We start from the raw sequence: 56,520 nt of genomic DNA on the forward strand, positions 1-56,520 counted from the left end.
TATAGGATAAATCTACAAAATCCAGCCGATTTGGGACTGTTTATAGGAAATATCCTAGTCCAAATTAGGAGGATTACCGTGAGCGAAGTGCGTGCTCCACGCATCGTGTGGCGCTTCAATGCGGGAATAACTCAAATGACGTAGCACGCACGCTCATGCCACGTTTTGATGGACAAGCGGGTGACGAAAAGATTCATTTGAAAGGCCGTCGAAACATGAACCACTGTCCCGACGCGGTGTGACAGGCAGATTCACCGAGCGACGAATTTCACTCGAAAAGCGTTGAAAACCTCACGAGATTTGCACAAGCCGCGAGACGGCCGAGATGCGCGAATGGCGCGGCGGCGGGATCAACCGCCGAAGGCTTTGACGAACATGCCGAGGGCGACGACGGCCATCAATGCCGAGAAAATCTGCTGAAGCCGTGATGCCGCGAGACGTGGTGCAAGCGCGCGCCCGAGCAACATGCCCACGATGGCGCCGGCCACGAACGTCCAGCCCTGTGCGCCTGGATGCATACCGTGCCACCAGGCATTGGCAACTGTCCCGGCGGAAATCAGCGCGATGACAAACAGGGATGTAGCGACGACACCATGCACCGTGATGTCGGTAAAACGCCGGAGCGCGGGCACGATGACGAACCCGCCGCCAACGCCCAGCAATCCCGATGCAAAGCCCGATACCACCCCAATCGCGCCGAGCGTACCGGCGACACGCCGCGTCCAGTGCAGGCGTCCCGTCGACGGATCGAGACGGCACGGTGGCAGCGGCGCACACGGTGCCGCCGCCCCATGCTCATGCTGCTTGCCCGCGCCGCCACGCGACGCGCGGTACATGCGAGCAGCCACGATCAGCATGGCCAGGGCAAAGAGCCCGACAAGCCAGTGCTCGGGCAGCCGATGCGCCATCCACGTACCCAGCGGCGCTACGCCAATACCGATCCCCGCCATGAGGATGGCGGCGCGATATCGCACGATCCCGGCACGCAAACCCTGCGCGCTACCGACCGCAGCGCTCGCGCCAACCGCAAGTAGCGCCACCGGCCCGGCCTGCGGCACGCCCCATCCAAGTCCGAAAACCAAGGCGGGAACGGCAAAAATCCCGCCACCCGCACCGGTCAGCCCCAATACGAGACCCACGCCGGCACCCAGCAACGCGGCCACAGGGGAAGCACTCAAAAGGTCGGGGAACATGGACGAAATCCGGCGCAAAGTGACCCGGCGCAAGCCAAATCACTATTTGTCATATGTTTATGACGCAAGATTATATAGATATGCGTCGTGATGGAAAAGCCCGGCCGGACGGCCAGTCAGGCCAATCCACCTCCCTTCCACAACGCGTTGCAGGGAGATACCGCGGCGCAGAACAAGCACCGACGGCAAAAAAAAGGCACTGCGAGAGTGCCGTCAGACTGAAAACGAGGGAACCAATGAAACGTGTCTAAACCTGCGGCGTGCCCCGATGCGCGACGTTCGGCCCTTCACCGGCATCGAGCTCCGCGAGGATGTCTCCGGTATGCGCCCCTGGTGCGGGCGGATCGAGCCGCGAGATGGGGCTCTTCCCGTTCATTCGGACCGGGGAGACGATCGTGTGCGTGGTCTCGCCGCTGGGCAGCACCATCGGACGCACCCAGCCCATATGCGCCACCTGCGGATCTGCGAGCACACGCGAGTACGTACTAATGGCCGTGCACGGCACACTGACGGCCACGAGCCGCGCGAGCCAGACATCGCGATCCTCCAGCGCGAAGACCGCTTCGAGCACATCGCGCAAGGCAGCCTGATGACGTGCGCGCTCGCGGGCACCGGCAAAACGCGAATCGTCGAGCAAATCGACCCGGTGAATCAGTGCACAGATCGCCTGCCAATGGGCCTGTCCGTCGAGATCCATCCCGAAGTAGCCATCGCGGGCACGGAACGTGGGCCACGGTGCGGACGGCCCCCCGAAACGCTCCTCATCGCCGGCCTCATGGCTTGCCCCGTCCGTCACCAACGGTGCGGCCAGCGGCGACGCCTTGCCTTGCCCCTCAGCTTCTGCCAGCGCTCGCCGTTGGTGGGCCACAGCAGACACGTCACCGCCCGCTACGCCGCCCGTGTTGCCCATTGCCGCCGCAGGCACGAGACCGGCACGAAGCGCCGCCTCGGCCCCTTCGTCGCCCCCGCGCAACGCCGCGATCGCCAGCGTCGCCCCGAGCATCGGCACGTCGATGTGCACGCCAACACCTCTCTTCACGGCCGCGACCAGCGCCGCCGACACGGAGAACGCGGCGTACAGGCCCGCCGCCAGATCCGCCACCGGCAGATCGCGCGGCGGCTCCATCCCGGTCGACGCGGCGCCCAGCATGCCCCTTAACGCCTCGAGCGCGGGCACACCGGACTGCGGCGCGCTGCGCGGGCCGTCCTGACCGAAGGCGGAAATCGAAACGTAGATGAGATGCGGTTGCGCCGCCGCCAGCATGTCGTAACCGAGCCCGGCACGCGCCAACGTGCCCGGCGGCAGCGATTCGATGACGACATCCGCCCCGCGCACGAGCGTGTGAGCGAGGCTGCGGCCTTCGAGCGTGAGCAGGTCCAGCGCGACGGAGCGTTTGTTGCGGCGCAAACCGACCTGCGCGGATTCCCCGAGCGAGCTCTGGCTATCGTTGGAAATTTCGTCGACGAGATCGTCGACCAGAATGACATCTGCGCCCATGTCGGCCAACAGCATGCCGCAATAGGCTCCCGCCGCGCCCTGGCAGAACTCAATGACGCGGATCCCCTTGAGTGGTGCGTTCAATATCTGACCCCCAAATTGCCTGGCGGACTATTGTAGTTTTCAACCTTTTGGCAACCGTCTGACGCGGTATTGACGCATACTAGAACAATTATTCGACGCCAGTCACTGCGGAAAAACAAGGGGTGCACCGCCCGTCGCAAAGCGGCAACAGGGCGGCCCGGAGCCACCGTCGAGACACGCGCCCGACATGAAAACCGGGAAGGACGTGAGACAGGGCAACGCCCCGCTCACGCGCTTCCCGTCAAAGCCATCCCGCCTTGCGGAATTTCAGGAACAGCAACAGATCGATGACGATCATGACGACGATGCACACCGGGTAGCCGTACTGAAACTTCAGCTCGGGGATGTCGGCGAAGTTCATCCCGTAGATCCCTGCAATCATCGTCGGCACGGCGAACAGCGCCGCGAACGACCCCAAACGCTTCGTCGTTTCGTTTTCGGTCAGCGAAATCATGCCGAGATTGACGGAGAGCGCCGTCGTGACCATTTCGCGCAGCAGATCGATGTTTTTCGTAATGCGCTGGAGATGGTCGAACACGTCGCGGAAATACTCCTGCATGCCGCCGCAGAGCTTGGGCGCCATGGCGCCGAACAGCTTGCTGACGGCCTCCATGAGCGGCACGCAGGCGTGTTGCAGCGTAATCAGCCGGCGCTTGAGCTGGTAGAGATCCTCGATGATCGCGCGGCCCTTCGCGGGCTCGTTCGGCGTGAAGATCTGCGCTTCGATGGTTTCGAGCTGCGCTTCGAGGTCGTCCAGCACGGGGAAATAACTGTCGACGATGGCGTCCATCAACGCGTAGAGCACGAAGATCGACCCCTGCCGCAGCAGATGCGGCTCCTTCTCCGCCCGCGCGCGCACCGCACCGAGTCCCTGCGTCGCGTTCGAGCGCACAGACAGCACGTAGTTGTGCCCGGCGAAGATAGCCACTTCGCCGATGGAAAAATCCCCTTCGGCGTCTTTGTTGAGCACGTGAAGCACGGCGAAGAGCGAGTCGCCGTACTGTTCGATCTTGGGGCGCTGGTGACCGTGCTGCGCGTCTTCGACGGCAAGGTCGTGCAGGCCGAACTCGTGCTGCATCTGCGCCAGTTCTCCCGGGCCGGGATCCTTGAGCGCCACCCAGACAAAACAGTGCGGACGTTCGAGATAGTCCGAAATTTCATCGGGATGCAGATCGGCAATCTTGCGGCCATCCTCATAGGCCACGCAATTCACTAGCATTCGTCTTCCTGGAAGAGGCGGCCGCCCTGCCCCCGGCACGGGCACCGGGCACTGCGCGCGTGGCGGCCACGACCGTCGTGAGCGTCACCCGTTGCGAGTCTCCCGCGCCTTTGCCGGCTGTTGCAGCGGCAGCCGGATATGAAGAATGCCCGCTTCCATTTCCTTGTCTTCGACAAAGCCGAGATGACGGGCGAGTGTCAGCATACGCGTATTTGCGCGCAGTACATAGCCGATGAGCTCCCCTGTGCCTCGCTTGCGGCTGTAGTCGACAATGTGCTCCATGAGTGCGCGGCCCAGCCCCCGTCCCTGGGCGGCGGGACTCACCGTCACGGCGAACTCGGCCACGGTGTTGTCCGGATCGGCCAGCGCCTGCACCACGCCGAGCAGACGCGTATTGCCTGCCTCGTCCTGCTCCGTGGCGACGAACGTCATTGCCCGGTCGTAGTCAATCTGGGTGACGCGCGCCATCTGCGAGTGCGACAGCGCCTTGATCAGTCCGAAGTAGCGGAACTGCACGTCCTGCGGCGTGAGCGTGTGGAAGAACGCGTTGTACGCGGGCTCGTCTTCCGGCCGGATCGGACGCACCCGCACCGGCTTGCCGCCCGCATCGATTGTGCTCTCGAGCTCTTGCGGGTACGGCGCAATCGACAGACGCCCATGCCCCGGCAACGCGGGCTTGCGCGCCACGATGCGCGCATCGAGTGCGAGCACGCCGTGCGCATCGGCAAAGAGCGGATTGATGTCGAGCTCGGCGATCTCCGGCACGTCGCATACGAGTTGCGAGAGCTTCACAAGCGTGAGGTAGATGGCCTCATGATCGGCGGCAGGCCGGCTGCGATAGCCGGCAAGCAGTTTCGACACGCGCGCACGCGCCACCATGTCGCGCGCCAGATTCAGGTTCAGTGGCGGCAGACCGATGGTGCGGTCCGCAATCACTTCGACGGCCGTGCCCCCTTGCCCGAACAGCAGCACCGGCCCGAACACGTTATCGGTCGCCACGCCGACGATCAGCTCGAACGCCTCGGCCCCATTGGCCATGCGCTGCACCGAGTAGCCGGTCACGCGCGCATCGGGCTTCGCCGCCAGCGCACGCTTGTGGATCTGACGCGCCGCCTCGCTCGCCTGCTCCGCCGTCTCGATATTGAGCACGACACCGCCAACATCCGATTTATGCGTGATATCGGGGGAAATCAGTTTGACGGCGACGGGAAAGCCGATCCCTTTCGCCACCTCGCCCGCGAGCTCCGGGGTCTGCGCGACAATCGTCTCGACCACCGGAATGCCGTACGCCGCCAGCACGCCCTTGGCTTCGGGCTCGGTCAGCAATTCGCGTCCCTCGCGCATTGCGCTGTCGACGATGGCGCGCACACGTGCGACATCCGGCGCGAAGCCCGGCGGAATCGACGGCGGTGTTTCCATCAGCAACGCCTGGTTGCGACGATAGTTGACGGCTTCGAGAAACGCCCTCGCCGCGTTCTCGGGCGTGTCGTAAGTCGGCAGGCCGGCCTCGCGGCAAACGCGCCGGGCGCGCTCGGCCGTCTCGCCCCCGAGCCAGCAGGTGAACACGTTTTTCGACGGCCTCGGCAATGCCGCAATCGCGTTCGCGACATCCAGACTCGGCATTACCGCCGTGGGCGCCTGAATGAAAAGCACCGCGGCCGTCTCCGGGTCTTCGCACAACGCGGTGAGCGTGGCGGTGTAGCGCGCGAGATCCGCATCTCCGCCGATGTCCACCGGGTTGACCCGGCCGAGTGTCTTCGGCAGCACCGTGTCGAGCACGTTGCGAGTCGCGTCGCTCAGATGGGCGAGCTTGCCGCCATCGAGCACGAGCGCGTCGGTCGCCATCACGCCGGCACCGCCGCCGTTGGTCATGATCGAGAGCTTGTCGCCGGTGAATGGACGCAGACGCGCCACCGTCTCCACCGCCGCGAACAACTCGTCGGTCGTATTCACGCGCAGCATGCCCGCGCGACGGATCGCGGCGTCGTAGACATCGTCAGAACCGGCCAATGCCCCCGTGTGCGACGCCGCGGCCTGCGCACCTTCCGGCACGCGCCCCGATTTGATGACGACCACCGGCTTGTTGCGCGCGGCGGCCCGCGCGGCGGACATGAACTTGCGCGCGTCGCGGATCGATTCCATGTACATCAGAATGGCATCCGTGCCGGGGTCGCTCGCGAGATAGTCGAGCATGTCGCCGAAGTCCACGTCGGCACTGTCGCCCATCGAGACGAAATGCGAGAAACCGATTTCACGGGCATCCGCCCAGTCGAGCACCGCAGTCGTGAGCGCGCCCGATTGGGAAACGAACGCGAGCTTGCCCGCACGTGCGCCCATGTGCGCAAAGCTGGCGTTCAGCCCGATGCCGGGACTCAGCAAACCAATGCAATTCGGGCCAAGAATGCGCAGCACGTGCGGCTTCGCGTTCCTGAGCATGCGCTCCTGCAACGTCACGCCGTGGCGGTCCTTCTCTCGCGCGAGTCCCGAGGTGAGCACGACCACCGCACGCGTGCCGCGCTCGCCGAGTTCGCGAATGAGATCGGGTACCGTCGACGGCGGCGTACAGATCACGGCCAGATCGGGCGCCTGCGGCAAGTCGCCGACATCGCGATAGCACGTGAGACCGGCCAACGTCGAATACTTCGGATTGACGGGATAGATGTCGCCCGCGAAGCCCCCGTCGATGACGTTCTTCAGCACGGTCGTCCCCACACGTCGCTCGCGATTGGACGCGCCGATCACGGCGACCGATTTCGGCTGGAACATCTGGCTCAGATTGCGGGTGGTCATAACGGCTCCGGGGGAGGTTGAGCAAGGCGACGCAAACGCGCGCACCGGCAGACTCCGGTGTGCGCGCTCATCGTCGTTTAAAGAGAGGAACTACGCGCGATGCGAAGACAAGCGGAGCAGGCACCCGCCGGGGTGCCGCCGCAGTGCGCTCGTTACTCGCCGCGCAGGTGCGCTTCGACCTTCCACAGATGGTCGTCCACGCCGCGGGAGATTTCCGTGAAGACATCCGACGTGGTGGCGTCGCCAATCTTGGCCGAGGCGTCGATCAGGCCGCGAATGATCTCGCCGTAGGCTGCAAGCGCTTCGGCCAGCGCGGCCGCGTGATCGAGACCCCGCTTGAACTCGTTCTTGTAGACCGGGAGTTCGGTCTTCTCGTCGACGGTCTGCACGCGGCCATCGGCCACGCCGCCCAGCGCCACGAGACGCTCGGCACACAGATCCGCCCACTCGATGGCGGCGTTGTAGACGGTGTCGAACAGCAAGTGAAGCTCGATGAAGCCCGGCCCATGCACGTTCCAGTGCGCCTGCTTCGCCTGACGCTGCACATCAATGCCGTTGACCAGCCCGCGATTGAGCAGGTTGACCGATTCGATACGGATCTTTTCACCGAGGGTGTTACGCGTATGATTCAAAGCCATTAGAGACTCCTGACGTCTGGCAACCCGCAGGCTACCGGGGGGGGAAGCCGTCGGCATGGGGCTGCACAGCACGCCCATGCGGACGAAGGAAACGGACAATATGCCGAACCGCGCTGTGTGCAATGGGCGCGGTCCGCGCATTCGAACCTATGACCTAAGATGTTCCGCGGGCGCCTGCGAAATGCCGTGACCGGCGCCCCGCAACCGGAACCCCGCCATCACCAGCAGCACACCCCAGATGATGGCCCACGAGCCGATGGCCCAGATGAGTGCCAGCGCGCCTGCGCCCGGCTGCCACATGATGAAGATGGCAAACAGGATGCTGAACACACCGGAGAGAATGACCCACATTTCGCCCTTGACCTCGCGACGCAGCGCGATGCCGGCGGCCACCTGCAAGACACCGGTGACGAAACTCCAGGCCACGATATAGATAAGCAACGCAACGGCGGTCAACGCCGGGTTGAGATAAGTTAGGACTCCGATGACAATGCCCGCGACGCCTTGCAGCAACGGCAGCCACCAATCGGCATGCTCCTGACGCGCACTCCATGCGGCGCCAAGCGAGAAGACACCGTCCACGAACGAAAACGCGCCGAAACACAGCACCAGCACCGCAATCGTTACGCCGGGTAACGCAAAGGCTGCAACTCCGAAAATCACGGCCAATACACCGCGCAGCACAAGCAACCACCAGTATTTCGACAGAAGTCTGAGCATGGCATCCCTCTCGTGAAATATCCGCAGGTAGCGAATACGGGCGCCAGACGGCTTATCACACGTTTGATGTGAATAGCGCCCGATGCGTGTGAAGAAGTCATTCTAGAGACGGCTTGCACGTGAGATCAAGTGAAATATGTGCGAATGCTTGTGCCATCGGCACACGCTTTGATGGACATCATCTCGCGTAACTTTTGCTGCGCCGCATTCCGGCAGCACTTCCGGTGCCGACTCCCTCGTTTGCCCCGTCAGCACTGCGGCATTGCGCCGCAGTCCACCCCATCACCTCATCGTCGTTGCCACGAATCGAGGCCCGCGTGCGCACTGCGTCATGCAAAAACATGCGCTGTGCGCGTATCTCCCGGATACCTGACGAGCGGTATGCCGCCCCAGAGATAGGATGTTTCCGAAAGTCACACCAGTGTTCCTATTTCAGGGAAATGCCCTCATAAGCTACGTAAAAAGCGTCTGAAACGCAGGGCGTGAACGGACGTGATTCGAACGCTTTTTACGTAGTCCCCGCAACTCAACATGGCATCTCGACTAGGACTCCAAAGGAGAATCATCATGAACCGATCATTGCTTTGTCTGGTCTTCTGCGGAATTGCCGGTGCGCTGGGGCAAGTCGCACCGGCAAACGCCGCCGTCTACTCCAACGGTTCGGCGACTGCGCAAATGCGCGTGCAGTTGACGATCCTCCCCGGCTGCACCATTGCCGCCACGCCGATGACGTTCAATGCCGTGCAGGGCTCGGCGACCGGCCCGGTGGCGAGCACGTCGTCGCTCACCGTGATCTGCACGGCGTCCACGGGGTACAACATCGGCCTGAATGCCGGTACCGTGCCGAACTCCACCGAGACGAACCGTCTGCTCGCGGGCACCCTCACGGGCAACACCACGACGATTCCGTTCGGGCTGTATCAGGACGCCGCTTACGCCACGCCGTGGGGCAACACGCAGGGGTCGAACACGCTCAGCGACTCGGGCACCGGCGTGGTGAAGACCTACACGGTCTATGGGCAGGCCACACTCGCGGCCACGATGCCCGAACCGGACATCTACACGTCGACGGTCACGGCGACTGTCTACTTCTGAGGCGCCGGATCGATCATGACTCCCTCGAGACCTGTCGTTCGCCGGCCCACGGCTTATGCCTGCGGCGGCGCATTCGTCGCCATGCTGACGCTTTGCGTGACCGACGGTAACGGCGCGACGCTGCAAGTCTCGCCGGTCATCGTCAACATCCTGCCAACGCAGCCCGCCACCACGCTCACGCTGGGCAATACCGGCGATCTGCCGATTCACGGACAGTTGCGGCTCTACGCCTGGACACAGCGCAACGGCGACAACGTGCTCACCCCCACCGACGCGCTCATCGCGAGTCCGCCCATCGTGCGCATCGAGCCCGGCGAGCGGCAGATCGTGCGGCTCGTGCACGTGGCGCAGAAGCCCGAGGGCAACGAGCAGAGCTATCGGCTGCTGGTCGACGAACTGCCGTCGCTCGACAGCAAACCGTCCGAAGGTGTCTCCATTCGGCTGCGTTACTCGTTGCCAGTGTTCGTGCAGGCGAGCCAGGCGCGCGCGCCGTCGCTACGCTTCGATGTGCGTCTGATGCAGGGTGAGCTGGAAGTGCGTAACGACGGCGAGCGTCACGCGCAACTCGGCGCCACGCGCGTGCTCGATGCGTCCGGGCGAAGCGTCGAACTCACGCGAGGGCTGCTCGGCTACGTACTCGCGGGACAAACGCGCCGCTTCGCCGTGCGCTGGCCAGCCGGGGCGCCGCCCGTCGGTCCGTTCACGGTGGAGTCGCGCGTCGACGCGGTGCCGATGCGCTTTGCCGCCGACGTCGCGCCGGATGGCGGGCGCTAGCCGTGCGCGCGCGCGCCGCGTCGCCACGTGCGTCGCACCGCCATGGGCCCGCGCGGCATCCGGTGCGATGGCAACGACTGTCGTCACGTCCATGACACTCGGCTTCGCGGTGTTTGCAGCCTTCGGCCGAGCAGGCGACGTGTGCGCATCGGAGGCCATCTACGCGAGCGAGACGGCCGTCGATCTGACGAGCCGTGCAGCCCGCGTTGCCGAGCCCGTGATGCAAGACGCTACCGGCATGGCCCTCTTCGACGACGCCACGCTCGCCGCCGCGCACACCGTTGAGGACTTCGCCATCGGTGCAGGCGGCGGCAGCGCAGGCCCCTACCGGCTCGACGGACCTTATGTGCTCGAAGTCGTCATCAACGGCGAATCGACCGGACAAATCGCACCGTTCATGCGACGCCAGGGCCGCTGGTTCATCCGCGCCGGCGATCTGCGCGCAATGGGACTGACGTCGGATGCGCTGCCGGAAAGCGACGCGACCGAGGTCGCGCTCGATTCACTGCATGGCATCCGCGCCACTTACGACGCCTCGAATCAGACACTCGCCCTGCAAGCCGGCGACGCGTGGCTCGCGCCCTACCAGCTCGGCAGCCCGCCCCCGGCGGTCGTCGCCGCGACGGTCGACCCCGGCATGCTCATCAACTACGACGGCTATATCCAGCGCGACCGGTTCACGCGCGCGTCCGTCTGGAGCGAGGTGCGCGGCTTCTGGTCGGGTGGCACCCTGCAACAGACGGGCCTCGCCGAGCACTCCCGCTGGCGGCATGGCTATCGACGCTACGACACGTGGTGGCAGCACGACGACCCCTCGCGCCTCACGAGCTGGATCGCGGGCGATCTCATCACCGGCTCGTTATCGTGGACTCGTTCGCTGCGCATCGCGGGCCTGCAATGGCGACGCAACTTCGCGCTGCGCCCGGATCTCGTGACCTTTCCGGTTCCGGCATTGCATGGCAGCGCCGTCGTGCCCTCCTCCGTCGACCTGTATCTCGACGGGGTACGGCGCATGAGCGGACGCGTACCCCCGGGGCCTTTCGTCATTCAGGAGACGCCGGGCCTCACGGGCGATCTGCAAGCAAGCGTGGTCACGCGCGACGCCCTCGGCCGCGAGCAGATCACCACCGTGCCGCTTTACCTCGACCCGCGGCTGCTCGCGCGCGGCCTGTCGAGCTTCTCCGTGGAAGCGGGTCTGCCTCGCGACGACTACGGCGTGCGTTCGTTCTCGTACCGGCACCACCCTGTCGCATCGATCGCCGCGCGCTACGGCGCCACCGACACCGTGACCGTCGAAGCGCAGGCGCAGGCCGGGCGTCGGCTCGCGCTGACGGGGGCCGGGGCGTTGGTCGCACTTGGGGGCGCAGGCGTGGTGAGCGCGTCGACCGCACTCTCGGCCGGACGCGGCACCGGCAGCCAATGGAGCGCCGGTTATCAGTATCTGTCGCGCCGTCTCAGCATCGACGCACAAATGATTCGGACTGCCGGACGTTACCGGGACATCGCGTCGCTCGATGGGGTGCCCGCGCCACGCGCGAGCGACCGCGTGACGGTCTCGCTACCCATCGCACGCGGCAGCACCGCCTCGCTGGCGTGGTTCGCCCAGCGCGCATCGCGTCAGCCCGCCACGCGTGTGCTGTCGGCGAGCCTGACACTGCCCGCAGGCTCGCGCGGCATGCTCTCGATGGGCGGCTTTCGCGACTTCGCCAGGCGACGCTCGCACGGCGTGTTCGCCATGCTGAGCATGCTGCTGGGCGGCGGCGCGCTGGGCAGTGCGTCGTTCAATCAGCAAGACGGGCAGACGCAGGCGTGGGCGGGCGCGAGCCGCACACCGGATTACGGCGGCGGGTGGGGATGGCAAGTGCTGGGCGGTCACGCGTTTTCGCAACGTACGGTGCAAGGCGAATTGCAATACCTCGGACGGCACGGGCAGGTCTCGGCGCTCGCGCAACAAGTCGGGCACCAAAGCGGCGCCGCGCTCGGCATGAGCGGCGCGCTGGTCGTCATGGACAACAGCGTGCATGCCACGCGACGCACGTACGATGCCTTCGCGCTCGTGAGCACCGATGCTCAGGCCAACGTGCCGGTGCTGCGCGAGTCGGTACCCGTCGGCCACACCGATTCGCGCGGCTACTTCCTCGTACCGGATCTGAGCGGCTTCGAAGCGGCGCGCATCGGCATCGATCCCATGCACTTGCCCGCCGATCTCGAGGTCACGACGACCGAGCGCCGCGTCGCACCGCAGGCACGCAGCGGCGTGCTCGTGCATTTCCCTGTGCGACGCTATCGCGCGGCGCTCGTCACGCTCGTCGACACCGCGGGCAAGCCGTTGCCCCCGGGCACGTCGGTGCGCCACGTGCAGAGCGGCATCGTGACCGTGGTCGGGTACGACGGCGAGGTGTTCATCGACGCGCTCGGTCCGCGCAACACACTCGAATCGCGCGACGGGCGGCAACGCTGCCGCGTGTCCTTCGACTGGACCGCGCCGCCGGAAGGCCGCATTGCCCGCGTCGGCCCGCTGGCGTGCGTGGCGTTCGGCACACTCGCCGAGGAACGGGCGCCGCCCGAATCTTCAGTGACGGCGCCCGGCGCCGCGCCAGCACCGTCCGCACAGGAGAACCGCTCATGAGGCGAACGCGCGCAACGCCGCGGATCGGGTGGCACTACGCGATCGCCGCGGCACTCCTCGCACAGAACGCCAACGCACTGGCGCAGACCTGCTCGCTCGGCACTCCCACGCTCGCGTTCGCCGCATTCAGCCCGATCTCCGGCATGGCCCTCTCGGCCACGGGAACGATTCCCGTGTCGTGCACATGGCCCCTGCTCGGCGGCAATCCGAACGTCAAACTCTGCCTCGCACTGAATGCCAGCCAGCCGCTCACGCTCACCAATGCAGGGAATGCCATCAATTTCGGACTCTTCACAGACCCGGCGTTTTCCAACGCGTGGGGCAGCGGCACGAGCAGCGTGATCTCGCTCACGATGGCGCGCAATATTCTGGGCGGGACGGTGACACAGAACGTGAATTTTTACGGACGGATCGCGTCGGCACAGACCACGGTGCCGACGTCGGGCAGCAGCAACACGGTCTATACGCGGGCCTTTGCGTCGGCGGACACGACGCTGCAATACGCCTCTTACGCGGCACTCGCGCCCGCGCCCGCGTGCGGCACGGCCATGACCGCCGTGCCGGGCACGCCGTTCGCGTCCAATGTGACGGTCATCAACAATTGCACCGTCGCTGCGACCAACATCACGTTTGCCACGCAATCGGCGCTCGCCAGCCCGGTTACCAGTAGCGGCCAGCTCACGGTGCAATGCACGAACAACGACGCGTTTCGCATCAGCCTGTCCGGTGGATTGCTGGGCACGGTCGCGTCGCGCACGATGGCGGGCCCCACCGCCAGCGTCAGCTATCAGTTATATCTGGATAGCGGTTACGCCACGATCTGGGGGGATGGCACGTCGGGAACGTCGCAACTGACCGGCGTGGGCACCGGTCTGGTTCAGGTGATTCCGATCTACGCTCTCGTGCCATCGCAATCGACGCCGGCCCCCGGCGTCTATACGGACACGGTGACGGCGACCATCCAGTTCTGACGAGGCTCAGACGGCGTCGGCGCGTGGCGGCTTGAGCGGCAGAACCTGAACCCGGTCGCCCTGCCGGACCCCCAGCGCCTTCGCGGCAAGCGGGCTGAGCGTAAAGGCGCGGCGCTCGGGACGCCCCGTCACCAGCGTGGCGCGAAAGCCCTCGAGACCGAGGCATGCCACGAGATAGGGTTCAGCGTTGGGCATCGCCGGGGCCGGGCGCTCGTCCTCGTCGGCGTGCGTGGCAATATTCACCGCCAGATAGCGGCTGTCGCGTGCCGCGCGCAAATCGGCCACTCGCGCTTCGAGTACCGGCCCGCTGTCGAAGATGTCGACGTGCGCACCGGAGCGCATCCCCTCCTGCTCCAGCAAACGCCGCGCAGGCAGCGTATCGCGATGCGTCACGCCGATGGCGGCCTGCGCCTGCGGCGAAAGAAAGTCGACGTAGATCGGATACTTCGGCATCAACTCGGCCACGAACGATTTCTTGCCGATGGAGGTGAGGTAGTCCGCCTGATCGAAATCGATCTGGAAAAAGCGCTGCCCCAGCGATTGCCAGAATGGGCTGTGCCCTTCGTCGTCGAAGAAGCCGCGCAGCTCGGCGCACACTTGCGGACCGAAGCGCTCGGGGAACTGCGCCATGAACAGAAAGCGCGCCTTGGACAACAACGCCCCGTTGCCGTGTCCGCGCCATTTCGGGTCGAGCAACAAGGAGCACAGCTCGCTGTAGCCGGTGAGATCGTTCGTGAGCGAGAGCGTCAGCATGCGCGACCAGACGTTCAACTCGCGGCTCGCATGGACGATCGTATCTTTACGATACGTATAGAACGGCTGCTCCAGCCCGACGGCCGCTTCCAGCCCGCACACGCCTGCGATCTCGCCGCTGTCGACGTCCTCCATCACGAACAGATAGCCTTGCTCGGCAGTGGGCGCGAGCCCTTCGAGCGTGGCCGCCACGCGCGCCAGACGCGCTTCGAGCGCCACCTGATCGGGCTTGAACGACGTCATGCCGGGGCCCGCCAGCGCCGCCAGTTTCATCAGTGCGGGCAGATCGCCGGGACGCGCGAGACGCACTACGCGCAGCGAGTTCGTCACGCCTTCGTCCTCTGAGGCCGGGGCGGCGCAGACGTTGGGGCTCGCCGGCACTTTCGATTGACGCGTCATGGGCACATTCCGTGAAGTCGATGAAACAAGGGCCGGAGCGACGTCATCCGTCGATCCGGCCCGCTGTCCTGTGCCTCGTGGCTCAGGTCGTGTTGCTCAGTCGCGCGCTCAGGCGGCCTTCGCCGTGGCGGCCACCGCAGCGACCGCCTTCTCGAGCGAAGCCAGACCGGCGTCGATATCGGCGAACGGAATGTTCAGCGACGGCGCGAAACGCACCACGTCGCCGCCCGCCACCAGCAGCATCAGACCGTTCTTCTCGGCTTCGACCACGATATCCTTCGCACGGCCTGCGAAGGCCGGCTTGAGCACCGCGCCGATCAGCAGCCCCATGCCGCGCACCTGATCGAATACGCCATGACGTGCGTTGATCGCTTCGATGCCCTTGAGGAAGTGCTCGTGACGCGCTTTTACGCCGTTGAGCGTCTCGGCCGTGTTGATCAATTCCAGCACGCGTCCGGCGATGGCCGTTGCGAGCGGATTGCCGCCGTAGGTGCAACCGTGCGTACCCGGCGAGAAGCTCGCCGCGATCTTGCTCGTGGTGAGAATGCCGCCGATCGGATAACCATTGCCCAGCGCCTTGGCGGTGGTCAGGATGTCCGGCGTCACGCCGTATTGCTCGTAGGCATACAACGTGCCGGTACGGCCGACGCCCGTCTGCACTTCGTCGAAAATCAGCAGCGCACCGTGCTTGTCGCACAGCTCGCGCAGGCCCTTGAGGAACGCCGGATCGGCCGGCAGCACGCCGCCTTCGCCCTGCACAGGCTCGACGATGACAGCTGCGGTGGCCTCCGAAATCGTCGCTTCGACGGTCTTCAGGTCGTTGTACGGTAGGTGCATGATGCCTGCCGGGATCGGACCGAAGCCTTCGGTGTATTTGGCCTGACCGCCGACGCTCACGGTAAACAGCGAGCGGCCGTGGAACGCGTTGTAGAACGAAATGATCTCGCTCTTTTCCTTGCCGCCCCGCTCGGCGGCGTGGTCGTAAGCGTAGCGACGCGCCAGCTTGAGCGCCGCTTCGTTGGCTTCGAGGCCCGAATTGCAGAAGAAGGCCTTGTCGGCGAACGTGGCGTCGGTGAGTGCCTTGGCCAGACGCAGCACCGGCTCATTGGTGTAACCGTTGCCGATGTGCCAGACCTTGCGCGCCTGCTCTTCGATGACCTTCACCAGCTCCGGGTTGGCATGGCCGAGCGCGTTGACCGCGATACCGCCGGTGAAATCGACATACTCGCGACCTTGCTGATCCCACATGCGCGAGCCTTCGCCGCGCACGGGCACCATCTGGGCAGGAGCGTAATTGGGCACCATCACGTCGTCGAACGTCTGGCGGGTCACAGCGATTGGCTGGCTCATGACTACCTCGTGAAATCGGAGTGCAATCTGCGATTGCTGGGGCAGGCCCGGACAAAGGTCACTGCCCTGTGAAAAAACCTGGCTGGGTGCTCAGGGTGCCTGCGACGCGCCGATGCAATCCGTCACGCGGCGCGCGTACCCTCGCATTGTAATCAGATGCGGCGCGCGGATACACCTTTGCGCGCGCCGCAATCGTGAGAATTACAGGACTTTGCGCAAGAATTCGCGCGTGCGCTCGTGCTTGGGCGCCGTGAAGATCTGCTCGGGCTGGCCTTCTTCCATGATCACGCCCTGATCGATGAAGAGGACGCGGTCGGCGACTTCCCGTGCGAAACCCATTTCATGGGTCACGACGACCATCGTCATCCCTTCGAGAGCGAGCGACTTCATGACTTCGAGCACTTCGCCCACGAGTTCCGGGTCGAGCGCCGAGGTCGGCTCATCGAAGAGCATGACCTTGGGCTGCATGGCGAGCGCTCGGGCAATGGCCACGCGCTGCTGCTGACCGCCGGAGAGCTGGTTCGGGAAAGCGTCGATCTTGTCGATCAGGCCGACCTTTTTCAGAAGTTGCTCGGCAATGCTCACCGCTTCGTCGCGCTTGATACCGCCCACCTGCATCGGCGCGAGAATCAGGTTCTCGAGCACCGACATATGCGGGAACAGGTTGAAGCGCTGAAACACCATGCCGACGCTCGCACGCATGGCGTTCATGTCCGTCTTCGGGTCTTCCACATGGAAGCCGTTCACGAGCACTTCGCCACCGCTCACGTCTTCGAGGCCATTCAGGCAGCGCAGGAACGTGCTCTTGCCCGAGCCCGACGGCCCGATCACGCAGACCACTTCCTTCTCTTCGATGCGGCAGGAAATGCCGCGCAGTACGTGCGCATCGCCGTACTGCTTTTGCAGGTTATTGACGACGATCACCTTTGCCGTACCTCGTTTCAAGATGTTGAACAAATGCCGACAGCACCAGCGTGATCGCCCAGTAGATGAGCGAAATCGTCAGATACGGCTCCCAGTAGCGCGCGTAGGCGCCCGACACGGTACGTGCGGCGTACGCCAGTTCCGCCAGGCCGATGGCCGACGCGAGCGACGAGTCCTTCACGATGGCGATGGCGTTGTTGCCCAGCGGCGGCAGCATGCGGCGAAACGCCTGCGGCAGCACCACCTTGCGCAGCGTCTGCATGTAGGTCATGCCGAGCGAACGGGCGGCTTCGGCCTGGCCCCGGTCGATCGACTGAATGCCTGCGCGGAAGATTTCCGACACGTACGCCCCGGCGTTCAGCGAGATCGCCAGCACGGCGGACATGAACGCGCCGTATTGCGAACGGATTTCGCGGGCGAAATCACCGCTGATCAGCAGCCCCCCCGACGGGTTGATCAGCAACGGCATCAGCGCAAAGTGAATCAGCAGGATCTGCACGAACAACGGCGTGCCGCGGAAGAAGCTGACGTAGAAGCGCACAGGATATTGCACCGCGTAGCGCAGGAAATACTTATAGAAGCCGTGACGCGCTTCGGCCAGACGGCCGACGCCAAGCACCAGCCCAAGTAACGTGCCGGCGATCACACAGATCACCGTGCACTTGAGCGTCATCAGCGTGCCCTCGACAAACAGAGGCATGTATTCGCTGATGATGTTCCACTGGAACCCACCCATGAAGCACCTTTCTCACAAAATGAAACGGACCGGCTGCCCGGTAGAAAAACGCTCGCGGCCCGGGGGTTGATGTCGAAGGTCGACGATCAGCTCACGGGCCGCGAGTGGCCAGAATCTCTGGCGCGCGTGGCGCGAATCTTACACGCGTTGCTTACTGTTGGGGCAGCGTCGGCACGTCGGCGTCGAACCACTGCTTGTAGATCTTGGCGTAGGTGCCGTCAGCCACGATCTTCTTCAGACCGGTGTTGATCTTGTCGAGCGCGACCTTGTTGCCCTTCTTCACGGCGATGCCGAAGTACTGGCGCTTGAACTTGTTGTCGTAGACCAGCTTGAACGGCTTTTCCGGATGGCTCTTGATGTAGAACTTGATCACGCCCACGTCGCCCACGGCAGCGTCCACGCCACCGCGATACAGCTCTTCGAGCATGAGCGGGGTGTTGTCGAAACGGCGAATCGCGGTGCTGGCCTTGCCCAGCTCGTCCGAGACGGCAATGTCACCGGTGCTCGAGTTGACCACGCCCACTTGCAGCTTCTTCAGATCGGCCAGACCGGCAACCTTGGCGCCGGGCGAGGTGATGATGACCTGATCGGCCGGGAAGTACGGGGTCGAGAAGTCGACCATTTCACGGCGCTTGTCGGTAATGGTGATGCCGGAAATGATGATGTCGCGATCGCCCTGGTCGAGCGTGGCGAAGATACCTTCCCACGGCGTGCTGACCAGCTTGACGTTGAACCCGCCGGCCTTGCCGATCGCCTTGATGACGTCGATATCGAAGCCGACCAGTTCCTTCTGCGGGGTTTCGAACTCGAACGGACGATACGTACCGCCGGCACCCACGGTGTACGTGGGATCGGCGGCCTGCGCTGCGGGCACCGCGGCGAAGGTCGTCAGAATACAGGCGGCGGCCAGCATCAGGCGCTTCGTCAACATATTGATTTCCTTGGCGAGAATTCTTGAAAGAGCGCAATGATACTCCTCGCTGCCCCGGAAACGAAAAAAACCCGCCGAAGCGGGTTCTCTCGTTGCGATCTCGCGACGTACGGGGCGATTCTCAGCCTGTGGCAATGCGCCCGGGGGCACGACGACCGGACGACCTGAGCATCGTCGCCCCCGTGCTCGCCCCTGCCCCCGGTTACGACGGCACCATCAGAAGGCGCCCGCCGCGATGGGACCGGCAGCCTGGCCCGGGCCGAAGACCACGTCGCGATACGTCTTGCCTGCGGGGATCATCGGATAGACATCGTCTTCGCGGGCCACGAGCACGTCCAGCAGATACGGCTCGCTCGGATCTTCGAGCATGCGCGCCAGCGCGGCGGGCAAGTCCTCGGCGCGCGTGACGCGCTCCCCCGTCACCCCATACCCGGCGGCAATCGTCACGAAATCCGGGTACGGCCGGCCGTTGTCGGCGCCGTCGGGCTGGTTCGGGTCGCCCAGCGACGACTTCACGCGGTTGCGTGCGTAGATCATGTCTTGCCACTGGCGGACCATGCCCAGCCACTGGTTGTTGATGACCAGCACCTTGACACCGATCCCGTAACGGCGGCAAGTCGAGAGTTCGTTGACGGACATGTTCAGGCTGCCGTCGCCGTCGATATCGATGACCGGCACATCGGGCCGCGCCACTTTGGCGCCGATCGCCGCCGGCAGACCGAACCCCATCGTGCCGAACCCGGCGCTCGACAAGAAGGTACGCGGTGCGCGAAGACGCAAATGCTGCATCGCCCACATCTGATGCTGCCCCACACCGGTGGTCACCACCGCTTCCGGCGGCAGCAGCGCCGCCAGCGCCGTAATCACGTCGACACCGCTCAGCACGCCCGCGTCTCCCGAGCTCGCCTGCGGCGCGACCGATGCACGTAGCGGATGCGCTTCGCGACGCTCACGAAGATACGCGTGCCATGCCGGAACATCGCGGCGCTTGGCCACCGCCAGCAGACCGGTGAACGCGTCGCGCAAATCCGCGTGCACGCCGAGCGTGACCGGCTTGTTCTTGCCGATTTCGGCGGCATCCACGTCGATATGCACGATGGTCGCGTGACGGGCAAACGACGTCGGATCGCCGATCACTCGGTCGTCGAAACGCACGCCGAGCGCCAGCACGAGGTCAGCTTCATTGATGGCGACGTTCGCGACATAAGCCCCATGCATGCCGAGCGGGCCCAGCAGCAGGCGATGATCGTCGGGCACCGCGCCCAGTCCCATCATCGTGAGCGCGACGGGACAATCGAGCGCCTCGGCCAGCGCAACGAGTTGCCCGCCCGTTCCCGACGCGATCACGCCGCCCCCCGCGTAGATCACCGGCCGCTCGCTTTGCGCGAGCAACGCCGCAATCCGTTGCGCCGTCTCGTCGCTCATTCCCGCGGGCACGGGCGACGTGAAGCGCTTGTCGGTCGGCTGATCGGGGCGTGCCTGCTGGATATCCTTCGGAAAATCGAGCAATACCGGTCCCGGCCGGCCCGCCAGCGCGCACGTAGCCGCTTCGCGCAGGGCGGCCGGAATGTCGCGCGGCTCGCGCACTTGCCGGGCGAGCTTCGTGACCGGCTTGGTGATGGCGACGATATCGACTTCCTGGAACGCATTCTTGCCGAGCCAATGCGTGGCGACATTGCCCGTGATGGCGAGAACCGGCACGGAATCGCTGGCGGCATCGGCAATGCCGGTCACCAGATTCGTCGCGCCGGGACCCGACGTGGCCAGGCATACACCCAGCTTGCCGGTGGCGCGTGCGTAACCTTGCGCACCGAAGACCGAGCCCTGCTCGTGCTCGGTGCGCACCAGTTTGATCGAGACGCGCGAGAGCGCGTCGAGCATTTCGAGATTGGCGCCCCCCGGATAGCAGAACACCGTGTCGACGCCAATATCGACCAGCGTGCGCGCAATCAGGTCTGCGCCTTTGGCAGACAACGGGGCGACAGGCTGGGCGACGGCACCGGTCGCGGGTTCGGCAGCGGGGAGAGTCAAATCAAGTTTCATGGTGTTTTCCGGCAGATTCAGTCGAGCGTGCGGGGATTGTTGCGACGAATATCACTAATAAAGATGAAGTCTACGGGCATCGCGCCGTAAATGCTTCGCGTATCGTTGACAAAATTACATCAATTTCACATGATTAATTCAAATTTAACGATGTGGATGAATAAATCATGCAAATTGACGAATTCGATGAAAAAATTCTCGCACTCCTGCAAGAAGACGCCTCGCTCTCAGCCGTACAGATCGGCGAGCGTATCGGCCTGTCGCAGTCGCAATGCTGGCGTCGCATCGAACGGCTCGACAAGGAGAAGGTCATCGAGCGGCGCGTCGCCCTCATCGACCGCAAGAAAGTCGGACTGAACGTGATGCTCTTCGCGCACGTGAAGCTGGCCGGGCACAACCGTAATGCGCTGCCCGAGTTCTCGGAGGCGATTCAGGCCTTTCCCGAAGTGCTCGAATGCCACGTGCTCATGGGAAATGTGGATTTTCTGCTTCGCATCGTGACGCGCGACGTCGATGCCTACGAGCGCTTCTTCTTCGAGCGACTTTCCCAATTACCGATGGTGCAGGAGGTCAACTCGATGATTGCGCTCTCGCAGATCAAGTCCACCACCGTCCTGCCGATCGGCAGCGGCAATCCGGGTGCGCAGGGCACGTCGGCTTCCGGCGCTTGATGACAAAACGCTGACCGAATGATGTCACGAAACCGGCGGTAGACTGTCACTCGCCCGAACGACGCAAAGCCGCATGGCGAGCGCCGTTCAACGAGATCGGCATGCGTTGGACAGCGCCATCGCAAGCCTCTATCCTTAAGCATTCACTACGGGAGCGTTGCATGAAACGTTGGTTTGGAATGACTGCTGCTGCCACCATCATCGGCGTGACGGCCTGGTGCATGATCCCCGCCCATGCGGCGTTGCAGAACGGCGCCGCGGCGCCGGACTTCAAAGCGCAGGCATCGCTCGGCGGCAAGGTCTTCACCTTCTCGCTCGCCGACGCCCTCAAGAAGGGCCCGGTCGTGCTGTACTTCTACCCTGCGGCGTTCACCACCGGTTGTACGATCGAGGCGCATGACTTTGCCGAAGCGACGGACAAGTTCAAGGAGATGGGCGCGACCGTGATCGGTGTTTCGCACGACAACATCGATACGCTCAACAAGTTCTCCGTGTCCGAGTGCCGCAGCAAGTTCGCCGTGGCCGCCGACACCGACCAGAAGATCATGAAAGCGTATGACGCCGTGCTGGCGCTCAAACCGGACATCGCCAATCGCATCTCGTACGTCATCTCGCCCGACGGCAAGGTGATTTACAGCTACGTGAGCATGAATCCGGACAAGCACGTGCAGAACACGATGGCCGCCGTTCGCAAGTGGCACGACGCACATCATTGACATCATTAACGAGACACTGACGAAATACCAACGAGGACGGCATGACCACGGCTCAACCCACCGCCAAGGCGATCGCGCGCGCTCAGACCCGCAGCGAAGAAGTCGCCAACAGCGTCAGTCACGGCCTCGCGTGCCTGGCGGCCCTCGCAGCGATTCCCTTCCTTTTCAGGGCAGTCCGCCCGCCCCTGCCGAGTACGGTGCAACAGATCGGCATCGGCGTGTTTGCCGTCACGATGGTCGTGGTCTATCTGTCGTCCGCGCTGTATCACGGCCTGCCTGACGGCCGCGCAAAGCGGGTGTTCATGCGCGTGGACCATTGCGCCATCTTTCTCTTCATTGCCGGGACTTACACGCCCTTCACTGTCAAGATCCTGCACGATCCGTGGGGCTGGCCACTGCTCACCGGCGTGTGGGCGATGGCCATTGCCGGGCTGATCGCCAAATCGCTCGGCCTGCTCGACCGACCGCTCGTCTCCACCCTGCTCTACATTGGCCTGGGCTGGATGGCCGTACTCGTAGCCGGACCGGTGCTCGCCGCCATTCCCGGCCCCGGCGCGGGCTGGCTGTACGCCGGGGGCGCCGCCTACACCGTCGGCGCGATCTTCTACTCGCTCGATGGACATATCAAGTTCGGGCATCTCGTCTGGCATCTGTTCGCCATCGGCGGCACCGTCTGCCACTACCTCGCCGTCTGGCGTTATGTCTGATCGTTCCGGGCACGCTGGCGCACCAGTGCCATCCGGCATTGCGCCAGCCTGTCGGCGAGCCGGTCGCAGCGTGCGGTCAAGACCGGGTCGCCGAACATCCGGCACGCCCCGCGCATGCGGTGCAGGAGCCGTTGCGCTGCGTCGATATCTTCGGGGCGCGCCCCGACCATCAGACGCCGGAAACGCGCGAGATCCTTCGCCATTTCCTCCCGCATCATCCGGCGCGCACGGGGGTCGTCTTTGAGAGGTGGCCGCAACGGCGCGGGCCGCTCGCCTGCACCACGCGCATCCGGTACCTCACGTGCCTTGTGCGGCGCGTGCGCTGCATGCCCCTCCTGCACGTCATGCCCTTCTAACGCCTCAAGCGCCTCGTCCTGACAGGGCCAGCGCACGGCCAGCGTCTGTGATAACCGCTGGCGCGAAACCGGCTTCGTCAGTACGCCATCGATACCCGCCTCTCGCGCAGTGCGCGCTTCGACCACCGACCCCGTCACGGCGAATACCACGGGTGCCCGCCGCCCTAGCGCCGGGGCAAGCGCGCGAAGCGTTTTCGCCAGCGTCAGGCCGCACTCGCCGCCGAGCTGTATATCCGTGAGCACGACATCGATATCCAGCACGACCCACTGCACCAGTGCTTCGGTCAGATCCGCCGCGCCGATCGCATGACATCCCAGCGACGCCAACTGATCGGTGAGGATCGTCCGATTCATGACGTGATCGTCCACAACCAGCGCCTGCAACCCGGGACGCACCGTCACATCCGCCACCGGCACTTGCACCACCGGCGGCGGATGTGACAGCGCTGGTCGCGTTGATCGCGCCGATCGTACGGACAATGCGGATGGCGCCGACGATGAAGACAAGCTCCCTATATCCGCATCGCATTGCGCATCCGCCAATGGCATATTCCGCGAGCGTGATATTTCCCCCGGCATGGAGAACGGCATCGACAGCCGAAAACGCGCCCCGGCAGCCGACGGCTCCACATGAAGCGCGCCGCCCATGCGCTGCGCCCACCGCTGCGCGATCCACAGCCCCAACCCGGTGCCGGGCACCGAGGGGTCGGCGCGAGCAAACGCCGCAAAAACCGCATTCTCCATGCCCGCCGGAATCCCCGGCCCGGTATCGGTGACGTGAATCGTCAGGCACCCTGCACCGTCTTCGTGCTGACGCGCCATGGGCACCGCCTCGCCGTCGCAATCCTCGCCATGCGCTTCGCCGGCTTGGTTCGTCCATGACACTCGCACCGCAACGCCACCACATGCTGTGTACTTCAAAGCATTGTCGAGCAGCGTTCGCAAGATCTGACGCAACCGGGTCGCGTCGCCCCACAGGACGACGGGCACGTCATCGGCAATGTCGCACGCTAGATCGAGCCCCTTGGCGTGCGCCCTTGCGGCGAAGGCATCGACCTCGGCGTCCAGACATTCGCGCACCTCGAACGCCGTCTCGCGCAACGGCAGATGCGCGATCTCTCCCCGCCCCAGACGAAGCACGTCGTCCACGGCCCCCGAGAGTACGTCGAGCATGCTTCGCATGGTGCCCAGCCGTTTGCGCGGCCCGAGCGTAGGCGCCGCGTCGCCGGCATCGTCCCACAGCGCATCGAGATGACCTTGCAGCACCTGAAGCGGGGCACGCAACTCGTGCACGAGTGCCATCCGAAACGTCTCTGCGTCTCCAAGGCCGTTCCTTACGCATCCTTCCAGCAAGCTGTCATCACTGAGTTCGTGTCGGGCGGCATCGAGGCTGCCGCGCCGGAATTTGAATTTGTCGAGATTCATCGCGTCATTGACGCCTCATCACGATTCACGCGCTTCGGCGTACTGAAGAAAGGGAAAAAGGCCTTTCAGTCTGGCCTTTTGCGCGACTTTTGCGACTGCGCAAATTCCGATCTTTTTTCGATGACGTTGTACTTTCGGAATCGCCCGAGTCCGAATGGCTCAAGTTCCGTGTCTCATCTGCCGATAATCCCTATGCCCCGTCTTGCACTCTCCGATGGACGGGGAGGTCGTGCAACCTCCTGGTACGGCCTGGGCATTCAATCCATCGATCCATATGTATAAGAACATTACGATTCGGGCCAGTCTGACCCTGGTTCTAGGTTTGCTTGGTGCACTACTCGTCCTCGTCAGCGTGCTGGGCCTGCAAGCGCTCAGCTCCAGCAATGAGTCCCTCAGCAAGATGGCCACGGAAGACACCCCCGCCCTGGCCGAACTCAAAGGGACCGGCGAGCAAATTCTGCGGACCCGTCTGTCGCTGGCGACTTATGCGTCGTATGTCAGTCTCGGTGCCAACCCCGAAGAATCCGAAAAAGTTCTCAAGCGGGGTACCCAGTACATCGCGACTTCAGACGCGCTTTGGAAGGATTATCTGAAACGTCCCAAGGAAGATGCGCACGAAGCGGAGGTGGCCAAGGCTGCCGACGAAAAACGTCGTGCCTTTTTCGATAAGGTGTTCACGCCCGCCCTCGACGCGCTCAAGCAAGGCGATATCGCAGGCTTCCACCTGATTCAGGCACGCGTCGCGCCGTCCGCTTACAACGGCGTTGAAGCGCTCATGCGCGAACTTCAGGACATTCAGGTCGCGCGTCAGAAAGCCCGCTTCGAAGCAGCGCAGCAGCGCTACAACATGATGCGCATCGCCATGGGTGCGACCCTCGCCGTCGCCCTGCTGCTCGCGCTCTGGGGCCGCGCCATGCTCGCGCGCGCCGTGCTGCGCCCGATCCGCGAAGTGATCGCGTATTTCGAACGGATGGCCGCGGGCGACCTGAGCCAGCGCATCGAACAACGTACCCGTAACGAGATGGGGCAGTTGTTCGGCGCCCTGGGCCGTATGCGCGACGGCCTCGCCAACACGGTCGGCACCGTTCGCGAGAGCACGGAAGCCATTCACGGCAGCGCCCGGGAAATCGCCGACGGTAATGCCAATCTGTCGCGTCGCACCGAATCGCAGGCCTCGTCGCTAGAGCAAACGGCGGCGAGCATGGAAGAGCTCACCGCCGTCGTCAAACAAAACGCCGAGAACGCCCGTGCCGCGAGCCAGTTGGCGGTCACGGCGTCGGAGACCGCGTCGCGCGGAGGAGATGTCGTGCAGGAAGTCGTGACGACGATGCGCGATATCGCGGAAGCCTCGCAAAAGGTCACCGACATTCTGACGGTCATCGACGGCATCGCCTTCCAGACGAACATTCTGGCCCTGAACGCCGCGGTCGAAGCCGCGCGCGCGGGCGAGCAAGGCCGCGGCTTTGCCGTGGTCGCCGGCGAAGTCCGCACGCTGGCGCAACGCAGCGCGTCGGCGGCCAAGGAAATCAAGGGACTGATCGAAGCGTCGGGCAACCGCGTCGAGATCGGCACCCGTCTGGTCGAGCGGGCTGGCGCAACGATGTCGGAAGTCGTGCACTCGGTCAAACGCGTGACCGACATCATGGGTGAAATCTCGGCCGCCAGCGTCGAGCAGTCGAGCGGCATCGAGCAGGTCAATATGGCCGTCACGCAGATGGACGAGATGACGCAGCAGAATGCGGCGCTCGTGGAAGAAGCCTCGGCCGCCGCTGCCGCGCTCGAGACACAGGCCGCACGCCTGCGTGAGTCGGTGGCGCTGTTCCGTCTGTCGGCGCACGAAGCGGCACATACGCATGTGCTCGGTTCGGGCAACGCATCGACCGCCGCTGCCCCCGGTTCGCTGGCGCTTGCCGCCTGATAGATTCAACGCACAGCATCAACCCGCCAACAGTTTGGGGGGATGACGCCGATGCATCACCCGGCGATTATCCGACGAATACCCGACGAATACCCGGCGATCATGCCGCATTTTCCGCTGGGGTCCGGTCCACACGACGGCCCCTCCCCACCCGATGCCGGGCTCGCCCTCAGCGCTCGGCATCGGCGCCTTGCCCCGATCTTTCAAATGCTTGCGCGCTGCTCGAACCCCTTGAGCGGCGACTCGGCCACCCACGCCTTGTCGACGTCACACGACGACACCTGCGCGCCTCGCGGTCCCCTGCGCATCCATTCGCACAGCGCCAACAACTGCGCCGCGTCGCCCTGCGCAATGGCCTCGACCGTGCCGTCGCGACGGTTGCGCACCCAGCCGTTGAGCCCGAGTCTGCGCGCCTCGACCACGCACGCCGCCCGATAGCCCACCCCCTGCACCAGTCCGTGCACTACGATCTGCCACGTTGCCGTCATTACCCCTCCTGCGGTGCCCGATGGACGCGCGAATGCGTCGGATGATGGAAAAAGGGCCCGATCGATGTCGAGCCCTGTCGTTACGTTAGCACACCACCAGTACACGTCTAATAGATGTCGCGGCAATAACGCCCCTGCGCCGAGAGATCGAGCAGGACGTCTGCACCGATCGCGTCCGCGAGCGCGGCATCGACGGCAGGCGCCATGCCCGCCAGGCTGCCGCACACGTAGATCGATGCGCCGTCGGCCACCCATTGCGCGATGTCTTGCGCGGCCTCGCGCACATAGTTCTGTACGTAAATGCGCTCGGCCTGATCGCGCGAGTACACGCGATCGAGACGGGCGATACCGCCCTGCGCCTGCCACTCGCGCAGCGTGGCGTCGTGAAACGCGTCATGGCTGGCCTGACGCTCACCGAAGATCAGCCAATTGCGAACGTGTCCCCGAGCGATGCGCTCCGACAGATGCGCACGCAGTCCGGCGAGTCCTGTGCCGTTGCCGATCAGAATCATGCCGCGCGCGTCTGCCGGCCCCTGGAAGCCGGGGTTCGGACGCACGCGCATGGTCACGCGCTCGCCCAGCGTCGCGCCATCGGTCAGCCAGCCGGAGCCCAGTCCCAGCGTGCCGTCCGGATTGCGCGTCTGACGCACGAGCAGCATCAGCTTGCCCTCTTGCGGCGTCGAAGCAATCGAGTATTCGCGCTCGGGCAGCGGTGCCAGACGTTCGAGCCAATCCTGCAAGTCGACGCCCGCCGGCGGCGCCGCGTCGGGCAACACACGCTCGCGCAACACCTCGCCCAGCATGGCCTCGCGGCCGGCCACCGTTACTCGCACGTCGGCCGCCCATACGCTCCCCGCGAGGAACGCGTCGATGCGCGCAGCAGTATGGCGCGGCAGCACCTCGACCAGATCGCCCGCGACCCACATTGCGCCCTGCGGCGGCGTGAACGCCAGGTGATAGGCAGGCAAACCGGTGCTGCCGGGGTTGAGCACTTCGCGCTCCGCCAGCGTCCATGTCTGGAAGTGCGGCCCGTCGTCCGTTTTCGACGACACGAGCGGCCGACCAAGCCATTCGCCAAGGCGCTCCTGCCAACTCGCCCACGCCCCCGGATCGCCCCGGTCGACTTCGATCGGCTCGAACGCGGCTACACCGCCCTGCGCACGCAGCCAGCCGTCGAGCTTGCGGCCAAAGCCGCAGAACCGGTCGTAGTGACTGTCGCCCAGCGAGAGCATGGCGAATCGCAACGCCGGCAGCGCCATGGCCTGGTTCATCAGTTGCTGCGAGAAACGGCGGGCGCTGTCGGGCGGCTCGCCGTCGCCGAACGTGCTGACGATGAACAGCGCCCGCTTGGCCGCGCCAAGCTGCGCCTGACCGATGCGCGCGAGCGGCTGGATCTGCGCGGGCACACCCGCGCCCTGCAACATTCCCGCCGTCTGCCAGGCGAGCCCCTCGGCCACGCCGCTCTGGCTCGCGTAACCGATCAGCACACCCTCTTCAGCCAATGAGCCGACCACCGGCGCGTTTTTGGGTGCCGCCGGCGCCGGGCGCGACGCCGCCAGTGCGCGCTTCTTCTTGCGCCGGTCGAGATACAGCATCCAGCCCGTGACGAAGAACACCGGCATCATCAGGCTCGAGAGCAGCATGACGATGATGCCCGCCTGCCCGAAGAAGCTACCGCGATGCAATGCGTAGATGCTCGTCATCAACTGCCCGCCGGTCGTCTTCTGCGCGTAACGATCTTCGTTGCGAATCGCGCCCGACGCCGGGTCGATGTCCATACGGCTGAACGCCCGCTCGTGCGGCACCGACTTGTCGAGCCACGTCATCTGGAGCTGACCGCCCGCTGTCTGCGAGGGACGCAGGTAAACCTTGGTGTAATCGGGCACGCGCGCCGTAAAGCTGTCCCAGACCGTGCTCATCTCGTCGACGGGCGTCGAGGCGAGGTCCGGCAATGCCTTCTTGCCCTCCCCCTTCGCACCGGCGTCACCCTTCCTGGCCATCTTCGGCTGCGCAGGCGCCTTGTTGCGCACCGGCTGCGGCACGCCCGCCATCGAAAACAGCATGCCGCGCCACCAGTCGTAGGACCAATACAGACCCGTTGTGGCCGACAGCAGATAGGGCACGAGCACCACGGTGCCGATCACGGCATGCAGATTCCACAGGAACGGCCGGCCGCGCTTCTTGAAATCGATATGAAACCACGCGCGCCAGTTGCCGATGCGGCGCGGCCAGCGCAGATACAAGCCGCTTAGCGCGAGCAGGAACAGCAACAGCGTGGCGGCGCCTGTGATCTGCCTGCCGGGGCCTTCCACCGTCAGAAAGCGGTGGATGTCCATGATGAAACGGAAAACGACGTCGGCTTGCGAGCGGCCGAGCATCTGCCCCGTATACGGATCGACGAAGTACGTCTCGCCACGCGTGCCGTCGCCCACCGACAAACGAACACCGACCGCATCGTCGGGCGCGCGCATCACCGTCATGAGCAGAATGCGGCGATCGGGCACCGCTTCGTGCACGCGCGCAACCAGTTCGGGAATGGGCAGCGGCGCCGTGTCGCGCACGGCCACGGTCATGACACCAGGGCTGAAGGCACGGGTGAGTTCTTCGTAATACGAGAGCAGCGCGCCGGTCAGGCCGACCACTGCCAGCACCAGTCCGGCCGTAATGCCGAAAAACCAGTGCAACTGAAACCACAGTCTTTTCATCATTGTTGTCGTCCGACGCACGTCCGTGCGCCGGTGGTGGCGCGTGCGTGGCAGGTGTGCCGTGCCGCAATCGATCCCGATGGACCACTTTGCGGCAATTGTCGAATGTTATTGCAAACGATTCTCATATTCAATACCTACTTAACTTTCTCGGCGTTGTAGGCGCCATCCGACAGGAATTTCATACATCGGACGACCCCTTGTTGCTTTTTGAGGGGTTAGGATGAATTATTCCGCGCGGATGTCCGCGCTCCCGCCCATCAAATCGCCGCACGCCCCGCCTCGTCTGCCCACTCCCTAGCCCTGCTGGCCCTGGAATGACCTGTCGACCTGCGGCACGTCAGCGACGGAGTGCCATGGAACCCACAGCGTCTTGCCCGCCCGCCTTGACGGCGGCCACCAAGCCGGTCGTGCCCGTCACGACCACGCCGGCCGACACTTGTGTCGTCGACATTACCAAGGTGGCATTCTTCTTCGATCTGGATGGCACGTTGGCGCCGCTGGCGCCGCGCCCGGACGCCGTCACCCTGCCGCGTGACACGGCCCGCGTGCTGGCCGGCTTGTTCGAGCGCACGCACGGCGCGGTGGCGGTCGTCTCGGGGCGGACGATCGACTGCATCGACGGCCTGCTGGCGCCGCTGCGAATGCCTGCGGCCGGCCTGCATGGCGCGGAAATCCGTCATGCGGATGGGAAACTCGCCCGCGCCGAAGGGCATGGCACCGACACCGAGCACATCGCGGCGATGGCCGCCCCCTTGCAAGCCCTGGTCGCGCAACATGCCGGGCTATTACTCGAAAACAAGGGCTGCGCGCTCGCGCTGCACTACCGCGGGGCCCCCGAATTGGCCGGCGTGGCACGCGACACCATGCGAGCGCTGGCCGCCTTGCATCCCGAGCGCTTCGCGCTCCAACCGGGCAAGCTCGTCTTCGAACTGCGGCCTCGCCATGTCAGCAAGGGCCGCGCCATCACAACACTACTGAACGAGGTCCCGTTTGCCGGTCGAACGCCGCTCTTCGCGGGTGACGACTTGACCGACGAGGCCGGCTTCGCCGACGTGAATGCGCTGGGTGGCATCACGATCAAGATTGGTGACGGAGAGACTTGTGCACGTCATCGTCTGCCGTCGCCCGAAGCGCTCACGGCCTGGTTGCTGACGCTGCGCCACCCGCGCTCGCCCGGCCCGGCCAACCCATCACAGGAGACAGACGTATGAGTCGCTTAGTCATCGTGTCGAACCGGGTCGCCCCGATTACCGAAGGCAAACCTACCGCAGGCGGATTGGCGATCGGTGTGTTCGACGCGCTCAAAGACACCGGAGGCATGTGGTTCGGCTGGAACGGCGAAATCGATGCGCAACCGGCCACGGCGCCGGACATCGCCCATCGCAACAACGTCACCTTTGCCACCGTGCCGCTCACGCGCCGCGACTACAACACGTACTATCGCGGCTTCTCGAACGCCACCCTGTGGCCCACGTTTCACTATCGCGACGATCTCACGCGCTACCAGCGCGAGGATTACAACGGCTATCGTCACGTGAACGCGCGTTTCGCCGCATTGCTCGCGCCGCTGCTCAAGCACGACGATCTCGTCTGGGTGCATGACTACCATCTGCTGCCCTTCGCGCAGGCCTGCCGTCAAATCGGATTGCAGCAGCGCCTAGGCTTCTTTCTGCACATTCCGTTCCCGTCGCCGCAAGTGCTCATGACCGTGCCGCCGCACGAAGCGCTCGTGCGCGCCATGTGCGAGTACGACCTCGTCGGCTTTCAGACGGAGACGGACCGCACGGCGTTTACCGACTATCTGATGCGGCACGCGGGGGCGTCATTGAGCAGCGACGGTACGGTCACGGCGTATGGACGCACGCTGCGCACGGGCGTCTATCCGATCGGCGTCTATCCGGACGAGATTCAGGAACAGGCGACCGCTCGCGCGACGGTCAAACACATTCTCGATCTGAAGCAGGGCTTGCAGGAGCGCAAGCTCATCATGAGCGTCGATCGTCTCGACTACTCGAAGGGGATGCTGGAACGCTTTCGTGCATTCGAGCGGCTGCTTGAACTCTGGCCGAACCAGCAAGGCACCGTGAGTTTCGTCCAGGTGGCACCGCCGAGCCGCTCCGATGTCACCGGCTACGGCGAGATCCGTCGTCAGTTGGAAACCGAGGCGGGACATATCAACGGCCGGTTCTCGGATCTGGCCTGGACGCCGCTGCGCTACATCAACAAGCGCTACGATCACGAGGTGCTGATGTCGTTCTTTCGCGCGTCGCAGGTCGGCTACGTCACGCCGCTGCGCGACGGCATGAATCTCGTTGCGAAAGAATACGTCGCGTCGCAAGACTCGGCGGACCCGGGCGTGCTGGTGCTCTCGTGCTTCGCGGGCGCGGCGCAGGAGCTGGACGGCGCCCTCATCGTGAATCCCCACGACATCGACGGCATGGCCGAGGCGCTGCGCTCGGCGTTGAACATGTCATTGTCCGAGCGTCAATCGCGTCACGAGAGCATGATGGCCGCCCTGCGCGGCCACGATCTGTCGAGATGGCGCGACCGTTTCATTACCGACCTGCGCGCGCCAGCGGCAACGCCGGCCCTGCTGCGCTGTGCGCCAGCCGCAGCATGAGGCGGCCGTGCGCCAGACGCCCCCTCCCCCTTCCTCCGCCCGACACCCTGATTGCACGGGCGTCTGACGACGAAGCAGGAAGGCCACGAACGAAGTCCTCTGGAGACATGCCATGAGCGAACGTTCCCACCCTGCGGCCAGTCCGTGCGTCGAAGTCGAGACCGACGGGCCGGTGACCATCGTCACGCTTGCCCGCGCGTCGCGGCGCAACGCTGTCGACCGCGAAATGGCGGCGGCCTTGCGTGACGCACTACTGGCCTTTGAGCGCGACGAGAGCGCCAGCGTCGCGGTGCTCTGCGGCAAAGGCGCCTCGTTCTGCTCAGGCGCCGACCTTTCTGCGTTCGACGATCCCGAACGTCGCAACGTTGTGACACGCGACGGTAGTGGCGACGGCCCGATGGGACTGACGCGGCGTCATCTGGACAAGCCGGTGATCGCCGCCGTCAGCGGTCACGCGGTGGCAGGCGGGCTGGAGCTGGCATTGTGGTGCGACTTGCGCGTGGCGGACGATTCCGCCACGTTCGGCGTCTTCTGCCGGCGCTTCGGCGTACCACTCATCGACGGCGGCACGGTGCGCCTGCCCCGCCTGATCGGCATGAGCCGCGCCCTTGACATGATCCTCACCGGACGCGCTGTCGGCGCTCAGGAAGCGTTCGAAATCGGTCTGGTGAATCGGTTGGTGCCGGAGGGTATGGCACGTCAAGGCGCGCTCGCACTCGCGCAGCAACTGGCTGCGCTACCGCAAGGCGCGTTGCGCGCCGACCGACGGGCGGCCTACGCGCAATGGGATCTGTCGCTGGAAGCGGCGCTGCGCCAGGAAGGCGCGGCCGGGCATGACGTGGTGTACTCGGAGGGCGTTGCCGGGGCCCGCGCCTTTCTCGGCGGCGCCGGCCGCCATGGCGCGCCGCGCGACACTCCGTAACCGCAGGTGTCGCGGCGGCGATTTGCCTGATGACTTATCGTCGACTTACTTGCCGGCCGGCAGCGGCGGCAGTTGCGCCAGGCGCTTGCTCAAACCGTCGGCGATTTCCTTCTGATTCGACTGCTTGGCAAAGTCGATGGCCGTCATCTTGAGCTGGTTCTTCAGACGAACATCGGCACCGCCGTCGAGCAGCACCTTGCATGTGGTGATGTGGCCGCCGCGCGCTGCCATCATGAGCGGCGTGGTGCCATTGGGCGACTCGGCATCGACGTAGGCCGAGGCGTCGAGCAACATCTGCACGATGTCGTCGTGACCGTTCGTCGCCGCGTAATGCAGCGGCGTCCAACCCTTCTTGTTGACTTCCGCCTCCTTGTCGATGAGCAGCTTCACCATCGGTGTCAGGCCCTGGAGCGACGCGAGCATCATCGCGTTCTCGCCAGCCCGATTGGTCGCATCCAGATCGGTACGCTTGTCATCGATCAACAGCCTGGCGACGTCTACGGACTTCTCGCGCATCGCAATCACCAGCAGCGGATCGCCCTTCTCGTCCGTCGTGTTCGGATCGACGCCCGCCTTGAGCGCCTGCGCGACCGCCTTGGTGTCGTTGAAGGTGACCGCCTTGATCAGGGCGGTGTTGGAGGTGGCCGCAGTGGCACACGCCGTCAGCGAAAGCACGCCGAGCAGCATCCAGACTCGGATCATCGAAAATTTGCGCATCGGAGGCTCCTGTCGGTAGTTCCGGGGGATTGAGCTAAAAAACGAGCAAAAACGTGGAATCGCAGGGTGACGCGGTTGACTGTCGAACCATGCGCTAGGAGCACGCGAACTCAATGCTTCGCCGTTGCGAAAAGGCGGAAGAAGTTCTCCGTCGTCGCATCGGCAATCTTTTGCAGCGGCTCACCGCGCAAATCGGCGATGAACTCCGCGACATGGCGCACATAGCCCGGCTGATTGAGCTTGCCGCGATACGGCACAGGGGCGAGATACGGCGAATCCGTTTCGATCAGCATGCGCTCGAGCGGAACGCGACGTGCGACGTCCTGCAAATCGCGGGCACTCTTGAACGTGACGATGCCCGAAAACGAGATATAGAAGTTCTGATCGAGCGCACCTTGGGCTACGTCCCAACTCTCGGTGAAGCAATGCATCACGCCGGCGGGCTCGCCTGCCTGCTCTTCGCGCATGATGCGAAGCGTGTCGTCGGCGGCCGAGCGCGTGTGGATGATGAGCGGCTTGCCCGTCGCGCGTGCGGCACGAATGTGCGTGCGAAAACGCTCGCGCTGCCACGCCATCTCTTCGATGCTGCGCCCCTCGAGCCGATAGTAATCGAGCCCGGTTTCGCCAATGGCGACGACCTTCGGCGTTGCCGCAAGACGAACGAGATCGTCGACGCTCGGCTCGGGCGTGTCCTCGTAATCGGGATGCACGCCCACGGAAGCATAGACATTCTCGTGCCGGGCTGCGATCTCCAGCACCTGCGGCAGCGTCGGCAGATCGACCGAGACGCACAGGGCGTGGCTGACCTTGTTCTCACGCATGCGCGCGAGCAAGTCCGGCATCTGTTCGGCCAGTTCCGGGAAATTGATATGACAGTGCGAATCGATGAACATGATGTGCGATCGGTTGCCAGTGCCCTGCATCAAAGCGACGCCGGTCCACCGAACAACTGTTTGTATTGCAGGAAAAGCGCCTCGAGCAGCACGCGCGTGTTGAGCGGGTGATTCTGCACCTGACGCTGTTGCGCGAGCTCGCGCAGGAAACCCAGCAAACGGACGTCGTCGGTCGCGTCACCGCAACGGCGAAGCGCCTGCGCCTGTCCCGGGAAGAAACGAACGGTGCCCGCCATGCGCTCGGCGAGAACGTCGAAACACCAGCGTTGCAACGTCTCAAGAACGCCCGGCAGGCTGCCTTTGTGCAGTTGCTCGGCGCAGGCGAACACGTCGATGGCGCCGCCCTGAGCGAGTTGCCCCACCAGCCAGTCCCGCCAGCCACGCTCTTCCGGCGATGCCAGGGAGCGCGCCGCGAGCGGTGCCCCGCCCGCTTCGGCAAGCGTGGCGGCGGCCGTCGCGGCGTCGAGTCCGGCCTCGCCCATGAGCCATTGCGTGGCCTGAGCGCCGTCCGGACGGGTGAGCACCAGGCGACGGCAGCGCGACAGAATCGTCGGCAACAGCCGATCGGGTTGCGTCGTCACCAGCAGAAAAACCACGCCCTCCGGCGGCTCTTCGAGCGTCTTGAGCAAAGCGTTCGCCGCATGCACGTTGAGCGCTTCGGCGGGATACAGCAGCACGACACGGCGTCCCTGACGATGCGAGCCGAGGCTGGCGAAGTCGATCACCTCGCGCACCTGCTCGATCTTGATTTCCTTGCTCGGGGTCTTCGGCTTCTTGTCGCCGTCGGCATCGGCGCGCGCTTCGGCCCCCGGCAGGCTCTCGGCGAGCGCCTCCGGGCAAATCGCGCGAAAGTCCGGGTGATTGCCGCTGACGAACCACTGACAAGCGGCACAGGTGCCGCACGGCAGATGGTTGTCGCGGGGCGATTCGCACAACAGGCCCTGCGCGAACGTGCGCGCCAGGGCGAGCTCGCCAATGCCCGGCACCGCCTGCAACAGTAGCGCGTGCGGCATCTGGGCGCGCAGGTCGTTAAGGCGTGTCCAGTCCTGTGACTGCCACGGATACAGCATGTGGGCTCCTTGGCCGGATGTTGCAGATGATGCGTCGGCGGGACTGCGATTTTCCGTACGTGTCCCGGTCTTCGACGCCATTACCGGATTATGCGCGCGTCGGCGAGACCGCGCGGCTTGTATCCCTTCAGTTCCTTCTGTCCGTTGCCTCTCTTGTCGGCGCCCCTGAGGGGGACGCCAACCAGCGCCTCAATGCCCGGGCAAACCCAAGCGAGCGAAGACACCTGCGAGTTGCTCGGCAATCGCGTCGATACTTTGCGCGGCATCGATCAGGACGATGCGCCCTTGCGACGTCTCGGCACGGCGCAGATATTCTTGGCGTACGCGCGTGAAGAACGCGGCCGATTCGCGCTCGAACTTGTCCGGCGCGCGCGCGCTAGCAAGGCGTGCTGCGGCAATGGCCGGATCGAGATCGAACAGAATCGTCAGATCGGGTTGACGCGAGCCCTGCACCCACTGCTCCAGAATCGACAGCTTGTCGCGCGACAGGCCCCGTCCGCCGCCCTGATACGCGAAGGTTGCATCCGTAAACCGGTCGGAGACGACCCAGTCGCCCCGCGCCAGCGCCGGTTCAATCACCTTCACCAGATGTTCCCGGCGTCCGGCGAACATCAGCAGCGCTTCGGTTTCGATATCCATCGGCTCGTCGAGCACGAGCTTGCGCAGCGCCTCGCCCAGCGGCGTGCCGCCCGGCTCACGTGTGGCGACAACATTGCGCCCTACACTGACGAGTCCCTGGCGCAGCGCGTCGACAAAGGCGTCGACGTGCGTGCTCTTGCCCGCCCCATCGATACCTTCGAACGTGACGAACTTGCCCGGCACTGCGGCCGTTGCCTCGGGGGAATGCGTCATTGCTCACCTCGCTGATATTTGTCCACGGCGCGATTGTGTTCCTGGAGATTCGTCGAGAAATGGCTCGTACCGTCGCCGCGCGCCACGAAGTACAGGGCGTCGGTCGGCGCAGGATTGAGCGCCGCCGCCAGCGACGCCACCCCCGGCAGCGCGATCGGCGTCGGGGGCAATCCCGCGCGCGTGTAGGTGTTGTACGGCGTATCCGTCTGCAAATCGCGCTTGCGCAGGCGTCCCGTGTACAGATCGCCCATGCCGTAGATGACTGTCGGGTCCGTCTGCAACAGCATGCGCTTGCGCAGCCGGTTGACGAACACCGCCGCCACCTGCCCGCGCTCCGCGGACTGCCCCGTTTCCTTCTCGACAAGCGAGGCCATGATAAGCGCCTCGTACGGCGTGTTGTACGGCAATCCCGGTGCGCGCGACGCCCACGCCTCGTCCAGACGCTTCTGCATCAAACGATAGGCGCGCTTGTAGATGTCGATGTCGCTCGTGCCTTTCGGAAAAAGGTAGGTGTCGGGGAAGAACATGCCCTCGGCTTCGGCGCGATCTGCGCCCACGAGCTGCATCAGGTCGGCGTCGGGCAGCCCGGCGGTGTCGTGACGCAGCGCCGGGTTGGTATCGATCTCCGAGCGCATCTTCTTGAACGTCCAGCCCTCGATGATCGTCACCACGTACTGATTGACGTCACCGCGCGCGAGCTTGTCCATCACTTCCATGGGCGTGATGCCCGTCGCGAATTCGTAATTGCCCGACTTGAGTTTGGTGCCCACGTCCATGACGCGCGCGAGCAGATTGAACAGCAGCGGGTGCACCGGCACGCCGCCCGTGCGCAACTGCGTCGCCACGCTGCGCACCGAACTGTAGGGCTTGATCGTGACGTCGAGTGTCGGCTTGCCCAGTTGCAGCGGGGCCTGGGCCCAATAATAGAAAGCGCCGCCCGCGGCCAGCGCCGCGACAATCAACAGGACAAACAGGCGTTTGATGAAAGACATGAATTGCAGGATAAGTCGCGTGAGGACGGCAGCGGGTTCGGGGAGCCTCAGTCAACCAGGGCGTGTGTGTCGATGACGGCGTCGAGAGGCGCGTTTTGCGCGTCGAACCGGGCTCGCACGTCCGGGCGGAAGACCCAATATAATACTTTGACTTGCCGAACCCTCACAGATTGACAGGCACTTTCGTTTATGACCTCCCAATGGCGTGACCTCCTGCCGCAAGCGGCAGCCGCTTCTTCCTCCCATATTTCGCCCGACGCACGCGCCGCACAGTTCGATGCGCTTCGCACGGGCAGCTTTGTCTCGCTGGCGAGCGACACCGGCCTCATCGCCGTGAACGGCGCCGACGCCGCCGCGTTTCTGCATGGCCAACTGACCAATGACGTCGAACGGCTCTCGCCGGCGCAGGCGCGTCTGGCCGGCTACTGCTCGGCCAAGGGACGCCTGCTCGCCACGTTCCTGATGTGGCGCGACGCGGCCCCTGACGCCACGATCTATCTCGCCGGCGACGCCACCGTGCAAGCCGCCGTGCAAAAGCGTCTGTCGATGTTCGTGCTGCGCGCGAAAGCCAAGCTGACCGACGCGACTGCCACGCACGTGTTGCTGCAAGTGGGCGGCCCGGCGGCCGAAGCGGTACTTGCCGCGACGTTCGCATCGCTGCCCGCTGCTGCGCTGGCCGCGACACACGCCGCGATGGACGACGCGCCCACCAGCCTGATCCGTCTGCCAGAAGCCGGTACCGCCCGCTCGCTCTCGCGCTTCCTGTGGAGCGTGCCGGTTGCGCAAGCCGCAGACGCCTGGCATTCGTTGACACAAGCCGAAGGCGTTCTCGCCGTCGACCCCGCCCTTGCCGCGTGGCTCGACGTGCACAGCGGCGTGGCCCGCGTCACGACCGCGACGCAGGAGCAGTTCGTGCCGCAAATGATCAACTGGGAAGTCGTGGGCGGCGTGAACTTCCGCAAGGGCTGCTACCCGGGACAGGAAGTTGTCGCCCGCAGTCAGTATCGCGGCACGATCAAGCGCCGGTTGCATCTGGCGCACGTCAACGGTGCGCAACCGCTGCCGGGGCAGGAACTCGTCGAGACGAGCGATCCGGACCAACCGTGCGGCATGGTCGTGCAGGCCGCGCCCGCGCCGAATGGTGGCTACGACGTCCTCGTCGAAGTGAAGCTGGCCGCGCGCGAAACCGATGACGTTCGCCTCGGCGCCGCCGACGGTCCCGCACTGGCATTCGCCGAACTGCCGTACGCGATCATCGACCCGACGGAGACGCCCGCATCGTCAGCGGCGGCGTCCTGATGCAGCCGCCCTGCGACTGACGATGGACTGTTACGTCTATTACCGTGTCTCGTCCCGCCACGCCGACGCCGCCCGCGCAGCCGTCACGCAACTCTTTGCGTTGACGGCCGCGCGCTTCGGCGTGGCGGGCCACATCCAATGGCGTGCCGACGCCTCGGCCAACGACATCGCCAACGGCTCGACGACCTGGATGGAGCGCTACGACGACGTCGATCCCGCCTTCGTCGCAGCGCTCGCGTCAATGGCCGCAGAGTGCGGACTTGCGGCGCTGCTTGAGGGGGAGCGGCACGTCGAGTGCTTTGTCGACATTCCTACGCCGCCAACGCCACCCACCCCATGTGCCTGATCGTCTTCTCCTGGCAGCCCGGCACTGACACACCGCTGGTCGTACTCGCCAATCGCGACGAATTCTTCGAACGCCCGGCCGAACCGATGCACTGGTGGCAGGACCGCCCCGACGTTCTGGCCGGCCGTGATCTACGCGGCGGGGGGACGTGGATGGGCGTCAATCGCGCAGGACGCTTCGCAGCCCTGACCAACTTCCGCGACGGCCGCGCGCCGATGACACCGAAGGACTCGCCATCGCGTGGCCTGCTGGTTTGCGCCATGCTCGACGCCACACCATTCGACGACGATCTGGCACGTATCGAGAAGCACGCCCATGAGTACGCAGGCTTCAATCTCCTCGCAGGGGATTTGCCTCTGGGCAAGTTGTACTGGCTGGGCAATCGCGAGACGAACGCCAACGGTGAGCACGTCTGGCTGCCTGTCGCTCACGCGATTTCGCCGGGCGTGCACGGGCTTTCGAATGCACTGCTCGACACGCCATGGCCGAAACTGGTGAGCCGTCGCAACGCCCTTCGCCACGCGCTAAGTCACGCCGCCGACGACAGGACGCTGCTCGAACTCATGCGCGAGGCCACCGAGGCGACCGACGACACGCTTCCCGAAACGGGCGTTGCCCCCGCGTGGGAGAAAAAACTCTCGGCGGCATTCATCGCGTCTCCCGCTTACGGCACGCGATGCACGACGTTGCTGCGCTATCACCGCGACGGCACCTTCGAACTCACCGAATCGACCGTCACGCCCGAGCAACCTGCGCGCGAACTTCGCGAGCTTCGGCACTTCCGCTTCCACATCGACATCGAACGCACCTGAGTCGAAAGCCAACGCCCTGGTGACGGCGCGTTGTCAGATGCCTTCGGGCAAACGCACCGTCAGAACAATCGCACGATCTGCTTACCGAAATTCTCGCCCTTGAGCATGCCGAGGAATGCGGCGGGTGCGTTTTCGATACCTCGCGCTATCGTCTCGCGATATCGAATCTGATCGGCGACGATGGCGTCCGTCAGCTCCTTGAGCGCTTGCGGCCAGACGTCCAGAAGCTGCGTGATGATAAACCCCTCCAGCCGTACACGATTCATCAGCAACAACGCGGGAAACTTCATCGGAATGGGCTCGTCGTTGTACCCGGAAATCATGCCGCACAGCGCGATGCGTGAATGGGGGTTGAGATTGGTCATGACCGCGTCGAGCACCGCGCCACCGACATTCTCGAAGTAGCCATCGATACCGTCCGGCACCGCCTCTCGCAATGCCGCTTGAAAGTTGGCCGCCTTGTAGTCCACACACGCATCGAAGCCGAGCGCGTCCACGACATACGCGCACTTCTGCTCGCCGCCTGCAATGCCCACGACCCGACACCCGGCGCGCTTGGCGAGTTGCCCCACCACGCCGCCCACCGCGCCTGAAGCCGCGCTGACCGCGATCGTCTCCCCCGCCTTCGGTCCGATGATCCGGTTCAGTCCATACCATGCCGCCACACCCGGCATGCCGGCCGCGCCAAGATAGGCGCTCCTCGGCACCCGCGCATCGTGCAAACGGCGCAGATTGCTGCCATCGGAGATCCCATACTCCTGCCACCCGAACATGGCGGCCACCGCGTCGCCCGGCTGCCAGTCGGGGTGACGCGACTCGATCACCTCGCCAACGGTTGCCCCAACCATTACCGTGTCGAGCGGCCACGGCGGCGCATAAGACTTCCGGTCGTTCATGCGGCCACGCATGTACGGATCGAGGGAAAGATAGTTGTTACGCACCAGCACCTGCCCATCGCCGAGTTCCGGTAATTCAGGGGCAGCGAGATGAAAGTTATCGAGCGAGGCCTCTCCCTTCGGGCGCGAGACCAGCAGAATCTGGCGATTGATCGTCATGAGATTCCCTCCGCAATAGCGATGTACGCCGACAGTTGGCGAAATTGGCAAACCAGCAAGACGTCGAGTGCTTGTCGTCCCGCAACGACGAGGTAGCGCGCGACAGGTCGCCTCGCCGGATATCAGTCCCCGCTCGGCTCGCCGGGACGGCGCTGTTCGTGGACTGCGCGCCCGACCGCCAGGCGGCGCAGGTACTTGAACGTGCCCATCGCCTTGGCAACGAGCTTGCCGTTGGCGTCGCGCACCTCGCCCTCGCAATAGGCCATTGTCGTCGAGCGATGCAGCAGGCGCCCGAACGCACGCATCTCGCCCTCGCCGGGTTGCATGAAGCTCGTCTTCATCTCGATGGTCACTACGCCCGTGCCCTGCGGCGCGACGCTGCGGCTTGCCGTACTCAGCGCCACATCGAGCAACGCCATCGTGACGCCACCGTGCATGACCTCCCAGCTATTGAGATGCTGAGCGGACAGCGCGAGACGCAGCTCCGATTCACCGTTTTCGGCACGCAAGAGTTCGATGCCGAGATGATCGATAAAACCCGAACGAATCGTGAGCGCACTCATCGGGGACTCCGGCCATACCGGCAAAAATGGCAAAACTTGTCCATCGTCATCTCTTTCACTGAAGACGCAACGCATCACGCGTAGCGCCTGTTCTTCCATCCATCATGAAATCTGTTGCGGGAGAGGCTCGCGCGTCCGGTTGACCGGTTACCCAGCGCCTCGACTACTCCCGTGAAACGCCTGCAGCCGCCAGCGACGCCCACGCCTTGTCCAGCGAACCGTCGAGGTCGATGGCGCGACAGGCATGCTCGATCACACAGACATCGAAGCCCGCCGCCTTGGCATCGAGTGCGCTCCACGCGACGCAAAAATCCGTCGCCAGGCCCACGCAGTGCACGCGCCTTACGCCTTTCTCGCGCAGGTATCCGGTCAGGCCTGTCGGCGTTCTGCGATCCGCCTCCAGAAACGCCGAATAACTGTCGACATCGGCGTGATATCCCTTGCGGATCAACGCCTGCGCGTGCGGGATATGCAGGTCCGCGTGCAATGCCGCACCGTGCGTATCCTGCACGCAATGCGTGGGCCACAACACTTGTTCACCATACGGCAACGATATCGTCTCAAACGGGTGACACCCCTTGTGATTCTCGGCAAACGAGATATGTCCCACCGGGTGCCAGTCCTGTGTCAACACCACATGGGCAAATTGACTCGCCAGCGTATTGATTGCCGACACCACTTCGTCCCCGCGCGGCACAGCGAGCGCGCCACCCGGCATGAAGTCGTTCTGCACGTCGATCACGAGCAGCACTTCGTCCATCGGTTTCATATCATTGCCCCTCATCACTTACCGTCCGAGCGCCCGACCGTTCAATCGATTAGCCGATCAACGATCAACCGTTAAAACGCTTCCCTGCCTCAGCCAGCTCGACGAGCCGGGCAGCAGGCGTCCAGTCTTCGCCGTGCTCGCCCTTCTCGAAGGCTTGCACTCGCGCCAGCACGTGGTCGAGACCGACCGTGTCGGCATAAAGCATCGGCCCGCCACGCCACAACGGGAAGCCATAGCCGTTCAGGTAGACCATGTCGACGTCGGAGGCACGCGCCGCCGTTCCATCGGCCAGCACCTTTGCGCCCTCGTTGACCAGCGCATAGACGAGGCGATCGACGATTTCGTCGTCAGAAAATTCACGGGGAGCGATGCCATGCTTCCGGCGATAGTCTTCAAGCATCTGCGCGACCTTGGCAGACTCGCGAGGCGTGCGATCACCTTCGGCGTAGTCGTACCAGCCGGCATGCGTCTTCTGGCCGTAACGCCCGGCTTCGCAAAGCACGTCGGCGATCTTCGGATACACGATACCGGGCTGCTCGGCATGACGACGCTTGCGAATCGCCCAGCTCACGTCGTTGCCCGCCAGATCGCTCGTACGGAACGGTCCCATCGCGAAGCCGAAGCGCTCGATAGCGGCGTCGACCTGCGCGGGTGTCGCCCCCTGTTCGACCATCCATTGCGACTGCTTGAAGTACGGCTCGAGCATGCGATTGCCGATAAAACCGTCGCATACGCGCGCTACCACGGCAAGCTTGCCGATGCGCTTGGCAAGCTTCATTACGGTGGCGAGCACGTCTTTGCCCGTATGAGCCCCGCGCACGACTTCGAGCAAGCGCATGACGTTCGCCGGACTGAAGAAGTGCATGCCGATGACGTCTTGCGCGCGCGACGTGGTCTCGGCCAGCGCATCGAGATTGAGCGTGGAGGTATTCGACGCCAGAATCGCACCGCGCTTGGCCACCTTGTCGAGCTCGCGGAACACGACCTGCTTGATCGCCATGTCCTCGAACACAGCTTCAACGATCAGATCGGCATCAGCCACCGCCTCGAAGTCGGTACTGCCATGAATACGTGCCAGACGCGTTTGCGCTTCCTCCGCAGAGAGCTTGCCACGCGTGACGGCGCGGCCGTAGTTGCTGCGCATCGCCTCGACGCCACGGGCCAGCGCCGCTTCGGTCGTATCGACCAGCGTCACGGGGATACCGGCGTGGGCGAAGGTCATGGCGATGCCGCTGCCCATCGTTCCGGCGCCGATCACAGCCACCCGTTCGATGGTGCGCACCGGCGTGTCGTCCGGCACATCGGCAATCTTGGCCGCCGCGCGCTCCCCCAGAAAGGCGTGACGCAGCGCCTTAGACTCGGGCGAGCTGACCAGCGCAACGAAACACTCGCGCTCGAACTTCACCCCCTCGTCGAACGGACGTTGTAATGCCGCCTCGACAGACGCCACACACTTATGCGGCGCGGGGAAATGCGGCTGCTCGCGCTGTACCTTCTCGCGCGCGGCATCGATGGCCGTTTGGCCCGAGCCGTCCGAGTCGTCGATGGCGATGTCGCGCAATCGCGGCAAGGCCGCGCCTTTCGCAGCAATGTCGTTGGCAAAGGCAATGGCGCCCGTCAGCAGATCGTCGTGACTGCCTTCGAGGATTGCCGAGAAGAGCGAGCCGGCAAGCATTTCGGACTTGATCACACGCCCCGTGACCACCATGTCGAGCGCTCGCGCGATACCGATGGCGCGCGGCAGACGCTGCGTGCCGCCCGCCCCAGGCAACAAGCCCAGCTTGACCTCGGGCAACGCAATCTGCGCACCCGGCAACGCCACGCGGTAATGACAGGCGAGCGCCAGCTCCAGTCCACCGCCCATCGCGACCGCATGGACCGCCGCGACAACAGGTTTGGCACAGGCGTCGAGCGCGTTGATAACGTCGACCAGCAGCGGGCTCTGCGTCGCTTTCGGCGTGTTGAATTCGCGGATGTCCGCACCACCGGAAAAGGCTTTTCCCCCGCCGATCAGCACAATGGCTCGCACCTGCGTGTCGGCCTGCGCTTGCGCGAGTCCCTGCGCAATGCCGGCTCGCGTGGCGTGTCCCAGACCGTTGACCGGGGGATTTTCCAGTGTGATGACGGCCACGCCGTCACGAACCTCATAAGCCGTGCTCATCCTTGTCTCTGTCCTTATAGTGTTTGCGTCATTGGGGGCGCCGCGAGCCCGCGAGTTGCGGCAAGACGATCGTTCGATTCTAGCGCAGCGCTACACCTCAAGCCATTCGCGGCGGATCTCCGGCGCAGCCGCCAGATCGCCAGGGGTGCCCTCGAAAACCAACACCCCTCGCCCCATGACGGCAACGCGCTGCGCGCAACTGAGCGCAAGCGACAGCTTCTGCTCGATAAGCAGGATCGCCACGCCCGTTGCACGCAGATCGGTCAGAATCCGGCCGATGCGCGCCACGACGCGCGGGGCAAGTCCTTCCGTCGGCTCGTCGACGATCAACAGTTCCGGACCGGCCATCATCGCGCGGCACAGCGAGAGCAGTTGCTGCTCGCCACCGGAAAGGGACGCGGCCGGCGCGTCGCGACGTGGCGCCAGTTCCTCGAAGCGCGCAAAGGCTTCCGCCAGCGTCATCGCCCGATCGTCATTCGGTGTCCGCGAACGCGCGTTCGCCACACGTTGGCCCAGTTGCAGGTTCTGCGAGACCGTGAGCGGCCCAAAGACATCGCGCGTCTCCGGCACATAACCGATACCCAACCGCGCGATCTGATGCGACGCCAGCGAGGTCAGCGACTGGCCATGCCAGCAAATCTCGCCTTCACGCGGCAACTGCCCCATGATCGCGCGAGCCAGCGTGGAACGCCCCGCGCCATTGCGTCCGAGAACGGCCACGATCTCACCCGGCGCCACGCGCATCGTCACGCCATGCAGCACGCGGCTGCCACCGTACCCGGCCTTGACGTCGGTCAGTTCAAGCATCGCGACGCTCCCCCGTGCCCGCAGAATCGAGCCGGTCGGCGTACTCGCCGAGATACGCCATGCGCACGTCGGGATGCACGCGAATCCGCTCCGGCGTATCGCACGCGATGATCGCACCGCGCGCCAGCACGGCAATCCGATCCGCCAGCGAAAAAACCACGTGCATGTCGTGCTCGATCATGAGCAGCGAGCGCCCCCGGCTAAGCTCGGCAATCAGTGCCACCATGCGTGCGGACTCGGACTGGCTCATGCCAGCCGTCGGTTCGTCGAGCAACATGACATTGCCCGCAGACGCCGCGCACAAGCCGATCTCCAGCACGCGCTGCTCTGCATAACTGAGCGCACCGGCTGGCACATCGCGCCGCGCTGCGAGCCCGAGACGCGCCAGCCAGTCCTCGCTGCGCCGGGTGACGTCATCGAGACCGCGCATGCGCCGCCAGAACGTATAACGATGCCCGCTCGGCCAGAGTCCTGCGCAACGCAGATGGTCGATCACACTCATCTGCGCGAACAATTGCGAGGTCTGAAAGCTGCGAGACAAGCCGAGCCGGCTGATGACGTGCGGTGCCCGGCCGGTGACATCGCGCTCGCTCATCAGCACGCGTCCGCTGTCCGGCCGCGCTCTGCCCGTGATGACGTCGAACAGCGTGCTCTTCCCTGCGCCATTCGGGCCGATAATTGCGAGCCGTTCACCCGGCGCAAGCGTCAGGTCGACGCCATTCAGCACCTGCGTTCGACCGAACGACTTGCGCACGCCTCGCACGCTGAGCGCCTGCCCCGATCCCCCCGCGCGCCTCGCTAGCAGATTCATCGCTGCGGCTCCTCTGTGAAGCCAACGCTCGCGGCGTCGCGCCTGAGTCGACGCACGGCAACCATCGCAATCGCCAGCCCGGCAACGGCGGTCGCCGCGGCCAGCCCCCAGGCGCCCGCGCCCGTCCGGCCGCTCAAGCCCCCCGACACTTGCCCTGCATCGATCGACAGCCGTGCGCCGTAGGTCATTTCGACCATGGCGATCGACCCGCAGGCGGCCAGCGCCAACCCGGCGCATGCCATCAGGTAAGGCTTCCACAGCACTCGCGCCCTGCCATTGCGCCACGCCTGCACATGCATCGCGATCCATCCGGCGATGCCGCCCGGCGCAAACACGACGACCGCAAGAAATCCCAAGCCCAGATAGAGTTGCCAGGCACGCGTGTAGGTCGCGAGCACGACCGTGGCGAACACACCGACGACCGCACCCAGCATCGGGCCGGCAAAATAGGCCGTACCGCCCAGCACCGTGAAGACGAGCACCGCGCCGGAGCGCTCGAGACTGAACGTGTCCGCACTGACCAATTCGAAATTGAGCGCCCCAAGCGCACCGGCCACGCCGGCAAAGGCTGCCGAGACGATCTGCATGCGATACCGCACGGCGGCAGGCGATTGCCCCAGAAACGCCACCCGCACCGCATTGTCGCGAACGGCTCGCGCGAGAAACCCCAACGGCGTGCGAGTGACGCCGTACATCATTGCCGTGCAGACAAACAACCACATCGCCACAAGCCCATAGATTTCGCGCTGCGTTGCGAAGGTGATGCCCAGCCAGGGCGCCCCCAACGTGCGATCGGTCGGAATGCCGCGCTCGCCGCCGAACCACTCGGGCAACATCGCCGCGATGACCCAGACCAGTTCTGCGACACCGAGCGTGATCATCGCGAACGTCATGCCCGAGCGACGTGTCGTGACATAGCCCAGCGTGGCGCCCGCCGCACCACCGGCGAGCGCGCCGGCGAACGGCACGAGCGCCATCGACACCGGCAACCCGTGCGCCCCGATGCGATTCATGCACCACACCCCCGCGTAAGCGCCGATGCCGGCATACGTCGCGTGGCAAAAGCTCAACAGGCCAGTCGAGCCAAGAAGCAGGTTGAAGGACAGCGCAAGGATGGCCGCCGTGCCCATTTGTGTCATCAGGGTCAAGGCGGCATCGGAAGGAAAGCACCAGGGCGCGAGGCCGAGGACCGCCGCAAAACCCAACCACGCGGCAACCCGGCAACGCCACGACACCGGCACGGCATGCGGCGCACCGACAATCACGTCTTGCATCACCCCTCCCTCACGCCAAAGAGTCCGCGCGGGCGCCACAGCAGCACGGCCACCATCAGCAGATAAGGCACCGCCGGTGCGAGTTGTGCCACACTCAGATGCAAGACCGGCGAGATAACGGCCCCGAGGCCGCCCGCCACACCTTGCATGCCATCGGGCCACCATGGGTCGAGACTGGCATCGCTCGTTACCGCCCAGGTTTGCAGCAGGCCGATGAGCAGCGACGCCACGAACGCGCCGCCCAGCGAGCCGAGCCCGCCCACGACCACCACCACGAAGACCACGCTGCCGACCGTCGCCGCCATGCCCGGCTCCGTGACCAGCACATTGCCCCCCGCCGCGCCCGCCAGCGCCGCCAACGCCGCGCCGCATGCGAATACGCCGGTATAGAGGGACGGCACGTCATAGCCGAGCGCCTGCGTCATCGCAGGTTGCGACAACGCCGCCTGCAAGACCAGCCCCGCGCGCGTCAGGCGGAACGCCGCCCACACGAGCAGGGCAATCGCGCACGCCAATCCCATCAGAAACAATCGGTATGCAGGCACCGCAATGCCCGCCACGTGCACGAGAACGCCCTCGAAGACCGCGGGCACCTCGTAGTCGACCGGCCCGCGCCCCCAGGCGAGTTGCACAAGCTCCACCACGATATAGGCCAGTCCGAACGTCGCCAGCAGTTCCGCCAGCGCGCCGCGCGCGCGCAGACGTCGCAACACGCCACGCTCGAACACCGCCCCCAGCCCGCCGACGATCAGCGGCGCCACGACCAGCGCGGGCCAGAAACCGATCGCCGCCGACAGCGCATAGGCAAAGTACGCCCCCAGCATGTAGAAGCTGGCGTGCGCGAAATTCAGCACGCCCAGCATGCTGAAAATCAGCGTGAGTCCGCTCGACAGCATGAACAGCAGCAAGCCATAGCTCACGCCGTTCACGAGCACGAGGCCGGCGGTGGCACTCAGCAGATGCACTGCGTCTCCTTCGGGAAGCCAATGAAAGGCACGGCAACAACGACCGCGCCGGGCAAATTCAGGCTGACATTATAGAGGGGACGTAGCGTCGAGACGGCTTGAGATCGCCCGAAAAACGGCGTCAATGCTGGATTTCAGACAACATCCGTCGGGGGATCGGAAGTTTCCGAAAGGGTTCCCGGCGGATGCCGCAACGACGACGGAAGACTTACGACGCCGGCACGTAATCGCGGAATTTCTCCCGCAGTTTGAGTTTGAGCATCTTCCCCGTCGCCGTATGGGGAATCTCGTCGACGAACACCACGTCATCGGGAATCCACCATTTGACGACACGCCCTTGATAGAACGCCAGCACGTCCTCGCGGGTGAGCGTCGAGCCGGCCTTGCGTACGACCACCAGCAACGGCCGCTCCTCCCATTTCGGATGATGAATGGCGATGCACGCCGCTTCATGGATATCCGGATGCGCCATCGCCACGTTCTCGACGTCGATGGAGCTGATCCACTCGCCGCCCGACTTGATCACGTCCTTGCTGCGATCCGTGATCTGCACGTACCCCTCGGGATCGATCGTGGCCACGTCCCCGGTCGGAAACCAGCCGTCGACCAGCGGCGACACGTCCGAGCGGAAGTAGCGGTCGAGCACCCACGGCCCGCGCGCGTAGAGATCGCCGAACGCTTTGCCGTCCCACGGCAGCGCTTCGCCGTCGGGGCCCACGATTTTCAGGTCGACGCCATAGATCGCCGTGCCCTGCTTCTCCAGAATGTGCTGCTGCGCCTGCTCGGGCAGGTCGCGATGATGCTTGCGCAAGTGGCACAGCGTGCCGAGCGGCGACATCTCGCTCATGCCCCACGCGTGGATCACGCGCACACCGTAGTCCTTTTCGAACGCTCGCAGCATGGCCGGCGGGCAGGCCGACCCGCCAATCACCGTGCGCTCCAGCGTCGAGAAGCGTGCCCCGATGGATTTCACATACGTGAGCAGCCCCAGCCAGACGGTGGGCACGCCCGCGGAAAACGTCACGCCCTCCGCTTCGAAGAGTTCATAGAGCGACTTGCCGTCGAGATCCTTGCCGGGGAAGACGAGCTTCGCCCCGGTGAGTGCGCTGGAATATGGCAGCCCCCAGGCGTTCACATGGAACATGGGCACCACCGGCAGAACGGCGTCGCGCGCGGACATATTCATGGCGTCCGGCAGCGACGCCCCGAAAGCATGCAGCACCGTCGAGCGATGGCTGTAGAGCACCCCCTTTGGATTGCCCGTCGTGCCGGACGTGTAGCAAAGCCCGGACGCCACGTTTTCGTCCATCGACGGCCATTCGAAATCACCGTCCTCGGCGGCAAGCAGGTCTTCGTAGCAGAGCAGCGGCAGCGTCGACGCCGGCAGATGCGCCCGGTCGGTCATGGCGATCCAGCCTTGCACGTCCGGGCATTGCGGCGCGATGGTCTCGATTAGCGGCAGGAAATTGATGTCGAACGCCACGTAGCGGTCTTCGGCGTGATTGACGATGTATGCCACCTGCTCGGGGAACAGCCGCGGGTTCACGGTGTGCACCACGCTGCCCATGCCCGAAACCGCGTAGTAAAGCTCAAGATGGCGATACCCGTTCCATGCCAGCGTGCCCACACGCTCGCCATCGCTCACGCCCAGGCGGCGCAATGCCTGGGCCAGCCGGCGCGCGCGCTGCTCGGCGTCGCGCCATGTATAGCGATGAATGTCGCCTTCGACACGACGTGACACGATCTCGGTGTCGCCGTGATGACGGGCGGCATGCGTGAGCAGCGAAGAAATCAGGAGCGGCGCGGCCATCATCTGGCCGAGGAGCGGTGTTGCCATGCGTCGAATCTCCAGAAAAGTCGGAAAAACCGGAATTACGGGGATACGTCGGGAACAGCCTTCGGGAAGGTCAGAAATTCGTGCTTCGCGTTTTTCTCTTGGGATGCGTTGGCACACGTGATGCGTGCACCGGTACTCGCTGCGGAGAATCATTCTTGACGCGCCCGCGCGCCGGGTCAATGTCCATCGCTTGTGCGGCGCAGCAGATACGCGGCTTTGCCAGTGTACGCAACCTGGCAGCGCGCAACGGACACCTCAAGTAGAATGTTTGTTCACCATCAGGAACGTCCCCCAATGCCGGCCACAGACCGCCCCGCCCCTGTTCCCGCCTCGCTCAAGCCGTTCGGACCGCTACCTTTGGCGAACCGTTTTGCGACGCTCGGCCCCGACTTCTACACGCGCCTCGCGCCTCAGCCGTTGCCCGCGCCTTATCTCGTCGGCTTTTCTGCCGACGCGGCTCGCCTGCTCGGCTGGTCGAGCGAAGCCACCCGAGACCCGGAATTCCTTGCCACCTTCGCGGGCAATGCGCCGCTCACGGGGGGCGACCCGCTCGCCAGCGTCTACTCGGGCCATCAGTTCGGCGTGTGGGCCGGTCAGTTGGGCGACGGACGCGCGCTGCTGCTCGGCGAGGCCGACGGGCCCGGCGGACGCTGGGAGATTCAGCTCAAGGGCGGCGGACTCACGCCCTATTCGCGCATGGGCGACGGACGCGCCGTACTGCGCTCGTCGATTCGCGAATTCCTCGGCTCCGAGGCCATGTTCCATCTCGGCGTGCCGACTACGCGCGCGCTGTGCGTCGTCGGCTCCGACGCCCCCGTGCGACGCGAAACCATCGAGACGGCCGCCGTTGTCACGCGTCTGTCGCCAAGTTTCATCCGCTTCGGCCATTTCGAACACTTCTGGGCGGGCGATCAATACGAGGCGCTGCGTCAACTCGCCGACTTCACGATCGACCACCACTACCCGCACTGCCGCGACGAGGCCAATCCCTATCTCGCACTGCTGAGCGCCGTGTGCGATGCGACGGCCGAGATGGTCGCGCATTGGCAGGCCGTGGGCTTCTGCCACGGGGTGATGAACACCGACAACATGTCGATCCTCGGGCTGACGATCGATTACGGCCCGTTCGGCTTTCTCGACGGCTTCAACGCGCACCACGTCTGCAACCATTCCGATACGCAGGGACGTTACGCCTATCAGGCCCAACCGAATGTCGCCTACTGGAACCTGTTCTGTCTGGCGCAATCGCTGCTACCGCTGTTCGGCGAAGGCGAGGCGGCCATCGAGCAGGCGCAGTCGGTGTTGCCCGTGTTCAAGACCCGATTCGCCGAGGAGATCGACCTGCGCATGCGCGCCAAGCTCGGCCTGCGCGAGTCGCATGCCGACGACGAGGTGCTCATCAACCGTCTGTTCAAGCTCATGCACGAGGGACGCGTCGACTTCACGCACCTGTTCCGCACGCTTGCCACGCTTGAACTCGAAAACCCCGATGCCGACGCCCCGCTGCGCGACATGTTCATCGACCGCCCCGGCTTCGACGCCTGGGCCGTGGATTACCGTGCTCGCCTGCGTTACGAGGCAAGCACCGACGTCAAGCGCGCCGTGGCGATGCGACTCGTCAACCCGAAGTACATCTTGCGTAATCATCTGGCAGAAATTGCCATCCGGCGTGCCAACGAGAAGGATTTCTCGGAAGTCGACACGCTGCTCAAGGTGCTCTCGCATCCGTACGACGCACAACCCGAATTCGAGCGCTACGCCGAGTTGCCGCCCGACTGGGCCACCCAACTCGAAGTCAGTTGCTCGTCTTGATCGCCCCGCCCACGGGGACGGGCTAAGCGGCGTGCATGCCGTTGCAAAACCGCGCCTTGCCCTCATCTTTGCCTCGTGCGGTGCCCTCTGACCCGATGCCCGATACCCGATACCCTTAATACCCGATCGACGTGCGGCGGCACCTTCAGGGCCGCCGTCTCTCAGGAGACTCTCATGAGCAAAGTGGAAAAAACCGACGCCGAATGGCGTGCCCAACTCGACGACGTCGAGTATCAGATCACGCGCCATGCCGCGACCGAACGCGCCTTCACGGGCCGTTACTGGGATCACTGGAAAGACGGCACGTACCGCTGCGTGTGTTGCGGCGAGCCGCTGTTCGAATCGACCGAAAAGTTCGACGCCGGCTGCGGCTGGCCGAGCTACTCCAAGCCGATCGACGGTGCAGGCATCGACGAAGTGACGGATTACAGTCATGGTATGGTTCGCGTGGAAGTCCGCTGCCACAACTGCGACGCGCACCTCGGACACGTGTTCGAAGACGGCCCGCAACCGACCGGCCTGCGTTATTGCATCAACTCCGCGTCGCTCAACTTCGAGGACAAGGAAGGCCAGTCGGACAAACCGAAGGACGATTGACCGGCCCTGGCGATTCGGACGGCCGCCCCCGACAACCCTGACGGTCCGGCGGCCCGCATCACACGGAACGCCTTCGGGCGTTCATCCTGGCAATACGGCATCACGACACTGAATCCCAGTGAAATGTCGTGAAATCGGCGCACTTCCTCCGGAAGCGGCATTTATTGCCGCTAGGCTTGCGGTCACCCAAGTTGTTCAACTCTATTAAGGGAACCCATCTCATGTCCAAGCAATCCGATCGCCGTCTCATTCTGGCCACCGCCGCTTCGCTGATCGTTGGCGGCCTCGCTTTCACCGCTTCGACACAAGCGCAGATCAACGTTCCTCAAGCCACGGGCAGCGGCATCGTGGCCGTGCCGGCCGTCATGCCCCGTGCCCTGAGCGTCGACCAAGCGCTCAAAGCGTCCAAGGACACCGATGTCGCCATCGAGGGTCGTATCATCAACAAGCTCAAGCACGAGCACTACACCTTCCAGGACGCGTCGAACCAGACCATCGAGATCGAACTCGATGACAAATATCTGCCGACGGGGCGTCAGATCACCGAAAAGACGCTGATTCGCATCATCGGCGTGGTCGACACGCATCGTATGAAGCCGAACGATATCGACGTCAAGCGCGTTGAATTCGTGGAGTAAATCGCTATCGGGTCGCCTGCTGCCCAATAGGCTGGCAGGCGCCTCACGCACCCTTGTCCCGGCTTTCGGAGGTCGGCCCATTCGCGGGCCGGGCCTTTGAAATATAATGCGGGTTTGCCTCCTGACACATCGTGTCCGGGCGCGCAGACCCCGAAGCCCCCAAGCCGAGACTTCATGAAATTTCTCTTCGACCTGTTACCGGTCATCCTGTTTTTCGTCGCCTTCAAGTTCGCCGGCATCTATGTGGCCACCGGCATTGCGATCGTCACGACGATTGTCCAGGTCATCTGGATGTGGCTTCGCCACCGTAAGGTCGAGCCCATGCAATGGGTGAGTCTGGCGATCATCGTGGTATTCGGCGGCGCGACCATGCTGCTGCACGACGAAACCTTCATCAAATGGAAGCCCACGGCGCTGTACTGGCTCTTCGGTATTACGCTGTTCGTCGCCGAACTGGTCTTCGACAAGAACCTCATTCGCGCGATGATGGAAAAGCAGATGGCGCTGCCCGAGAATCTCTGGCGTGCCGTGAACTTCAGCTGGGCGCTGTTCTTCCTCGCGATGGGCGCGCTCAATCTGGTCATCGCCTACCACTTTTCCACCGACACGTGGGTCGACTTCAAGCTCTTCGGCGGCATGGGCCTGATGGTCGTGTTCATCGTCGTGCAGAGCCTGTGGCTCGCGAAGTACATCAAGCAAGACGAGTAACGTCGTCTGTCAGGAAGCCACTGCCATGACCATGGAACAGCAAATCGAAGCGCGGCTCACGGCTGCGCTCTCCCCGCTCGAATTCGCGCTCGAGAACGACAGTGCGCGACATGCCGGCCACGCCGGTGCGTCCTCGGGCGGTCACTACAACGTACGTATCGTATCTGCGGCATTTACCGGACGTAACCGCGTGGCGCGGCATCGCCTGGTGTATGATGCGCTAGCCGATTTGATGCAGAACGGCATTCACGCCCTCGCCATCGTCGCGCTCGCCCCAGGCGAAGCGTGACACGCATGCGACGCGTCCCCCGTCGATTAACCTTGCCTTCGTCATTCGTTAGGAAAAACAGCATGGCATTGAAACTCGCCCGCACGGCTCTGGCGCTCGGCGCCGCCGTGTCGCTGACCGCCGTCTCCCTCCCCGCCCTTGCCCAGAACGTTGCCGTCGTGAACGGTACGCCGGTGCCTGTGGCACGCGCCGACGCCATGGTGCGCGAAATGGTCCGTCAGGGTCAGCCGAACTCGCCGCAACTGCAACAGCAGGTTCGCGAAGAGTTGGTCAAGCGCGAAGTCCTCGCGCAGGCAGCCATCAGCAAGGGACTGGCTACGCAACCGGACGTCAAGCAGCAGCTCAAGCTCGCGGAACAAGGCGTGCTCATCCGCGCGCTGATTGCCGACTTCCAGAAGACGTCGCCGGTCACCGACACCGAATTGCAGGCTCGCTACGACCAGTTGAAGAAGCAGTTCGGCGACAAGGAATATCACGCACGTCACATCCTGGTGCCGAGCGAAGATACGGCCAAGGACATCATCGCGAAGCTCAAGGCGGGCGCGAAGTTTGCCGACCTCGCCAAGCAGTACTCGAAGGATCCGGGTTCGGCGCAAAACGGTGGCGATCTCGACTGGTCGCCGGCCAACGCCTACGTGCCCGAGTTCGCCGACGCGCTGCAAAAGCTGCAAAAGGGCCAGTACTCGCAAACGCCGGTCAAGACGCAGTTCGGCTACCACGTGCTTGAACTGGACGACGTGCGCGACGCGCAAATCCCGCCGCTGTCGGACGTCAAGCCGCAGTTGCTGCAACAGATGCAGGAAGAAAAGCTGCAAGGCTTTATCGAAGGTCTGGAGAAGAAGGCCAAGATCCAGTAAGCGATGTTGCCCTGATCTCGCACTGATTCGAAACGAGAATCCCGCCTTTCGGCGGGATTTTTGTTTTTCCGACCTTGCTGCGTCCGCCGTTCGCGTCTGGACATCCCTTGGCTCGCTGATTTGACAGCCGTCTGCTCGGTTGCTTGGCCCATTCGCTAATTCGCCGTCCCTTGATCGACTGGCGTATAGGAAAACGGCGCCTGCGGGCTGCCGCCAACATCGACCCTGATGATCGGCAGGAATCGCCCCGTCTGATTGAAGTAGTCACGCTGGATGTACTGCGCCCCCGTGCGGAAAGCCGCGGACTCCGTCGTGTACATGACCGCTTCGAGCGGAAGCTGCGAAGGAACATTCTGTGGCCATGGCGCGATGATGAGCTCGTTCCACAGCTCGTGCCACTCCCCCGGCACCGGGAACGTTCCGCGCGCCGCCAAACTGAGATTGAATGCCGCCGTGTCGACCCCTAACGCGCATTGCTGGCTCCATCCCGTCTGGTCAAAATTGGCTCGCCAGGCGGCCAATGTCGTGATGCCGAGTTGTGCGCACGGCACACTCAGCGGGCTCGTGTAGCTGCCGCATACATCGCTTCGATATCCCGTACCAGCGTCCGCCGGATAAATGCAACGCGCGACCAGAGGTAACTGCACAGGCGCGCCAAACGGGGCAAATATCAATCCCTCGCCGCCCTCAAATGCAAGAGCCCTCACCTTTGCGTCCGATCGCAGATAGCTGGCCGACACCCCTTTACGGTTAATGGCGCCCGGACTCGGATTCCACGAATGGAAATCGGCGCCATATCCCGTGACCCGGACGATCACGCCATTGCACAGATACGGCGACACACCGCCCGGACATGCGGACGTATCCGCAAACCGCGCGTTCAGGTGTTGCGCGAGTGCAATGCCGTAGTCGAGTTGATCGCGCTCGTCGAAGCCGAATGCTGTCGACACCCCGCTTGCCATCGCCATGCGCAGGATGGGCAGCCACTGCCCGGTCGCATCGAAGTATTGCCTCTGGTAGCGTTGTGCCTGCGTGAGTTGCCCGCCATTGGCGACGTCGTAATAAAACGCCTGCAACGGAATCGTCTCGGGCCTCGCAGGATCCCAGGCCGCGAGGAG

Annotated in this window: 51 protein-coding genes; 21 read left to right on the forward strand and 30 right to left on the reverse strand. The window is 64.4% G+C overall.

Translation table 11 applies throughout. The features are described from left to right. Nucleotides 1-350 precede the first annotated feature (350 nt). The 6 genes from ACIPHM_RS02405 to ACIPHM_RS02430 form a co-directional block, all read right to left on the reverse strand. On the reverse strand, nt 351-1,193 hold the full coding sequence (locus ACIPHM_RS02405) for a sulfite exporter TauE/SafE family protein (RefSeq protein WP_400324179.1): 843 nt from the start codon (nt 1,191-1,193) through the stop codon (nt 351-353). Nucleotides 1,194-1,440: 247 nt separating this feature from the next. Beyond that, nucleotides 1,441-2,775 carry a CaiB/BaiF CoA transferase family protein gene (locus tag ACIPHM_RS02410; protein WP_400324181.1) on the reverse strand — a complete coding sequence of 445 codons (1,335 nt, stop codon included), beginning with the start codon at nt 2,773-2,775 and terminating at the stop codon, nt 1,441-1,443. A 241-nt stretch (nt 2,776-3,016) separates the two neighbouring features. Further along, a complete protein-coding gene (corA, locus tag ACIPHM_RS02415; RefSeq protein WP_400324183.1) occupies nt 3,017-3,994 on the reverse strand; it encodes a magnesium/cobalt transporter CorA in 978 nt (325 codons plus the stop codon). A gap of 84 nt (nt 3,995-4,078) precedes the next feature. Next, nucleotides 4,079-6,784, reverse strand: coding sequence for a GNAT family N-acetyltransferase (locus tag ACIPHM_RS02420; protein WP_400324185.1), 2,706 nt, complete (start codon nt 6,782-6,784; stop codon nt 4,079-4,081). Nucleotides 6,785-6,936: 152 nt separating this feature from the next. Then, the gene (gene dps, locus ACIPHM_RS02425) at nt 6,937-7,422 is read right to left on the reverse strand and encodes a DNA starvation/stationary phase protection protein Dps (RefSeq protein ID WP_400324187.1); all 486 of its coding nucleotides are present in this window, start codon (nt 7,420-7,422) and stop codon (nt 6,937-6,939) included. A 147-nt stretch (nt 7,423-7,569) separates the two neighbouring features. Continuing rightward, on the reverse strand, nt 7,570-8,142 hold the full coding sequence (locus tag ACIPHM_RS02430) for an HdeD family acid-resistance protein (RefSeq protein ID WP_400324189.1): 573 nt from the start codon (nt 8,140-8,142) through the stop codon (nt 7,570-7,572). 567 nt (nt 8,143-8,709) lie between these two features. Between ACIPHM_RS02430 and ACIPHM_RS02435 the strand changes: the two genes are divergently transcribed. The 4 genes from ACIPHM_RS02435 to ACIPHM_RS02450 all read left to right on the forward strand — a co-directional run bounded on the left by ACIPHM_RS02435 (nt 8,710) and on the right by ACIPHM_RS02450 (nt 13,611). After that, a complete protein-coding gene (locus ACIPHM_RS02435) occupies nt 8,710-9,237 on the forward strand; it encodes a spore coat U domain-containing protein (protein ID WP_400324191.1) in 528 nt (175 codons plus the stop codon). 15 nt (nt 9,238-9,252) lie between these two features. Continuing rightward, on the forward strand, nt 9,253-10,011 hold the full coding sequence (locus ACIPHM_RS02440) for a molecular chaperone (RefSeq protein WP_400324193.1): 759 nt from the start codon (nt 9,253-9,255) through the stop codon (nt 10,009-10,011). Nucleotides 10,012-10,078: 67 nt separating this feature from the next. Further along, nucleotides 10,079-12,640, forward strand: coding sequence for a fimbria/pilus outer membrane usher protein (locus tag ACIPHM_RS02445; RefSeq protein ID WP_400324195.1), 2,562 nt, complete (start codon nt 10,079-10,081; stop codon nt 12,638-12,640). Then, complete coding sequence (locus ACIPHM_RS02450; RefSeq protein ID WP_400324197.1) at nt 12,637-13,611, forward strand: spore coat protein U domain-containing protein; 975 nt, start codon at nt 12,637-12,639, stop codon at nt 13,609-13,611. Before ACIPHM_RS02445 ends, ACIPHM_RS02450 begins: the two co-directional genes overlap by 4 nt. A 6-nt stretch (nt 13,612-13,617) precedes the next feature. Here the strand turns inward: ACIPHM_RS02450 and astA are convergent, their stop codons facing one another. From astA to ilvB, 6 genes are all read right to left on the reverse strand, one after another. After that, nucleotides 13,618-14,682 carry an arginine N-succinyltransferase gene (gene astA, locus ACIPHM_RS02455; protein ID WP_400324325.1) on the reverse strand — a complete coding sequence of 355 codons (1,065 nt, stop codon included), beginning with the start codon at nt 14,680-14,682 and terminating at the stop codon, nt 13,618-13,620. Nucleotides 14,683-14,871: 189 nt separating this feature from the next. Further along, nucleotides 14,872-16,113, reverse strand: coding sequence for an aspartate aminotransferase family protein (locus tag ACIPHM_RS02460; protein WP_400324199.1), 1,242 nt, complete (start codon nt 16,111-16,113; stop codon nt 14,872-14,874). Nucleotides 16,114-16,314: 201 nt separating this feature from the next. Next, nucleotides 16,315-17,037 carry an amino acid ABC transporter ATP-binding protein gene (locus ACIPHM_RS02465; protein ID WP_400324201.1) on the reverse strand — a complete coding sequence of 241 codons (723 nt, stop codon included), beginning with the start codon at nt 17,035-17,037 and terminating at the stop codon, nt 16,315-16,317. Then, entirely contained in the window at nt 17,021-17,773 is a 753-nt protein-coding gene (locus ACIPHM_RS02470) for an amino acid ABC transporter permease (protein ID WP_400324203.1), read from the reverse strand. The genes ACIPHM_RS02465 and ACIPHM_RS02470 overlap by 17 nt, the downstream gene beginning before the upstream one ends. Nucleotides 17,774-17,924: 151 nt before the next feature. Continuing rightward, nucleotides 17,925-18,704: a basic amino acid ABC transporter substrate-binding protein gene (locus ACIPHM_RS02475; protein ID WP_400324205.1), complete on the reverse strand. Its 780-nt coding sequence runs from the start codon at nt 18,702-18,704 to the stop codon at nt 17,925-17,927. Between the two features lie 216 nt (nt 18,705-18,920). After that, on the reverse strand, nt 18,921-20,747 hold the full coding sequence (ilvB, locus tag ACIPHM_RS02480; protein WP_400324207.1) for a biosynthetic-type acetolactate synthase large subunit: 1,827 nt from the start codon (nt 20,745-20,747) through the stop codon (nt 18,921-18,923). A 167-nt stretch (nt 20,748-20,914) separates the two neighbouring features. Between ilvB and ACIPHM_RS02485 the strand changes: the two genes are divergently transcribed. The 3 genes from ACIPHM_RS02485 (at nt 20,915) to ACIPHM_RS02495 (ending at nt 22,841) form a co-directional block, all read left to right on the forward strand. Continuing rightward, the gene (locus ACIPHM_RS02485; protein ID WP_400324209.1) at nt 20,915-21,418 is read left to right on the forward strand and encodes an Lrp/AsnC family transcriptional regulator; all 504 of its coding nucleotides are present in this window, start codon (nt 20,915-20,917) and stop codon (nt 21,416-21,418) included. Between the two features lie 161 nt (nt 21,419-21,579). Further along, the gene (locus tag ACIPHM_RS02490; protein ID WP_400324211.1) at nt 21,580-22,134 is read left to right on the forward strand and encodes a peroxiredoxin; all 555 of its coding nucleotides are present in this window, start codon (nt 21,580-21,582) and stop codon (nt 22,132-22,134) included. Nucleotides 22,135-22,175: 41 nt separating this feature from the next. Further along, nucleotides 22,176-22,841, forward strand: a complete 666-nt coding sequence (locus ACIPHM_RS02495) for a hemolysin III family protein (RefSeq protein WP_400324213.1) — start codon at nt 22,176-22,178, stop codon at nt 22,839-22,841. Here ACIPHM_RS02495 and ACIPHM_RS02500 read toward each other — a convergent pair. Continuing rightward, entirely contained in the window at nt 22,832-24,499 is a 1,668-nt protein-coding gene (locus ACIPHM_RS02500; protein ID WP_400324215.1) for an ATP-binding protein, read from the reverse strand. The two genes, ACIPHM_RS02495 and ACIPHM_RS02500, sit on opposite strands and share 10 nt — an antisense overlap. On the opposite strand from ACIPHM_RS02500, the gene ACIPHM_RS02505 reads away from it, so the two are divergent. Together ACIPHM_RS02505 and ACIPHM_RS02510 are read left to right on the forward strand one after the other, a co-directional pair. Continuing rightward, nucleotides 24,455-24,904 carry a hypothetical protein gene (locus ACIPHM_RS02505; protein ID WP_400324217.1) on the forward strand — a complete coding sequence of 150 codons (450 nt, stop codon included), beginning with the start codon at nt 24,455-24,457 and terminating at the stop codon, nt 24,902-24,904. The genes ACIPHM_RS02500 and ACIPHM_RS02505 overlap by 45 nt on opposite strands. Then, nucleotides 24,897-26,540, forward strand: a complete 1,644-nt coding sequence (locus ACIPHM_RS02510) for a methyl-accepting chemotaxis protein (RefSeq protein ID WP_400324219.1) — start codon at nt 24,897-24,899, stop codon at nt 26,538-26,540. Before ACIPHM_RS02505 ends, ACIPHM_RS02510 begins: the two co-directional genes overlap by 8 nt. A gap of 203 nt (nt 26,541-26,743) precedes the next feature. Here ACIPHM_RS02510 and ACIPHM_RS02515 read toward each other — a convergent pair whose 3' ends face one another. Both ACIPHM_RS02515 and ACIPHM_RS02520 read right to left on the reverse strand, forming a co-directional pair. Continuing rightward, complete coding sequence (locus ACIPHM_RS02515; protein ID WP_400324220.1) at nt 26,744-27,028, reverse strand: acylphosphatase; 285 nt, start codon at nt 27,026-27,028, stop codon at nt 26,744-26,746. Nucleotides 27,029-27,135: 107 nt separating this feature from the next. Continuing rightward, complete coding sequence (locus tag ACIPHM_RS02520) at nt 27,136-29,736, reverse strand: PepSY domain-containing protein (protein ID WP_400324222.1); 2,601 nt, start codon at nt 29,734-29,736, stop codon at nt 27,136-27,138. Nucleotides 29,737-30,089: 353 nt separating this feature from the next. Between ACIPHM_RS02520 and otsB the strand changes: the two genes are divergently transcribed. The 3 genes from otsB to ACIPHM_RS02535 all read left to right on the forward strand — a co-directional run bounded on the left by otsB (nt 30,090) and on the right by ACIPHM_RS02535 (nt 33,278). Beyond that, nucleotides 30,090-30,947 (forward strand): trehalose-phosphatase, encoded by an 858-nt coding sequence (gene otsB / locus ACIPHM_RS02525; protein ID WP_400324224.1) that lies wholly within the window; start codon nt 30,090-30,092, stop codon nt 30,945-30,947. Next, nucleotides 30,944-32,356 carry an alpha,alpha-trehalose-phosphate synthase (UDP-forming) gene (otsA, locus tag ACIPHM_RS02530; RefSeq protein ID WP_400324225.1) on the forward strand — a complete coding sequence of 471 codons (1,413 nt, stop codon included), beginning with the start codon at nt 30,944-30,946 and terminating at the stop codon, nt 32,354-32,356. Before otsB ends, otsA begins: the two co-directional genes overlap by 4 nt. A gap of 112 nt (nt 32,357-32,468) precedes the next feature. Beyond that, entirely contained in the window at nt 32,469-33,278 is an 810-nt protein-coding gene (locus ACIPHM_RS02535; RefSeq protein ID WP_400324227.1) for a crotonase/enoyl-CoA hydratase family protein, read from the forward strand. A gap of 45 nt (nt 33,279-33,323) precedes the next feature. On the opposite strand, the gene ACIPHM_RS02540 is transcribed toward ACIPHM_RS02535, so the two are convergent. From ACIPHM_RS02540 to mltG, 5 genes are all read right to left on the reverse strand, one after another. Further along, nucleotides 33,324-33,995 (reverse strand): ankyrin repeat domain-containing protein, encoded by a 672-nt coding sequence (locus tag ACIPHM_RS02540; RefSeq protein WP_400324229.1) that lies wholly within the window; start codon nt 33,993-33,995, stop codon nt 33,324-33,326. Nucleotides 33,996-34,105: 110 nt separating this feature from the next. Beyond that, nucleotides 34,106-34,888, reverse strand: coding sequence for a TatD family hydrolase (locus ACIPHM_RS02545; protein WP_400324231.1), 783 nt, complete (start codon nt 34,886-34,888; stop codon nt 34,106-34,108). Between the two features lie 29 nt (nt 34,889-34,917). Then, entirely contained in the window at nt 34,918-35,958 is a 1,041-nt protein-coding gene (gene holB / locus ACIPHM_RS02550; protein WP_400324233.1) for a DNA polymerase III subunit delta', read from the reverse strand. Nucleotides 35,959-36,147: 189 nt separating this feature from the next. Further along, entirely contained in the window at nt 36,148-36,810 is a 663-nt protein-coding gene (gene tmk, locus ACIPHM_RS02555) for a dTMP kinase (RefSeq protein WP_400324234.1), read from the reverse strand. Continuing rightward, complete coding sequence (gene mltG, locus ACIPHM_RS02560; protein ID WP_400324236.1) at nt 36,807-37,802, reverse strand: endolytic transglycosylase MltG; 996 nt, start codon at nt 37,800-37,802, stop codon at nt 36,807-36,809. Before mltG ends, tmk begins: the two co-directional genes overlap by 4 nt. Nucleotides 37,803-37,991: 189 nt before the next feature. Between mltG and ACIPHM_RS02565 the strand changes: the two genes are divergently transcribed. The 3 genes from ACIPHM_RS02565 to ACIPHM_RS02575 are packed head-to-tail and all read left to right on the forward strand — an operon-like array spanning nt 37,992 to nt 40,259. Further along, nucleotides 37,992-39,101, forward strand: coding sequence for a YgfZ/GcvT domain-containing protein (locus ACIPHM_RS02565; protein WP_400324238.1), 1,110 nt, complete (start codon nt 37,992-37,994; stop codon nt 39,099-39,101). A 22-nt stretch (nt 39,102-39,123) separates the two neighbouring features. Next, complete coding sequence (locus ACIPHM_RS02570) at nt 39,124-39,447, forward strand: DUF4936 family protein (protein WP_400324240.1); 324 nt, start codon at nt 39,124-39,126, stop codon at nt 39,445-39,447. Next, a complete protein-coding gene (locus ACIPHM_RS02575) occupies nt 39,438-40,259 on the forward strand; it encodes an NRDE family protein (protein WP_400324242.1) in 822 nt (273 codons plus the stop codon). The genes ACIPHM_RS02570 and ACIPHM_RS02575 overlap by 10 nt, the downstream gene beginning before the upstream one ends. Nucleotides 40,260-40,318: 59 nt before the next feature. On the opposite strand, the gene ACIPHM_RS02580 is transcribed toward ACIPHM_RS02575, so the two are convergent. The 9 genes from ACIPHM_RS02580 to ACIPHM_RS02620 form a co-directional block, all read right to left on the reverse strand. Beyond that, nucleotides 40,319-41,314 (reverse strand): NADP-dependent oxidoreductase, encoded by a 996-nt coding sequence (locus ACIPHM_RS02580; protein WP_400324243.1) that lies wholly within the window; start codon nt 41,312-41,314, stop codon nt 40,319-40,321. 122 nt (nt 41,315-41,436) lie between these two features. Continuing rightward, nucleotides 41,437-41,877: a PaaI family thioesterase gene (locus ACIPHM_RS02585; protein ID WP_400324245.1), complete on the reverse strand. Its 441-nt coding sequence runs from the start codon at nt 41,875-41,877 to the stop codon at nt 41,437-41,439. Nucleotides 41,878-42,040: 163 nt separating this feature from the next. After that, the gene (pncA, locus tag ACIPHM_RS02590; protein WP_400324247.1) at nt 42,041-42,646 is read right to left on the reverse strand and encodes a bifunctional nicotinamidase/pyrazinamidase; all 606 of its coding nucleotides are present in this window, start codon (nt 42,644-42,646) and stop codon (nt 42,041-42,043) included. Between the two features lie 64 nt (nt 42,647-42,710). Beyond that, a complete protein-coding gene (locus ACIPHM_RS02595) occupies nt 42,711-44,807 on the reverse strand; it encodes a 3-hydroxyacyl-CoA dehydrogenase NAD-binding domain-containing protein (RefSeq protein ID WP_400324249.1) in 2,097 nt (698 codons plus the stop codon). Between the two features lie 90 nt (nt 44,808-44,897). Further along, a complete protein-coding gene (locus ACIPHM_RS02600) occupies nt 44,898-45,614 on the reverse strand; it encodes an ABC transporter ATP-binding protein (protein ID WP_400324250.1) in 717 nt (238 codons plus the stop codon). After that, on the reverse strand, nt 45,607-46,425 hold the full coding sequence (locus tag ACIPHM_RS02605; RefSeq protein ID WP_400324252.1) for an ABC transporter ATP-binding protein: 819 nt from the start codon (nt 46,423-46,425) through the stop codon (nt 45,607-45,609). Before ACIPHM_RS02605 ends, ACIPHM_RS02600 begins: the two co-directional genes overlap by 8 nt. Then, complete coding sequence (locus tag ACIPHM_RS02610) at nt 46,422-47,699, reverse strand: branched-chain amino acid ABC transporter permease (RefSeq protein WP_400324254.1); 1,278 nt, start codon at nt 47,697-47,699, stop codon at nt 46,422-46,424. Before ACIPHM_RS02610 ends, ACIPHM_RS02605 begins: the two co-directional genes overlap by 4 nt. Next, nucleotides 47,699-48,664: a branched-chain amino acid ABC transporter permease gene (locus ACIPHM_RS02615; protein ID WP_400324256.1), complete on the reverse strand. Its 966-nt coding sequence runs from the start codon at nt 48,662-48,664 to the stop codon at nt 47,699-47,701. Before ACIPHM_RS02615 ends, ACIPHM_RS02610 begins: the two co-directional genes overlap by 1 nt. A gap of 208 nt (nt 48,665-48,872) precedes the next feature. Continuing rightward, nucleotides 48,873-50,501: a 3-(methylthio)propionyl-CoA ligase gene (locus tag ACIPHM_RS02620; protein ID WP_400324258.1), complete on the reverse strand. Its 1,629-nt coding sequence runs from the start codon at nt 50,499-50,501 to the stop codon at nt 48,873-48,875. Nucleotides 50,502-50,795: 294 nt separating this feature from the next. Here ACIPHM_RS02620 and ACIPHM_RS02625 point away from each other — a divergent pair, with 294 nt between their 5' ends. From ACIPHM_RS02625 to ACIPHM_RS02650, 6 genes are all read left to right on the forward strand, one after another. Next, nucleotides 50,796-52,313: a YdiU family protein gene (locus ACIPHM_RS02625; protein WP_400324260.1), complete on the forward strand. Its 1,518-nt coding sequence runs from the start codon at nt 50,796-50,798 to the stop codon at nt 52,311-52,313. Nucleotides 52,314-52,487: 174 nt separating this feature from the next. Beyond that, nucleotides 52,488-52,910, forward strand: coding sequence for a peptide-methionine (R)-S-oxide reductase MsrB (gene msrB / locus ACIPHM_RS02630; protein WP_400324262.1), 423 nt, complete (start codon nt 52,488-52,490; stop codon nt 52,908-52,910). A 221-nt stretch (nt 52,911-53,131) separates the two neighbouring features. Next, nucleotides 53,132-53,548: a YgiW/YdeI family stress tolerance OB fold protein gene (locus ACIPHM_RS02635; protein ID WP_400324264.1), complete on the forward strand. Its 417-nt coding sequence runs from the start codon at nt 53,132-53,134 to the stop codon at nt 53,546-53,548. A 174-nt stretch (nt 53,549-53,722) separates the two neighbouring features. Continuing rightward, nucleotides 53,723-54,256: a septation protein A gene (locus tag ACIPHM_RS02640; RefSeq protein WP_400324266.1), complete on the forward strand. Its 534-nt coding sequence runs from the start codon at nt 53,723-53,725 to the stop codon at nt 54,254-54,256. A gap of 25 nt (nt 54,257-54,281) precedes the next feature. Next, nucleotides 54,282-54,545 (forward strand): BolA family protein, encoded by a 264-nt coding sequence (locus ACIPHM_RS02645; RefSeq protein WP_400324268.1) that lies wholly within the window; start codon nt 54,282-54,284, stop codon nt 54,543-54,545. Nucleotides 54,546-54,607: 62 nt separating this feature from the next. After that, a complete protein-coding gene (locus tag ACIPHM_RS02650) occupies nt 54,608-55,402 on the forward strand; it encodes a peptidylprolyl isomerase (RefSeq protein WP_400324270.1) in 795 nt (264 codons plus the stop codon). A gap of 155 nt (nt 55,403-55,557) precedes the next feature. Here the strand turns inward: ACIPHM_RS02650 and ACIPHM_RS02655 are convergent. After that, a partial coding sequence (locus tag ACIPHM_RS02655; RefSeq protein ID WP_400324272.1) for a hypothetical protein occupies nt 55,558-56,520 on the reverse strand: 963 nt, incomplete at its 5' end.

Source organism: Pandoraea sp. NPDC087047 (assembly GCF_044745225.1).
Lineage (GTDB): Bacteria > Pseudomonadota > Gammaproteobacteria > Burkholderiales > Burkholderiaceae > Pandoraea.

What these genes read in the sequence shown, in the direction of transcription:
- ACIPHM_RS02435 (WP_400324191.1), top strand. Translation starts at nt 8,710, where the DNA reads ATGAACCGATCATTGCTTTGTCTGGTCTTCTGCGGAATTGCCGGTGCG.
- ACIPHM_RS02650 (WP_400324270.1), top strand. Translation starts at nt 54,608, where the DNA reads ATGGCATTGAAACTCGCCCGCACGGCTCTGGCGCTCGGCGCCGCCGTG.
- ACIPHM_RS02585 (WP_400324245.1), bottom strand. Translation starts at nt 41,877, where the DNA reads ATGAGTGCGCTCACGATTCGTTCGGGTTTTATCGATCATCTCGGCATC.
- ACIPHM_RS02450 (WP_400324197.1), top strand. Translation starts at nt 12,637, where the DNA reads ATGAGGCGAACGCGCGCAACGCCGCGGATCGGGTGGCACTACGCGATC.
- ACIPHM_RS02495 (WP_400324213.1), top strand. Translation starts at nt 22,176, where the DNA reads ATGACCACGGCTCAACCCACCGCCAAGGCGATCGCGCGCGCTCAGACC.
- holB (WP_400324233.1), bottom strand. Translation starts at nt 35,958, where the DNA reads ATGCTGTATCCGTGGCAGTCACAGGACTGGACACGCCTTAACGACCTG.
- ACIPHM_RS02620 (WP_400324258.1), bottom strand. Translation starts at nt 50,501, where the DNA reads ATGGCAACACCGCTCCTCGGCCAGATGATGGCCGCGCCGCTCCTGATT.
- ACIPHM_RS02635 (WP_400324264.1), top strand. Translation starts at nt 53,132, where the DNA reads ATGTCCAAGCAATCCGATCGCCGTCTCATTCTGGCCACCGCCGCTTCG.
- ACIPHM_RS02475 (WP_400324205.1), bottom strand. Translation starts at nt 18,704, where the DNA reads ATGTTGACGAAGCGCCTGATGCTGGCCGCCGCCTGTATTCTGACGACC.
- ACIPHM_RS02515 (WP_400324220.1), bottom strand. Translation starts at nt 27,028, where the DNA reads ATGACGGCAACGTGGCAGATCGTAGTGCACGGACTGGTGCAGGGGGTG.
- ACIPHM_RS02445 (WP_400324195.1), top strand. Translation starts at nt 10,079, where the DNA reads ATGGCAACGACTGTCGTCACGTCCATGACACTCGGCTTCGCGGTGTTT.
- mltG (WP_400324236.1), bottom strand. Translation starts at nt 37,802, where the DNA reads ATGTCTTTCATCAAACGCCTGTTTGTCCTGTTGATTGTCGCGGCGCTG.
- ACIPHM_RS02600 (WP_400324250.1), bottom strand. Translation starts at nt 45,614, where the DNA reads ATGCTTGAACTGACCGACGTCAAGGCCGGGTACGGTGGCAGCCGCGTG.
- ilvB (WP_400324207.1), bottom strand. Translation starts at nt 20,747, where the DNA reads ATGAAACTTGATTTGACTCTCCCCGCTGCCGAACCCGCGACCGGTGCC.
- ACIPHM_RS02520 (WP_400324222.1), bottom strand. Translation starts at nt 29,736, where the DNA reads ATGATGAAAAGACTGTGGTTTCAGTTGCACTGGTTTTTCGGCATTACG.
- ACIPHM_RS02625 (WP_400324260.1), top strand. Translation starts at nt 50,796, where the DNA reads ATGCCGGCCACAGACCGCCCCGCCCCTGTTCCCGCCTCGCTCAAGCCG.
- otsB (WP_400324224.1), top strand. Translation starts at nt 30,090, where the DNA reads ATGGAACCCACAGCGTCTTGCCCGCCCGCCTTGACGGCGGCCACCAAG.
- ACIPHM_RS02490 (WP_400324211.1), top strand. Translation starts at nt 21,580, where the DNA reads ATGAAACGTTGGTTTGGAATGACTGCTGCTGCCACCATCATCGGCGTG.
- ACIPHM_RS02545 (WP_400324231.1), bottom strand. Translation starts at nt 34,888, where the DNA reads ATGTTCATCGATTCGCACTGTCATATCAATTTCCCGGAACTGGCCGAA.
- ACIPHM_RS02540 (WP_400324229.1), bottom strand. Translation starts at nt 33,995, where the DNA reads ATGCGCAAATTTTCGATGATCCGAGTCTGGATGCTGCTCGGCGTGCTT.
- tmk (WP_400324234.1), bottom strand. Translation starts at nt 36,810, where the DNA reads ATGACGCATTCCCCCGAGGCAACGGCCGCAGTGCCGGGCAAGTTCGTC.
- ACIPHM_RS02440 (WP_400324193.1), top strand. Translation starts at nt 9,253, where the DNA reads ATGACTCCCTCGAGACCTGTCGTTCGCCGGCCCACGGCTTATGCCTGC.
- ACIPHM_RS02535 (WP_400324227.1), top strand. Translation starts at nt 32,469, where the DNA reads ATGAGCGAACGTTCCCACCCTGCGGCCAGTCCGTGCGTCGAAGTCGAG.
- ACIPHM_RS02640 (WP_400324266.1), top strand. Translation starts at nt 53,723, where the DNA reads ATGAAATTTCTCTTCGACCTGTTACCGGTCATCCTGTTTTTCGTCGCC.
- ACIPHM_RS02645 (WP_400324268.1), top strand. Translation starts at nt 54,282, where the DNA reads ATGACCATGGAACAGCAAATCGAAGCGCGGCTCACGGCTGCGCTCTCC.
- ACIPHM_RS02430 (WP_400324189.1), bottom strand. Translation starts at nt 8,142, where the DNA reads ATGCTCAGACTTCTGTCGAAATACTGGTGGTTGCTTGTGCTGCGCGGT.
- otsA (WP_400324225.1), top strand. Translation starts at nt 30,944, where the DNA reads ATGAGTCGCTTAGTCATCGTGTCGAACCGGGTCGCCCCGATTACCGAA.
- ACIPHM_RS02565 (WP_400324238.1), top strand. Translation starts at nt 37,992, where the DNA reads ATGACCTCCCAATGGCGTGACCTCCTGCCGCAAGCGGCAGCCGCTTCT.
- ACIPHM_RS02500 (WP_400324215.1), bottom strand. Translation starts at nt 24,499, where the DNA reads ATGGCACTCGTGCACGAGTTGCGTGCCCCGCTTCAGGTGCTGCAAGGT.
- ACIPHM_RS02405 (WP_400324179.1), bottom strand. Translation starts at nt 1,193, where the DNA reads ATGTTCCCCGACCTTTTGAGTGCTTCCCCTGTGGCCGCGTTGCTGGGT.
- ACIPHM_RS02605 (WP_400324252.1), bottom strand. Translation starts at nt 46,425, where the DNA reads ATGAATCTGCTAGCGAGGCGCGCGGGGGGATCGGGGCAGGCGCTCAGC.
- dps (WP_400324187.1), bottom strand. Translation starts at nt 7,422, where the DNA reads ATGGCTTTGAATCATACGCGTAACACCCTCGGTGAAAAGATCCGTATC.
- ACIPHM_RS02510 (WP_400324219.1), top strand. Translation starts at nt 24,897, where the DNA reads ATGTATAAGAACATTACGATTCGGGCCAGTCTGACCCTGGTTCTAGGT.
- msrB (WP_400324262.1), top strand. Translation starts at nt 52,488, where the DNA reads ATGAGCAAAGTGGAAAAAACCGACGCCGAATGGCGTGCCCAACTCGAC.
- pncA (WP_400324247.1), bottom strand. Translation starts at nt 42,646, where the DNA reads ATGAAACCGATGGACGAAGTGCTGCTCGTGATCGACGTGCAGAACGAC.
- ACIPHM_RS02610 (WP_400324254.1), bottom strand. Translation starts at nt 47,699, where the DNA reads ATGCAAGACGTGATTGTCGGTGCGCCGCATGCCGTGCCGGTGTCGTGG.
- ACIPHM_RS02595 (WP_400324249.1), bottom strand. Translation starts at nt 44,807, where the DNA reads ATGAGCACGGCTTATGAGGTTCGTGACGGCGTGGCCGTCATCACACTG.
- ACIPHM_RS02570 (WP_400324240.1), top strand. Translation starts at nt 39,124, where the DNA reads ATGGACTGTTACGTCTATTACCGTGTCTCGTCCCGCCACGCCGACGCC.
- ACIPHM_RS02420 (WP_400324185.1), bottom strand. Translation starts at nt 6,784, where the DNA reads ATGACCACCCGCAATCTGAGCCAGATGTTCCAGCCGAAATCGGTCGCC.
- ACIPHM_RS02470 (WP_400324203.1), bottom strand. Translation starts at nt 17,773, where the DNA reads ATGGGTGGGTTCCAGTGGAACATCATCAGCGAATACATGCCTCTGTTT.
- ACIPHM_RS02460 (WP_400324199.1), bottom strand. Translation starts at nt 16,113, where the DNA reads ATGAGCCAGCCAATCGCTGTGACCCGCCAGACGTTCGACGACGTGATG.
- ACIPHM_RS02580 (WP_400324243.1), bottom strand. Translation starts at nt 41,314, where the DNA reads ATGACGATCAATCGCCAGATTCTGCTGGTCTCGCGCCCGAAGGGAGAG.
- ACIPHM_RS02485 (WP_400324209.1), top strand. Translation starts at nt 20,915, where the DNA reads ATGCAAATTGACGAATTCGATGAAAAAATTCTCGCACTCCTGCAAGAA.
- ACIPHM_RS02575 (WP_400324242.1), top strand. Translation starts at nt 39,438, where the DNA reads ATGTGCCTGATCGTCTTCTCCTGGCAGCCCGGCACTGACACACCGCTG.
- corA (WP_400324183.1), bottom strand. Translation starts at nt 3,994, where the DNA reads ATGCTAGTGAATTGCGTGGCCTATGAGGATGGCCGCAAGATTGCCGAT.